Origin of the sequence: Marinobacter bohaiensis, from assembly GCF_003258515.1 — a bacterium.
In the GTDB taxonomy this organism is placed as follows: domain Bacteria; phylum Pseudomonadota; class Gammaproteobacteria; order Pseudomonadales; family Oleiphilaceae; genus Marinobacter_A; species Marinobacter_A bohaiensis.
In genome coordinates, this window is the sequence record NZ_QGEH01000002.1 from 57,672 (window position 1) to 114,437 (window position 56,766).

General features: G+C 64.9%; 50 protein-coding genes (2 of these 50 running past the window's edge). 29 read left to right on the forward strand and 21 right to left on the reverse strand.

Annotation, left to right across the window (positions count from 1 at the left end; translation table 11 throughout):
* Both ppk1 and hemB read right to left on the reverse strand, forming a co-directional pair.
* On the reverse strand, nt 1-1,457 hold the 5' portion of the coding sequence (gene ppk1, locus DKK67_RS13035; RefSeq protein WP_111496937.1) for a polyphosphate kinase 1. The gene continues 649 nt to the left of window position 1, outside the view; 1,457 of the gene's 2,106 nt are visible here — the first part of the coding sequence; the start codon lies at nt 1,455-1,457; its stop codon lies beyond the left edge, outside the window.
* Between the two features lie 36 nt (nt 1,458-1,493).
* The gene (gene hemB / locus DKK67_RS13040; RefSeq protein ID WP_111496938.1) at nt 1,494-2,507 is read right to left on the reverse strand and encodes a porphobilinogen synthase; all 1,014 of its coding nucleotides are present in this window, start codon (nt 2,505-2,507) and stop codon (nt 1,494-1,496) included.
* A gap of 322 nt (nt 2,508-2,829) precedes the next feature.
* Between hemB and DKK67_RS13045 the strand changes: the two genes are divergently transcribed.
* Nucleotides 2,830-5,025 carry an FAD-dependent oxidoreductase gene (locus tag DKK67_RS13045; RefSeq protein WP_111496939.1) on the forward strand — a complete coding sequence of 732 codons (2,196 nt, stop codon included), beginning with the start codon at nt 2,830-2,832 and terminating at the stop codon, nt 5,023-5,025.
* Between the two features lie 161 nt (nt 5,026-5,186).
* Here DKK67_RS13045 and DKK67_RS13050 read toward each other — a convergent pair whose 3' ends face one another.
* Nucleotides 5,187-5,411: a hypothetical protein gene (locus DKK67_RS13050; RefSeq protein WP_111496940.1), complete on the reverse strand. Its 225-nt coding sequence runs from the start codon at nt 5,409-5,411 to the stop codon at nt 5,187-5,189.
* Nucleotides 5,412-5,704: 293 nt separating this feature from the next.
* On the opposite strand from DKK67_RS13050, the gene DKK67_RS13055 reads away from it, so the two are divergent.
* The 5 genes from DKK67_RS13055 to DKK67_RS13075 all read left to right on the forward strand — a co-directional run bounded on the left by DKK67_RS13055 (nt 5,705) and on the right by DKK67_RS13075 (nt 10,928).
* A complete protein-coding gene (locus DKK67_RS13055; protein ID WP_111496941.1) occupies nt 5,705-6,352 on the forward strand; it encodes a TetR/AcrR family transcriptional regulator in 648 nt (215 codons plus the stop codon).
* A gap of 4 nt (nt 6,353-6,356) precedes the next feature.
* A complete protein-coding gene (locus DKK67_RS13060; protein WP_111496942.1) occupies nt 6,357-8,048 on the forward strand; it encodes an isovaleryl-CoA dehydrogenase in 1,692 nt (563 codons plus the stop codon).
* Nucleotides 8,049-8,127: 79 nt separating this feature from the next.
* Nucleotides 8,128-8,466, forward strand: coding sequence for a DUF503 domain-containing protein (locus DKK67_RS13065; RefSeq protein ID WP_111496943.1), 339 nt, complete (start codon nt 8,128-8,130; stop codon nt 8,464-8,466).
* Between the two features lie 242 nt (nt 8,467-8,708).
* On the forward strand, nt 8,709-10,379 hold the full coding sequence (gene panP / locus DKK67_RS13070) for a pyridoxal-dependent aspartate 1-decarboxylase PanP (RefSeq protein ID WP_111496944.1): 1,671 nt from the start codon (nt 8,709-8,711) through the stop codon (nt 10,377-10,379).
* Nucleotides 10,380-10,457: 78 nt separating this feature from the next.
* The gene (locus tag DKK67_RS13075) at nt 10,458-10,928 is read left to right on the forward strand and encodes an Mpo1 family 2-hydroxy fatty acid dioxygenase (protein ID WP_111496945.1); all 471 of its coding nucleotides are present in this window, start codon (nt 10,458-10,460) and stop codon (nt 10,926-10,928) included.
* A 312-nt stretch (nt 10,929-11,240) separates the two neighbouring features.
* Here the strand turns inward: DKK67_RS13075 and DKK67_RS13080 are convergent, their stop codons facing one another.
* Together DKK67_RS13080 and DKK67_RS13085 are read right to left on the reverse strand one after the other, a co-directional pair.
* Nucleotides 11,241-11,507: a hypothetical protein gene (locus tag DKK67_RS13080; protein ID WP_111496946.1), complete on the reverse strand. Its 267-nt coding sequence runs from the start codon at nt 11,505-11,507 to the stop codon at nt 11,241-11,243.
* 95 nt (nt 11,508-11,602) lie between these two features.
* Nucleotides 11,603-13,165 (reverse strand): inorganic phosphate transporter, encoded by a 1,563-nt coding sequence (locus DKK67_RS13085; protein WP_111496947.1) that lies wholly within the window; start codon nt 13,163-13,165, stop codon nt 11,603-11,605.
* Between the two features lie 282 nt (nt 13,166-13,447).
* Here DKK67_RS13085 and DKK67_RS13090 point away from each other — a divergent pair, with 282 nt between their 5' ends.
* From DKK67_RS13090 to DKK67_RS13100, 3 genes are all read left to right on the forward strand, one after another.
* Nucleotides 13,448-14,545: a GGDEF domain-containing protein gene (locus DKK67_RS13090; protein ID WP_111496948.1), complete on the forward strand. Its 1,098-nt coding sequence runs from the start codon at nt 13,448-13,450 to the stop codon at nt 14,543-14,545.
* A 69-nt stretch (nt 14,546-14,614) separates the two neighbouring features.
* Entirely contained in the window at nt 14,615-15,073 is a 459-nt protein-coding gene (locus tag DKK67_RS13095) for a flavodoxin (protein WP_111496949.1), read from the forward strand.
* 168 nt (nt 15,074-15,241) lie between these two features.
* A complete protein-coding gene (locus tag DKK67_RS13100) occupies nt 15,242-17,815 on the forward strand; it encodes an EAL domain-containing protein (RefSeq protein ID WP_111496950.1) in 2,574 nt (857 codons plus the stop codon).
* A gap of 15 nt (nt 17,816-17,830) precedes the next feature.
* On the opposite strand, the gene DKK67_RS13105 is transcribed toward DKK67_RS13100, so the two are convergent.
* The 3 genes from DKK67_RS13105 to rd form a co-directional block, all read right to left on the reverse strand.
* Nucleotides 17,831-18,691 (reverse strand): acyl-CoA thioesterase, encoded by an 861-nt coding sequence (locus DKK67_RS13105; protein ID WP_111496951.1) that lies wholly within the window; start codon nt 18,689-18,691, stop codon nt 17,831-17,833.
* Nucleotides 18,692-18,857: 166 nt separating this feature from the next.
* Nucleotides 18,858-20,015 (reverse strand): FAD-dependent oxidoreductase, encoded by a 1,158-nt coding sequence (locus DKK67_RS13110; protein ID WP_111496952.1) that lies wholly within the window; start codon nt 20,013-20,015, stop codon nt 18,858-18,860.
* Nucleotides 20,016-20,080: 65 nt separating this feature from the next.
* Entirely contained in the window at nt 20,081-20,248 is a 168-nt protein-coding gene (gene rd, locus DKK67_RS13115) for a rubredoxin (RefSeq protein WP_111496953.1), read from the reverse strand.
* 275 nt (nt 20,249-20,523) lie between these two features.
* Here rd and DKK67_RS13120 point away from each other — a divergent pair, with 275 nt between their 5' ends.
* From DKK67_RS13120 to phoR, 5 genes are all read left to right on the forward strand, one after another.
* A complete protein-coding gene (locus tag DKK67_RS13120) occupies nt 20,524-21,081 on the forward strand; it encodes a hypoxanthine-guanine phosphoribosyltransferase (protein WP_111496954.1) in 558 nt (185 codons plus the stop codon).
* Nucleotides 21,062-21,634, forward strand: coding sequence for a chorismate--pyruvate lyase family protein (locus DKK67_RS13125; RefSeq protein WP_111496955.1), 573 nt, complete (start codon nt 21,062-21,064; stop codon nt 21,632-21,634). Before DKK67_RS13120 ends, DKK67_RS13125 begins: the two co-directional genes overlap by 20 nt.
* 94 nt (nt 21,635-21,728) lie before the next feature.
* Nucleotides 21,729-22,613: a 4-hydroxybenzoate octaprenyltransferase gene (gene ubiA, locus DKK67_RS13130; RefSeq protein ID WP_111496956.1), complete on the forward strand. Its 885-nt coding sequence runs from the start codon at nt 21,729-21,731 to the stop codon at nt 22,611-22,613.
* A 137-nt stretch (nt 22,614-22,750) separates the two neighbouring features.
* Nucleotides 22,751-23,443, forward strand: a complete 693-nt coding sequence (gene phoB, locus DKK67_RS13135) for a phosphate regulon transcriptional regulator PhoB (protein WP_111496957.1) — start codon at nt 22,751-22,753, stop codon at nt 23,441-23,443.
* A gap of 83 nt (nt 23,444-23,526) precedes the next feature.
* On the forward strand, nt 23,527-24,840 hold the full coding sequence (gene phoR / locus DKK67_RS13140; protein ID WP_111496958.1) for a phosphate regulon sensor histidine kinase PhoR: 1,314 nt from the start codon (nt 23,527-23,529) through the stop codon (nt 24,838-24,840).
* 21 nt (nt 24,841-24,861) lie between these two features.
* Here phoR and DKK67_RS13145 read toward each other — a convergent pair whose 3' ends face one another.
* Nucleotides 24,862-25,686 (reverse strand): response regulator, encoded by an 825-nt coding sequence (locus DKK67_RS13145; protein WP_111496959.1) that lies wholly within the window; start codon nt 25,684-25,686, stop codon nt 24,862-24,864.
* Nucleotides 25,687-25,865: 179 nt separating this feature from the next.
* Here DKK67_RS13145 and DKK67_RS13150 point away from each other — a divergent pair, with 179 nt between their 5' ends.
* Both DKK67_RS13150 and nudE read left to right on the forward strand, forming a co-directional pair.
* Complete coding sequence (locus DKK67_RS13150) at nt 25,866-27,134, forward strand: lytic murein transglycosylase (RefSeq protein WP_407657838.1); 1,269 nt, start codon at nt 25,866-25,868, stop codon at nt 27,132-27,134.
* Nucleotides 27,135-27,683 carry an ADP compounds hydrolase NudE gene (gene nudE / locus DKK67_RS13155; protein ID WP_111496961.1) on the forward strand — a complete coding sequence of 183 codons (549 nt, stop codon included), beginning with the start codon at nt 27,135-27,137 and terminating at the stop codon, nt 27,681-27,683.
* A 38-nt stretch (nt 27,684-27,721) separates the two neighbouring features.
* On the opposite strand, the gene DKK67_RS13160 is transcribed toward nudE, so the two are convergent.
* Nucleotides 27,722-28,294, reverse strand: coding sequence for a PEP-CTERM sorting domain-containing protein (locus DKK67_RS13160; RefSeq protein WP_111496962.1), 573 nt, complete (start codon nt 28,292-28,294; stop codon nt 27,722-27,724).
* A gap of 296 nt (nt 28,295-28,590) precedes the next feature.
* Here DKK67_RS13160 and DKK67_RS13165 point away from each other — a divergent pair, with 296 nt between their 5' ends.
* Nucleotides 28,591-29,283 carry a pseudouridine synthase gene (locus DKK67_RS13165; protein ID WP_111496963.1) on the forward strand — a complete coding sequence of 231 codons (693 nt, stop codon included), beginning with the start codon at nt 28,591-28,593 and terminating at the stop codon, nt 29,281-29,283.
* 12 nt (nt 29,284-29,295) lie between these two features.
* On the opposite strand, the gene DKK67_RS13170 is transcribed toward DKK67_RS13165, so the two are convergent.
* Nucleotides 29,296-29,787, reverse strand: a complete 492-nt coding sequence (locus DKK67_RS13170) for an asparaginase domain-containing protein (protein WP_111496964.1) — start codon at nt 29,785-29,787, stop codon at nt 29,296-29,298.
* Between the two features lie 28 nt (nt 29,788-29,815).
* Nucleotides 29,816-30,745 carry a D-alanyl-D-alanine endopeptidase gene (gene pbpG, locus DKK67_RS13175; RefSeq protein WP_111496965.1) on the reverse strand — a complete coding sequence of 310 codons (930 nt, stop codon included), beginning with the start codon at nt 30,743-30,745 and terminating at the stop codon, nt 29,816-29,818.
* A gap of 117 nt (nt 30,746-30,862) precedes the next feature.
* Here pbpG and DKK67_RS13180 point away from each other — a divergent pair, with 117 nt between their 5' ends.
* Entirely contained in the window at nt 30,863-31,471 is a 609-nt protein-coding gene (locus DKK67_RS13180) for an arylesterase (RefSeq protein ID WP_111496966.1), read from the forward strand.
* 37 nt (nt 31,472-31,508) lie between these two features.
* Here DKK67_RS13180 and DKK67_RS13185 read toward each other — a convergent pair whose 3' ends face one another.
* From DKK67_RS13185 to DKK67_RS13205, 5 genes are all read right to left on the reverse strand, one after another.
* Complete coding sequence (locus DKK67_RS13185; RefSeq protein ID WP_111496967.1) at nt 31,509-31,973, reverse strand: CopD family protein; 465 nt, start codon at nt 31,971-31,973, stop codon at nt 31,509-31,511.
* Between the two features lie 89 nt (nt 31,974-32,062).
* Complete coding sequence (gene trxA / locus DKK67_RS13190) at nt 32,063-32,389, reverse strand: thioredoxin (RefSeq protein WP_111496968.1); 327 nt, start codon at nt 32,387-32,389, stop codon at nt 32,063-32,065.
* 345 nt (nt 32,390-32,734) lie between these two features.
* Nucleotides 32,735-33,361, reverse strand: a complete 627-nt coding sequence (locus tag DKK67_RS13195) for a TetR/AcrR family transcriptional regulator (RefSeq protein ID WP_111496969.1) — start codon at nt 33,359-33,361, stop codon at nt 32,735-32,737.
* 146 nt (nt 33,362-33,507) lie between these two features.
* Nucleotides 33,508-35,184, reverse strand: a complete 1,677-nt coding sequence (gene ilvD / locus DKK67_RS13200) for a dihydroxy-acid dehydratase (RefSeq protein WP_111496970.1) — start codon at nt 35,182-35,184, stop codon at nt 33,508-33,510.
* A gap of 70 nt (nt 35,185-35,254) precedes the next feature.
* Nucleotides 35,255-35,851 (reverse strand): DUF938 domain-containing protein, encoded by a 597-nt coding sequence (locus DKK67_RS13205; RefSeq protein ID WP_111496971.1) that lies wholly within the window; start codon nt 35,849-35,851, stop codon nt 35,255-35,257.
* A 291-nt stretch (nt 35,852-36,142) separates the two neighbouring features.
* Between DKK67_RS13205 and DKK67_RS13210 the strand changes: the two genes are divergently transcribed.
* Together DKK67_RS13210 and DKK67_RS13215 are read left to right on the forward strand one after the other, a co-directional pair.
* Nucleotides 36,143-38,701 carry an EAL domain-containing protein gene (locus DKK67_RS13210; protein WP_111496972.1) on the forward strand — a complete coding sequence of 853 codons (2,559 nt, stop codon included), beginning with the start codon at nt 36,143-36,145 and terminating at the stop codon, nt 38,699-38,701.
* A 116-nt stretch (nt 38,702-38,817) separates the two neighbouring features.
* The gene (locus tag DKK67_RS13215) at nt 38,818-39,480 is read left to right on the forward strand and encodes a TetR/AcrR family transcriptional regulator (RefSeq protein WP_111496973.1); all 663 of its coding nucleotides are present in this window, start codon (nt 38,818-38,820) and stop codon (nt 39,478-39,480) included.
* 9 nt (nt 39,481-39,489) lie between these two features.
* Here DKK67_RS13215 and DKK67_RS13220 read toward each other — a convergent pair whose 3' ends face one another.
* Complete coding sequence (locus DKK67_RS13220; RefSeq protein WP_111496974.1) at nt 39,490-40,098, reverse strand: Yip1 family protein; 609 nt, start codon at nt 40,096-40,098, stop codon at nt 39,490-39,492.
* Nucleotides 40,099-40,341: 243 nt separating this feature from the next.
* On the opposite strand from DKK67_RS13220, the gene DKK67_RS13225 reads away from it, so the two are divergent.
* Complete coding sequence (locus DKK67_RS13225; RefSeq protein ID WP_111496975.1) at nt 40,342-41,067, forward strand: dienelactone hydrolase family protein; 726 nt, start codon at nt 40,342-40,344, stop codon at nt 41,065-41,067.
* Between the two features lie 52 nt (nt 41,068-41,119).
* Here DKK67_RS13225 and DKK67_RS13230 read toward each other — a convergent pair whose 3' ends face one another.
* Nucleotides 41,120-41,692: a glutathione S-transferase family protein gene (locus DKK67_RS13230; protein WP_111496976.1), complete on the reverse strand. Its 573-nt coding sequence runs from the start codon at nt 41,690-41,692 to the stop codon at nt 41,120-41,122.
* 143 nt (nt 41,693-41,835) lie between these two features.
* Between DKK67_RS13230 and DKK67_RS13235 the strand changes: the two genes are divergently transcribed.
* The 7 genes from DKK67_RS13235 to pelG are packed head-to-tail and all read left to right on the forward strand — an operon-like array spanning nt 41,836 to nt 53,771.
* A complete protein-coding gene (locus DKK67_RS13235; protein WP_111497257.1) occupies nt 41,836-44,601 on the forward strand; it encodes a bifunctional glycoside hydrolase 114/ polysaccharide deacetylase family protein in 2,766 nt (921 codons plus the stop codon).
* On the forward strand, nt 44,601-48,014 hold the full coding sequence (locus DKK67_RS13240; protein WP_111496977.1) for a tetratricopeptide repeat protein: 3,414 nt from the start codon (nt 44,601-44,603) through the stop codon (nt 48,012-48,014). The genes DKK67_RS13235 and DKK67_RS13240 overlap by 1 nt, the downstream gene beginning before the upstream one ends.
* 10 nt (nt 48,015-48,024) lie before the next feature.
* Nucleotides 48,025-48,561, forward strand: a complete 537-nt coding sequence (locus DKK67_RS13245) for a DUF4136 domain-containing protein (protein WP_111496978.1) — start codon at nt 48,025-48,027, stop codon at nt 48,559-48,561.
* Nucleotides 48,562-48,568: 7 nt separating this feature from the next.
* Nucleotides 48,569-49,900 (forward strand): PelD GGDEF domain-containing protein, encoded by a 1,332-nt coding sequence (locus tag DKK67_RS13250; RefSeq protein ID WP_111496979.1) that lies wholly within the window; start codon nt 48,569-48,571, stop codon nt 49,898-49,900.
* Complete coding sequence (locus DKK67_RS13255) at nt 49,890-50,876, forward strand: tetratricopeptide repeat protein (protein ID WP_111496980.1); 987 nt, start codon at nt 49,890-49,892, stop codon at nt 50,874-50,876. The genes DKK67_RS13250 and DKK67_RS13255 overlap by 11 nt, the downstream gene beginning before the upstream one ends.
* A gap of 4 nt (nt 50,877-50,880) precedes the next feature.
* Nucleotides 50,881-52,395 (forward strand): GT4 family glycosyltransferase PelF, encoded by a 1,515-nt coding sequence (gene pelF, locus DKK67_RS13260; protein WP_111496981.1) that lies wholly within the window; start codon nt 50,881-50,883, stop codon nt 52,393-52,395.
* Nucleotides 52,395-53,771: an exopolysaccharide Pel transporter PelG gene (pelG, locus tag DKK67_RS13265; RefSeq protein WP_111496982.1), complete on the forward strand. Its 1,377-nt coding sequence runs from the start codon at nt 52,395-52,397 to the stop codon at nt 53,769-53,771. Before pelF ends, pelG begins: the two co-directional genes overlap by 1 nt.
* Nucleotides 53,772-53,833: 62 nt before the next feature.
* Here the strand turns inward: pelG and DKK67_RS13270 are convergent, their stop codons facing one another.
* On the reverse strand, nt 53,834-54,571 hold the full coding sequence (locus tag DKK67_RS13270; RefSeq protein WP_111496983.1) for a lysophospholipid acyltransferase family protein: 738 nt from the start codon (nt 54,569-54,571) through the stop codon (nt 53,834-53,836).
* A gap of 137 nt (nt 54,572-54,708) precedes the next feature.
* Here DKK67_RS13270 and DKK67_RS13275 point away from each other — a divergent pair, with 137 nt between their 5' ends.
* A complete protein-coding gene (locus DKK67_RS13275; protein ID WP_228160631.1) occupies nt 54,709-56,007 on the forward strand; it encodes a glycerophosphodiester phosphodiesterase family protein in 1,299 nt (432 codons plus the stop codon).
* Nucleotides 56,008-56,025: 18 nt separating this feature from the next.
* Here DKK67_RS13275 and DKK67_RS13280 read toward each other — a convergent pair whose 3' ends face one another.
* Nucleotides 56,026-56,766: the 3' portion of a D-amino acid dehydrogenase gene (locus DKK67_RS13280; protein ID WP_111496984.1), read on the reverse strand. 531 nt of this gene lie beyond the right edge of the window; 741 of the gene's 1,272 nt are visible here — the last part of the coding sequence; its start codon lies off the right edge, out of view; its stop codon occupies nt 56,026-56,028.

The window sequence follows — 56,766 nt, forward strand, 5'->3', positions numbered from 1 at the left end:
AGGCGGGCGTTGCCGGCGTGGTAGTTGCCGGTGCCCAGGTGGACGTAGCGCTTGAGCTTGCCCTCCTCGCGCCGCACGATCAGGATCATCTTGGCGTGGGTCTTGTAGCCCACCACCCCGTAGACCACGATCACGCCGGCCTCCTGCAGGCGGCTGGCCAGCTCCAGGTTCTCCGCCTCGTCGAAGCGCGCCCGCAGCTCGATCACGGCGGTCACTTCCTTGCCACGGCGGGCGGCGTCCATCAGCGCCTCGACGATTTCCGAGTCGGCACCGGTGCGGTACAGGGTCTGGCGGATGGCCAGCACCTGCGGGTCCTTGGCGGCCTGGCGCAGGAAGTCGACCACCGGGGTAAAGCTTTCATAGGGATGCAGGAGCAGCACCGGTTTCTGGCGGATCGCCTCGAACATGCCCTCGGTGTTGCGGATCTGGCGCGGCACCGCCGGCGAGAAGCCGCTGTAACTCAGGTCCGGCCGGTCCACCAGGCCGCCCACCGCCATCAGTCGGGTCAGGTTGACCGGACCGTGGACGCGATACAGCTCCCGTTCGGTCAGGCCGAACTCCTTGAGCAGGAAGCCGGTCAGCTCTTCCGGGCAGTTGTCCGCGACCTCCAGGCGCACGCCGTCGCCGAAGCGGCGGCTGAGCAGCTCGCCACGCAGGGCCGAGGCCAGGTCTTCCAGGTCGTCCTCCAGCTCCAGGTCGGCGTTCCGGGTGAGGCGGAACTGGTAGCACCCCTTCACTTCCATACCCGGGAACAGCTGGTCGGTGTGGGCGTGGATCATGGACGACAGGAACACGAGATTGTCGCCGCCGTTACAGATGTCGTCCGGCAGGCGCACCAGGCGCGGCAGCGAGCGCGGCGCCGGCACGATGGCCATGCCGGTCTCGCGGCCGAAGGCGTCCTTGCCGTCCAGCTCGACGATGAAGTTGAGGCTCTTGTTGACCAGGCGCGGGAACGGGTGCGACGGGTCCAGCCCGATCGGATTGACCACCGGCAGGATTTCATCCTCGAAATAGCGACGCACCCACTCCGCCTGTTCGGCGGTCCAGTCCCGGCGCCGCACGAAGTGGATGTTCTCCCGCTCCATGGCGGGGATCAGCTCGTTGTTGAGGATGTCGTACTGCTCGTGGATGTAGTCGTGGGCGACTCGACCGATCTCGTTCAGCAACTGCTCCGGCAACAGACCGTCCGGGCCCACGCTTTCGCGACCGTATTTCATCTGCTGGCGCAGGCCGGCGACACGGATCTCGAAGAACTCGTCCATGTTGCTGCTGAAGATGCAGCAGAACATCAGGCGGTTGATCAGGGGATGGGTGTCGTCCATCGCCTGCTGCAACACCCGATAGTTGAACTGCAGGTGACTCAACTCGCGGTTGAAGTAGTTCTCGCTGGCGGTCAGGTCCGGCAGCTTCTCTTCGCTGACCGCGTTGTCGGCGGTGGCTTCCATTTCGGTGGTCATAGTCTGTCGCGTTCCCGAGAGTCAGTGTGCGACGGCTTACCCCTGATCGCGCAGGAGCTGGGCCGCCCGCTTGGCAAAATAGGTCAGAATGCCGTCGGCGCCGGCGCGGCGCAGGCACAGCAGGCTTTCCATCATTACGGCGTCCCCGTCCAGCCAGCCGTTCTCGGCCGCCGCCATGTGCATGGCGTACTCGCCGCTCACCTGATAGACAAAGGTGGGCACCTGCAGTTCGGTCTTCACCCGGTGGACGATGTCCAGGTACGGCATGCCGGGTTTCACCATCACCATATCGGCGCCTTCGGCCAGGTCGGCAGCCGTCTCGTGCAGGGCCTCGTCGCTGTTGGCCGGGTCCATCTGGTAGGTGGCCTTGTTGCCCTTGCCCAGGTTGGAGGCCGAACCGACGGCGTCGCGGAACGGGCCGTAGTAGCTGGACGCGTACTTGGCGGAATACGCCATAATGCGGGTATTGATATGGCCAGCCTCCTCCAGCGCCTGGCGAATGGCGCCGATGCGGCCGTCCATCATGTCCGAGGGGGCCACCACGTCGGCGCCGGCGTCGGCATGGGACAACGCCTGGCGCACCAGGGCTTCGACCGTGATGTCGTTGAGCACGTAACCGTCGTCGTCGAGGATGCCGTCCTGGCCGTGGGAGGTGAACGGATCGAGGGCCACGTCGGTGATCACGCCCAGCTCCGGACACGCCTGCTTGATCGCGCGGGTGGCGCGCTGGGCCAGTCCCTCCCGATCCCAGGCGCCGGAGCCATCCAGGTTTTTCAGTTCCGGCGGCGTGACCGGGAACAGGGCGACGGCGGGAATCCCCAGCCGTACCAGTTCCTGAGCCTCCTCCACCAGGAGATCGATGCTCATGCGCTCCACGCCCGGCATGGACGGCACGGCTTCGCGTTGATTGTCGCCCTCAAGGATGAACACCGGGTAGATCAGGTTATCGGCACTCAATCGGTTCTCGCGCACCATGCGGCGGCTGAAGTCGTCCTTGCGGTTGCGGCGCAGTCGGGTAGCGGGGAATTGACGGTGGTTGGCAGAAAACACAGCGGGACCTCCTGGAACATGCGATTGAGGGGCGCCAACAGCGCCGGGCAGCGGGGACGGCAACCGGCTCTGATCGGCTTGACCGGAGCGAACGTATCCCACGCTAATTCAACGCATTATAGCGAGGCTAACGACGAAATGTGACAGCCTGTAGACAGCCGCGCCAGATCGCCATGCTGCGCTTTATAACGTCGGAACAGTAAGTTGCCCGTTTCCGGATAGAATTGTGACAGACACACTGTAACGTCGACGGCATGAGCGGGTCTGTAGACAGGACCCCCTATTCGACAACTCGACAACGCCACCCAACAAAGGAAGCCCCATGACCACCTCGCGCAAAGTCGTCCTGTTGCTTGCCATCCTCCTGGCCGTCGGCCTGTTCTTCAGCCTCGACCTCGGCCGCTTCCTCAGTCTGGACTACATCACCAGTCAGCGCGACCTTTTGCAGCAGCAGGTGGCGGCGCATCCCTGGGTGAGCGGGCTGGCTTTCTTCCTGATCTACATCGCCGTGACCGGCCTGTCACTGCCCGGGGCGGCGGTGCTGACCCTGCTGGGTGGCGCGCTGTTCGGACTGGCATGGGGGCTGGTGGTGGTGTCCTTTGCCAGCTCCATCGGCGCCACCCTGGCGTTCCTGGCCTCCCGCATCCTGTTCCGGGAGAGCGTTCAGCGTCGCTTCGGCGACTCCCTGCGCTCGGTCAACCGCGGTGTCGAACGGGACGGCAGCTTCTACCTGTTCGGCCTGCGCCTGGTACCGGTGTTTCCCTTCTTCGTGATCAATCTGGTCATGGGCCTCACACCAATGAAAGCGGCCCGCTTTTACTGGGTCAGCCAACTGGGCATGCTGCCGGGCACCCTGGTGTACGTGAACGCCGGCACGCAGCTGGGGCAGGTCGACAGCCTGGCCGGCATCGTGTCGCCGGGCCTGATCGGCTCCTTCGTGCTGCTGGCGCTCTTCCCGCTGATCGCCCGCCGCGTCATGAACGCCATCCGGCATCGGCGCCTGCTCAAGCCCTACAGCAAACCGGCGCGCTTCGACCGCAACCTGGTGGTGATAGGCGCCGGCTCGGCCGGGCTGGTCACCGCCTACATCGCAGCGGCCACCCGCGCCAGCGTCAGCCTGGTGGAGCGGCACCGCATGGGCGGCGACTGTCTGAACACCGGCTGCGTGCCCAGCAAGACCCTGATCAAGAGCGCCCGCATCGCCCACGATGCACGTCGCTCCGATCATTTCGGCATCGACACCGGCCCGGTCAGCGTCAACTTTCCTGCGGTCATGGAACGGATACAGTCAGTGATCCAGACCATCGAACCCCACGATTCGGTGGAGCGCTATACCGGCCTCGGCGTGGACTGCATCACTGGCTCGGCGCGCATTCTCGATCCCTGGCGGGTGGAGGTGGACGGCCGTGTGCTGACCACCCGCAACATCGTCATCGCCACCGGGGCGCGACCGTTCGTGCCGCCCATCGAGGGCATCGAACAGGTGCCGTACTACACCTCCGACACCATCTGGTCCCTGCGCCAGGCTCCGGAAAAAATGCTGATCCTGGGCGGCGGCCCCATCGGCTGCGAACTGGCCCAGGCCTTCGCCCGGCTGGACGTGCCGGTGACCCAGGTGGACCTGGCGCCACGCATCCTGCCGCGCGAGGACGAAGACGCCGCACGCCTGGTGGAGCGCAGCCTGGTGGCGGACGGCGTCGACCTGCACACCGGCACCCGGGCCATCCGCTTCGAGGCCGGTGACGGTCTGCACACGCTGGTATGCGACCGGGACGGGACGGAAATCCGCATCGAATTCGACACCCTGCTGCTGGCCGTGGGCCGCAAAGCCAACACCGACGGTCTGGGACTGGATAAGCTGGGCATCGACCTCAACGCCAACGGCACCGTGCAGGTGGACGAGACCCTGCAGACCCGCCTGCCCGGCATCTACGCCTGTGGCGATGTGGCCGGCCCCTACCAGTTCACCCACGCCGCGGCCCACCAGGCCTGGTACGCCAGCGTCAACAGCCTGTTCGGCACTTTCCGCCGCTTCAAGGTCGACTATCGGGTGCTGCCCTGGACCACCTTCACCGATCCGGAAGTGGCCCGCGTGGGCCTGAACGAACAGGAGGCCGCCGAACAGGGCATCGAGGTGGAGGTGACCACCTACGGCCTGGATGACCTGGACCGTGCCATCGCCGAGGGTGATGCCGAAGGTTTCGTGAAGGTGCTGACGCCGCCGGGCAAGGACCGCATCCTCGGCGCCACCATTGCCGGCCATCACGCCGGGGAGCTGATCACCGAGTTCATCAGCGCCATGAAACACGGCTACGGGCTGAACAAGATCCTGGGCACCATCCACGTCTATCCGACGCTGTCGGAAGCCAACAAGTTCGCAGCCGGCAACTGGAAAAAGGCCCACGCGCCGGAAGCGGCCCTCAACCTGCTGCAGCGCTTCCACCGCTGGCGCCGGGGAGGCACCCGCGAGCAGGATGCGACGCCGGCCCACCCCGAAACTCCCGGTGGGCCGAGCTGACAGGGCTTCGACAGAAAGGGCGGCTGCAAGTCATTGACCGGCGGCCTATAATTAACGACAGGATTTTCCGGGAAAGACAGGGCCGGGCAAGGGCGTCCGGTTCCCGGGAACACTGGAAACCGGCCCCGCCAGAGAGGCGTGGCGGGGCCGCAAGAGAATGATCAGATCGACCGGTTGTTGAAGCCCGGCTCTGCCTTTCTGGGCGCATCCGAGCGCAGTGTTGTGTCCAGCTCGGTGATCTGGCCGCCCCGACTCAGGAATTCCTCGATATCCGCCTCAAGCTTCGCACGAATGCGTGCCCGGGCAGCAACGGTGTGGTTATCCTCGGTGTCGGCGCTCCAGTTGTTGCTGGAACTGTCCAGATTGCTTTCGTCGAGTTCACTCATGGGTTTACCTCCATCAGCGAAAACAAACCTGGGATCCGACGCTCGGTCGGACCCGTCTCGGCCTCGGAAGCCACTCACTGCCGTGCCTTGCCCGACTATATAATCCCGAATTGTTGCATTGACTATTCACGACCAAGGTGTTTTTTGTAACGTTTTGTAACCAGCCTAATCTAACCTCCGGAATCTCCGCTGAAATAGGGATTATGGGTCCTGTTGTCACGAGCCTGTAAAGCAGACACCACAACGATTGACACAAAAAATGAATAGTGATTCACTTCTTTTAGGGAGACGCCATGGCCTACCGTGAAACCGAGAAAATGCGGCTGCGTAAAGCGGAAATCCGCCAGCGCATTCTCAGCTGCGCCCTGGGCCGGGTCGCCGAGGGCGGTTTCCGCCATGCCCAGATCAACCAGGTGGCCGAGAAAGCGGAGGTCGCCACCGGCACGGTATACCGGCATTTCGAATCCAAGGCGGAGCTGTTCGCCGAGGTCTTCCGGCTGGCCACCGAGCGCGAAGTCAGCAAGGTCGGCGAAGCCCTGAACGGCGACGGCCCGGTGCCGCAGCGCCTGGAAAGGGCCCTGCGCCAGTTCGCGGTTCGCGCAATGCATGGCCCGGTACTGGCCTGGTCGCTGATCGCCGAGCCGGTGGATCCGGCCGTGGAGGGCGAACGCCTGGCCTACCGGCACGCCTACGCCGAGTTGTTCGAACGCGCCATCCGCGAGGGCATCGGCGAAGGGTCGCTGCCCTCGCAGGACGCACGACTGAGCGCCACCTGCCTGGTCGGTGCGGTGGCCGAAAGCCTGGTGGGGCCCCTGGCGCCGACGCAACAGACGACACAGCAGGACACAACATCGCCCACCCTGAGTGAGGCGCAAATAACAGACCTGGTCGAGCCCATCATCACTTTCTGCCTGCAGGGAGTGACCGGCCAACGGAGATAACGTCATGAACGCACCGCATCCGTCCCCTGCCGCGTCCGGCGAGGATCGCTACCTGGCCAACACCCACGAGGTCGTCAACCAGCCGCCGGCGCTGGAAAACTACAATCTGTATCATCAGGATCGGGCGTTGCAGGAAGGCGCCCGCCGGGAGGGAGCGGACTGGGCCCGCGACGAACTCGACGCCTACGGCGCCCTCACCGGCCGGGCCGACAGCATTGAGCTGGGCTTTCTCGCCAACGAGAACAAACCGGTCTTCCACACCCACGACCGTTTCGGTCACCGCCTGGACCTGGTCAAGTTCCATCCCGCCTACCACCAGTTGATGGACATGGGCCTGAGCCACGGCCTGCACAGCAGCCCCTGGACCGATCCGGGCCCGGGTGCACACGTGGCCCGGGCCGCCAAGTACTACATGCATTCCCAGGTGGAAGCGGCCCACGGCTGCCCCATCACCATGACTTTCGCCGCCGTGCCGTCGATCCGCCAGCAACCGGATCTGGCCGAAGCCTGGCTGCCCAGGGTCACCGCGCGCGGCTACGACCCGCGCAACGTGCCGGACGCGGACAAGAACGCGGTCACCATCGGCATGGCCATGACCGAGAAACAGGGCGGTTCCGACGTGCGCGCCAACACCACCCGCGCCTACCCGGTGGGCCAGGGGGGGCCGGGTCAGGCCTACGAGCTGGTGGGTCACAAGTGGTTTGTGTCGGCCCCCATGTGCGATGCCTTCCTGGTGCTGGCCCAGGCCCCCGGCGGCCTGTCCTGCTTCCTGATGCCACGCTGGCGCCCGGACGGGACCAAGAACCCCTGGCAGATCCAGCGCCTCAAGAACAAGATGGGCAACGTGGCCAACGCCTCCAGCGAGGCTGAGCTGCGCGGTGCCCTGGCCTGGATGGTGGGCGAGGAAGGCCGGGGCGTGCCCACCATCATCGAAATGGTCGCCATGACCCGTTTCGACTGCATGATCGGCAGCTCCGGCGGCATGCGCCAGGCCGCCGCCCAGGCCCTGCACCACTGCCGCCACCGCGCCGCTTTCGGTGCCCGACTGAGCGAGCAGCCGCTGATGCAGAACGTGCTGGCGGACCTGGCCCTGGAAAGCGAGGCGGCCCTGGCCATGACCTTACGTGTGGGCCGTTCCCTCGACCATCAGCACAGCGAGCAGGAACGCCTGTTCACGCGTCTGGCCACGCCGGTGGGCAAGTACTGGATCTGCAAGCGCACGCCGAACCACGCCTACGAGGCCATGGAGTGCATCGGCGGCAGTGGCGTGATGGAAGACTGCATCATGCCCCGGCTGTTCCGGGAATCCCCGGTCAACGCCATCTGGGAGGGCAGCGGCAACGTGCAGTGCCTGGATACCCTGCGCGCCCTGCAGAAATCCCCGGAAAGCCTGGACGCCTATTTCGCCGAAGTCGCCCAGGCTCGCGGCGCCGACGTCCGTTTCGACCGGTTCCTGGCCCGGTTGCAGGCCGACTTCGGCCGCCAGGACGACCTCCAGTACCGCGCCCGCAATCTGGTGGATCGCCTGGCGCTGGCCCTGCAGGCTTCGCTGCTGCTGCGCCACAGCACCCCGGCGGTCGCCGACGCATTCTGCGCCAGTCGCCTGGAACACCACGGCGGCCTCAATATCGGCAACCTCCCCGCCGGCACCGATGCCGCCGCCATCATCGAGCGGGCGACGCCTGTCGTCGGTTGACGGACCTGTAGTAAAGTGGTGATCAGGGCTGCGGTGCCGCAGCCCTGCCCTGTTTCACGAGCCTGTCCGGAGTTCCCCCATGTCAGAAGCCATGCGCCGGTTGCTGGAAGCCACCGGAGACCACCCCGTCATCACCCCGCACCTGGGCGTGCTGACCCTGCACTTCCAGGTCTACGGCTGCGACGACATCAAGGCCAAGCGCCGCGCCTTCTCCGCCCTCAAGGCGATCTGGGGCAAGGAGCCGGACCTGGCGGTGGCGGAGACCGGCGACCTCGACGCCCTGGACCGGGCCACCTGGTCGATTGCCGCGCTGGGCACCTCGACCCAACTGATCCAGCAGCGCCTGGACCAGGTGGAGAAAGCCATCGAGCAGCGCATCGACGCGCCGGTGCTCGATGTGCATCGGGAGATGCTCTAGCCCCTCGTTGCCCCGGCCAAGCGGCGCTCTGGTCTCCCTATTGATGACGCCTTATACTACGCGGCCCCATGAGAGTCATGGCAGGACAGCCGTGAAAGGCCCTGAAACAGGGACGCCAGAGCAGTCGCCCGGAGGATCCCGGACCTGCGACAATGAAACGGGCCCAGGCCCGAATCACGATGCGACCTGTCGGGCGTTACCCGGCGGGGACGGCATCAACCACTGCAATGTGTGTGGCGCGTATGACCGGTAAGAAGAAAACGGCTCAGGCCTCGCTGGAGGCCATGTATCGGGTATTCACGGTACCCGAGGCCCCCGAATCCACCCTGAGCCGCATCGATCAGGACATCAGCCGAAATCTGGCGGGTTTCCTGCAGGAACACATCGTCGCCATCGAGCGCGACCTGGGCGATGTGGTGAAGGACTTCAGCGAGTCCGCTGTCCCCGAAAAACCCATTTTCGTCTCAGAGCAGACCCAGTTCCTGCTGGACAAGCTGGTCGCCCACTCGGTGCATACCGCTTCCCCCAGCTTCATCGGGCACATGACCTCGGCACTGCCCTACTTCATGCTGCCGCTGTCGAAGATCATGATCGCGCTGAACCAGAACCTGGTGAAGACGGAAACCTCCAAGGCCTTCACGCCGCTGGAGCGCCAGGTGCTGGGCATGATTCACCGGCTGGTCTACAACGAGGACAGCGCCTACTACCGCAAGTGGATGCACGATCCGCGCTTTGCCCTGGGTGCCATGTGCTCGGGCGGCACCGTCGCCAACCTGACCGCCCTGTGGGTGGCGCGTAACGCGGCGTTCCCGGCGGAAGGCAGCTTCCGCGGCCTGCATGAGGAAGGCCTGTTCCGCGCCCTGCGCTACTACGGCTACGAAGGCGCCGCCATCCTGGTGTCACGCCGCGGCCACTACTCGCTGCGCAAGGCCGCCGACGTACTGGGCCTGGGCCGCAGCTCGCTGGTCTCCGTGCCTACCGACGACAACAACCGCATCCAGACCGACGCCCTGCGCGAGAAATGCCTGGAACTGCAGGCGCAGAAGATCAAGGTCATGGCCATCTGCGGCATCGCCGGCACCACCGAGACCGGCAGCGTCGATCCGCTGGACGCCATGGCGGACATCGCCACCGAGTTCGGCGCCCACTTCCACGTGGACGCCGCCTGGGGCGGGCCGACCCTGTTCTCGCGCACCTACGGCCCGCTGCTCAAGGGCATCGAGAAGGCGGACTCGGTCACCTTCGACGCCCACAAGCAGCTGTACGTGCCCATGGGCGCCGGCCTGGTGGTGTTCCGCGACCCGGCCATGGTCAACGCCATCGAGCACCACGCCCAGTACATCATCCGCAAGGGTTCCCGCGACCTGGGCAGCACCACCCTGGAGGGCTCTCGCCCGGGCATGGCCATGCTGATCCATTCCGGCCTCAAGATCCTGGCCCGGGAAGGCTACGAGCTACTCATCGACCAGGGCATCGAGAAAGCCAGGCGGTTCGCCGAGATGATCGACGGACGGGACGATTTCGAGCTGGTCACCCGTCCCGAGCTCAACATCCTCACCTACCGCTACTGCCCGGCGGACACCCAGCGAGCGCTGGAGCAGGCGGACACGCTGCAGTCCGAACGCATCAACGCGTCGCTCAACCGCATCACCAAATTCCTGCAGAAGACCCAGCGCGAGCACGGCAAGGCGTTCGTCTCCCGGACCCGGCTGGAGCCGGCCAAGCACCATCGCTACCCTTGCGTGGTGTTCCGGGTGGTGCTGGCCAACCCGCTGACCACGCCGGAGATCCTGCGCGACATCCTCATCGAGCAGGCCGAACTGGCCGGCCACGACGAGATCCGGGACGAGATGAACGTGCTGCAGAACCTCACCGACGCGGTGCTCTCGCCGCAGCAGGCTCATCGCGCCTGAAGCGCGAACGGTTGTGATCCGGGTGTGATCTGGCGCTATACTGCGCGTAAAACAACAACAGACACACAGGAGCCGATCATGACCAAAAGCGCAGACCAGTGGTTCGAGGAATACGGCGAGAGCCATCGCAACCCGACCAACAAAGCCATCCACTGGGTGGCCGTGCCGGTCATTTTTACCACCATCGTCGGCCTGATCTGGTCGATCCCCACACCCGCCGCGTTTGACGCCGTGCCCTGGCTGAACTGGGCGACCCTGGCGCTGATCATCACCACCGCCTGGTACGTGCGACTGTCGCCGGCCCTGGGCGTGGGCATGGCGCTGTTCAGCGTGCTGATGGTGGCGGTGATCGCCGGCTTTGAAAGCACCCAGCTGATGCCGGTGTGGGCCGCTTCGCTGATCCTGTTCGTGGTGATGTGGATTCTCCAGTTCGTCGGCCACCACCTCGAGGGCAAGAAACCGTCCTTCTTCAAGGACATCCAGTTTCTGCTGATCGGACCGGCGTGGCTGATGGGCTTTATCTACCGGAGCCTCGGGATTCGATATTGAGCCGATCAGGGTTACGGGTGCGGAAAGGCCTTTAGCGGGCGCTTTAGCTTCCTGAGCCGCCGAAACGATACCCTCTCGGCGTCGTTTAATAACCGACCTGCGTTAACACCGGGGACCATTGGAAGTGCCTGGATGCCCTTGCCGGAGGAAGGACATGGACGTCCTGGTCGCTATTATGGCCAGGGACGGCCATTAATAGCAGCGCAGACAAGGGCATCCAGGCGCTTCCCGCCTGAGCCCCAGCCTGCCGCGGCAACGAAAAACGGCGCCCGCAGGCGCCGTTCTTGTCTTGAATCGGGATGATCGCAGCGATCAGTACAGGGCCGCCTCGTCATCCAGCACATCGTGAATGATGTCGATGAACATCTTGTCCGCCTCACTCCAGTTCTCGGGAATTCGCACCGTGGTGTTGGCGCTGATTTCCTCTGCGATTTTCTGGTCGGCGTTGGGATCGTCCTTGTGGCGGCGGGCGATCTCGATGCACTTGACTGCGACGGTCGGGTCACTCAGGACCTTTTTGATGAAGACACGCAGCTCATCGATAATGCGTGCCTGACGGCTTTCGGATGCAGTGCTCATAGGTGTCTCCAGGTTGGCTGTGCCGGGCAGATGGTTTGTCTAACGCTAACCAAGCTGCCCGGTGAGGGCAAGCGACTTTAGCCGCAGTCCCGTCTTTACAGCATGATCCCGCGCAGGGTGAAGAACAGCGTCGCCGCCATCGCCGCCGAAGCCGGCACGGTGATGATCCAGGCCGCGGCAATCCGCATCAGCTGGGAGCGCTTGACCAGCTCCTCCTGATAGATCTTCTTCAGGCGCTTGCGCTCTTTCTTAGACAGCGGCACCTGCACCTTGTTCTTCTTGGCCTCCTTCAGCATGGCTTCCATTTCCTCGACGGACGCCTCGCGGAAGCGGGCCAGGAAGTCATCCAGGCGCGCCCGGTCCTCACCCTGGTGATCCTCCAGGATGCTGTGGAGCTGCGAGGCGTAGCTGCGCTTGAGGTACTCACGCAGGAAGCCGACACCGAAGACGCCGCCCAGGGCAATGTGGGTGGAGCTCACCGGCAGCCCCAGCTGGGAGGCGATGATCACCGTAATCGCCGCCGACAGGGCCACACAGAAGGCGCGGGTCTTGTCCAGCTCGGTGATCTCGGTGCCGACGGTCCGGATCAGGCGCGGGCCGAACAGGGTCAGCCCCAGGGACAGGCCGACAGCACCCACCACCATGACCCACAGCGGAATCGCCGCTGCGGTGGCCACCGCGCCCTGGGTCAGGGCCTCGTTGATGGCTGCCAATGGGCCGATGGCGTTGGCCACGTCGTTGGCGCCGTGAGCGAAGCTGAGCAGCGCTGCGGCGAAGATCAGCGGCCAGGTGAACAGACTGTTGACGGTGTTCTCGCCGTTGGACAGGGTCGAGGCCTTGCGACGGATGTAGAAGCGCATCAGGAACAGCACGGCGGCGGCCACCCCGACGCCCACCAGGGCGGCACTCAGGAAGTCCACCTTGATCACGTGCTTGACGCCCTTGAGCATCAGGTAGGTACCGAATGCCCAGGCCATCAGCGCGACGATCCAGGGCACCACGCGGCGGGCCGAAGCCACCATGTTGGACTGGTACAGCACCGTCTTCTTGAGGACGAACAGGAAGAACGCGGCGATCAATCCACCCAGCACCGGAGAGATCACCCAGCTGGCGGCAATCGCGCCCATCACGCCCCAGTTGGCGATACCCCAGCCGCCCGCAGCAATGCCCGCGCCGAGAACACCACCGACGATGGAATGCGTCGTGGACACCGGTGCGCCCATCCAGGTGGCCAGATTGAGCCACAGGGCACCGGCCAGCAGGGCCGCTGTCATCAGCCAGACAAAGGTCTGCACGTCGGTCAGGCTGGCGGGGTTGATGATCCCCTTCTTGATGGTGGACACCACGTCGCCGCCGGCGATGAGCGCACCCCCGGCCTCGAACAGCGCAGCCACCACAATGGCCGCCCCCAGGCTCATGGCGCCCGATCCCACCGCCGGGCCCACATTATTGGCCACGTCGTTGGCGCCGATATTCAGCGCCATATAGCCGCCGATCACGGCCGCCGCCATCAACAGACTGCTTCCAGGTAATCCGTCACCCAGCTGGCCCACGAAGAGCCAGACAATCACGAGAAAGAAAAGGCTGATCCCGAGCCGGAACCGCTCGGTTCGCTTGCTGGTAAACGCGCCATCCATGAAAGACACATTCTGGGCCATTACAGATCACCACAGTTGTCGAGTCGATTTCAGGTTGGCGCCACTATAGGCAGTTCGTAAACAAAATGAAACTTTGCCGTCATCCTTGCCGGGGAAACCCCGTATGTCGTCATTGACGACAACAAACGCGACCACGGCGACACCCCGTCGACGGAAGATTTTACAATTGATGACCTGAACGCCCGGCAAGGACGCGGGACGTGCATTATCATGCAGCAAAACATATTGAATTGACTGGCATTTTGGCGATCATCACGGGCGCCGGAGAAGCACAACCCACGCATGCCCCCTCATTCACAATCAGGTGCCGTCCCGGCTGTCGCTGACGACGAAGCCCGGCAATCGGCCCGCATCGTCATTGGCCTGTCCCTGGGAGCGCTGCTCAGCCTGGCACTGGTTGGCCTGGCGTCGTGGCAGGCGGGGCAGCGGGTGCACGCCGAGGTGCTGGGCCTGTTCTTTCTGCTGGTCAGCATCAATCTGCTGGTCTACCGCCTGACTATTCGCCTGGAGTGGATGAAAACCGGTCTGCTGGGCATCGCCGGAGGCCTGTTTGCCTACCTGATCGCCAGCGGCGGCGAAAGCGGCACCGGTCCCCTGTGGCTATACGTGCTGCCGCCGGTCATCTTCTACCTGACGAGCCTGCGCGCGGGCACCGTGATGCTGACGGTGATGTTGATATTCACGCTGGTCGTCTTTCGTTTTCCGCAACTGCCGTTCGTGCTCACCCATTACGGAACGGATTTCCAGTTGCGTTTTATCACCACGCTGCTGTTCGAGTCGGTCTGCTGTTTCTTTATGGAAAGCAGCCGTCGCAAGGCCCGCGCCGAATGGATGCGCCTGGCTGAGGCCCACGAGCAGGCCGCCCACACCGACAGCCTCACCGGCCTGCCCAACCGCCGCGACATGCAGCGCCAACTGGCGGAGGAGTTTGCCCGCTACCGCCGCTCCGGGCGGCACTTCTCGGTCTGCCTGATCGACCTGGACCTGTTCAAGCAGATCAACGACGACTACGGACACGACGCCGGCGACACGGTCCTGCTGGCGTTCGCCGGCCTGATGGAACGAGTGTGCCGGGAAAGCGACCGTCTGTGCCGCTGGGGGGGCGAGGAATTCCTGGTGCTGCTGCCGGACACGTCCCTGTTGCAGGCTCTGAGCCTGGCCGAACGCCTGCGCGATACCGTCGAGCACCACACCTTCCGCGACCACGACCGCACACTGCCGGTCACGCTCAGCGCCGGCGTCTGCTCCATCAGCCAGTTCGATTCCATCGACGCCCTGCTGCGCCAGGCCGACAAGCAGCTCTACGACGCCAAATCCGCCGGCCGCAATCGCATCGCGCCCCCGGTACGCCGCCAGGGCAAACGGTCGCCCGGCGCATGACGCTGCCTTGAGGGGCATTCCGCCAGCGGCTACCATAGCCCGCCCAGACAGCAACACGAGACTCTTGTTATGGCCCGGATTCGCATTCTGGTAGGCACGGTATACGGCGGCGCCCTGATGACCGCGCGCGCCATCCGCAAAGACCTGGAGAGTCAGGGCCATCAGGTCACCGTGCTGGAGAAACCCACGCTGACCGATCTCACCGACAGCGACGATGCCGTGCTGGTCTGCACCTCCACCACCGGCCAGGGCGAAGTCCCGGCGCCGCTGCTGCCATTCTACGTGGAACTGCGCGATACCCTGCCGATGCAACCGGGCCGGCCGTTCGGGGTCATCGTGCTGGGGGACAGCTCCTACGGCGACACCTACTGCGGCGCCGGTGAGCTGATGGAGGAAGCCTTCTACGAAATCGCCTGCCGCAAGGTGGGCGAGACCCTGCGTATCGACGCCCTGGAAACCGTCGACCCGGAAAACGAAGCCCTGCCGTGGGCCCGGGACTGGGCGGACGCCGTCGACCGGATCGCCTGATCACTGAGGCAACGCAAAAACTGAACGCTACGCCATACCTCTTGAGACGTTGGGCGATTCTGCCCATACTGCGACTGCACACGCGAAATTGAATTGGCCCCGATGGGCCCGGGACCGGCCACTCCAGGAAGCCGCCCGCGACAACAAACACAACAAAGAACCAATTCCGTGCTTCGACCCGCTCTGTTTCTCGCCTTACTGGGCGTCTGTCTGTTAGCGGCAGCCGATGGTCGCGACGATCTGGCCACCCAGGGTCACGTCGAACCCGCCATCGATTACCGGCTATTCCCCGACGCCGGAAACGCGCCCGACGACCCGCTCGTCGCGGCTCAACTCGACGGCTGGCAACGACTGCCGCCGGGCCGCTCCGCCAACTTCGGTTATCGCGAAGATGTCGCCTGGTTCCGCCTCGACGTGCCCACCTTGCCCGAGGCCCGGCAACAGATCCTGGAAATCGGCTACCCGCAACTCGACTCCGTCCGCATCTATCTACTGCGCGACGACCGCGTCGCCGGCCAGTTGGACAGCGGCGACTGGCAACCCATGGCCAATCGCCCCTTGCAGCACCCTCATGTGCTCTACCCCTATACCGTCGATCCCGACAGCCGCTACCGTTTCCTGATCCGGGTGCAGACCAGCGGCGCGCTGCAGGTGCCCATCACCGTCTGGGAGCGGGACGCCTTTTTCGATCACATCTCCCGGATCGACCAGGCCCATGCGGTCTACTACGGCATCCTGATCACGGTGATCTTCTTCAACCTGTTCGTATTCCTGGCCATGCGCGAGGCCACCTACCTCTACTACGCGCTGGCCACCTTCGGCTACCTGTTCCTGATGTCGACCCTGCGCGGGATCACCTATCCGCTGCTGTGGCCCGACAATCCCTGGATGCAGAATCATTCGATGATGCTGTCGGTGCCCCTGGCGATGCTGTTCTCGCTGCTGTTCGCGCGCGCATTTCTTGGCCTGAACCAGCGCAGCCCGGTCCTGGACCGTCTGGTCCGGCTGGCCATCATCGCCAACCTGCTGGCGATCCTGGGCAGCTTCCTGCTCGACTACAACGCGTCCATGCGCCTGTCGGTCGCCCTGGCGATCCCCAGTTGCCTGCTGCTCACCGGGGTCGGGCCGCTGGAATGGTGGCGCGGCAACCGCCCCGCCCGGCTCTATACCTTTGCCTGGGGGCTGCTGACCCTGGGCAGCGCCCTGACCGCCGCCAACAAGTACGGCTGGATTCCCAGCAACTTCCTGACCGACTTCGGCATGGAAATCGGCTCGGCACTGGAAGCCCTGCTGCTGACCGTTGGTCTGGCGGCGCGTCTCTACCAGGAGCGGGAGGAGAAAGTCGAAGCCCGGGAATCGCAGTTGCGGGCCCTGGAGGCCCGACGCCAGGCGGAGCTGCGGATGATGGAGCAGGCCCTGCACAACCCGCTCACTCACCTGCCCAACCGCAGTTCGTTCGAACTGCTGCTGCAGGATCTGCTGACCCGGGAAAGCGACCGCCGCCACGCCGTGGGCATCGTCCAGCTGGGCAACCTGGACACCATCACCCGCACCCTCGGCCACCAGAACACCGACCGGGTGCTGGAACTGGCCGCTCAGCGCTTCAACAGCGTGTGCCGCGATCTGCCCGGGGTCTACTCGGTGGAGCGGGACGCCCGGCACACCTTCCACGCCGCCTCGCTCGAATCCGCCACCTTCGGTTTCATTGTCGACGCCGACACCGCCCAGAGCCAGCGGCGTCGCATCATCGAATGCCTGGAAGCGATCCGCGCGCCACTGGACTACCTGGGCATGCAACTGCCACTGGAACCCGTGGCCGGCGTGGCGGTTTCGCCGGATCACGGCAATGACCCCAACACCCTGATCCGCAAGGCCTATGTGGCCCGGGAAAGCCTGGAGGCGCGGGAACGGGGATTGGCCTACTACCATCCCCGACACGATTCTTACAGCGCGGACCGCCTGACCCTCGCTTCCAGCCTGCGCGAGGCCCTGAAATCGGACCAACTGGCGCTGTATCTGCAGCCCAAGCTGGACCTGCGGACCCGTCAGGTGGCCGGTGTGGAAGCGCTGATCCGCTGGCCCGGACGCGAGCCGGCCGTAAGCGCCGACCAGATCGTCGCCGTGGCGGAACAGACCGGCCTGATCAAACCACTGACGCGCTGGGTCCTGAAACAAGGCCTGGGCATCCGCGAAGCCCTGGTGCGGGCGGGTTACCCGGAGCTGAGCGTGTCGGTGAACGTGTCACCGAACAACCTGCGCGAGCAGGAATTCCCGCTGTTCGTGCAGCGCCTGCTGACCAGCCACCCGCAGCACGCCGGCAAGCTGATTCTGGAAGTGACGGAAACGTCGATGATGCTGGACCCGGCGAACTCCCTGCGCGCCCTACGCTCGCTGCATTACACGGGCATCCCGCTGTCCATCGACGACTTCGGCTCGGGCTACTCGTCGCTGTCGTACATCAAGCGGCTGCCGGCCCGGGAAATCAAGATCGACCGCTCGCTGATTACCGACCTGAGCGAACTGCCCGAGGACCGGGTCATCGTGCAGACCACCATCAACATGTGCCACGACCTGGGCTACGCCGTCGTCGCCGAGGGCGTGGAAGACCATGCCACGCTGGATTTACTGGGAGAGATGGGCTGCGACATGGTGCAGGGCTATGTCATGACACCGCCGCAGCCGATGAAGGATTTCCTGGTGTGGATGGAGGATCAGGCGGCGTCCGAGCAACGCCGCGCCTGATTCAGCGCCGGCACATCACTTGCGGCGCTGGCGGATCAGCGCTTCCTGGGTGGTGGAGGCCACCAGCACGCCGTCCCGGTTGAAGAAGTTGCCGCGGTTGAAGCCGCGCCCGCCGGAAGCACTGGGGCTGTCGGTGTCGTACAGCAGCCAGTCGTCCAGACGGAAATCCCGGTGGAACCAGATGGCGTGGTCGAGGCTGGCCACCTGCATGCCCCGGTTCATGAAACTGACGCCGTGTGGGTTGAGCGAGGTCCCCAGCAGCCCGAAATCCGACGAGTAGGCCAGCAGGCAGCGGTGCAGCACCGGGTCGTCCGGCAGGTCGCCCTGGGCGCGCAGCCAGGCCTGTTTATGGGGCGGCCTGGCCTCGGGCTTGAGCGGGTTGACCGGATCCACCGGGCGAATCTCGATGGGGCGCGGGCGGGTCAGCTGCTCGCGACGGTCCTCCGGGATATGCTGCTTGATCATCAGCGCCAGGGCGTGCTCGGACTTGAGCTGCTCGTGGTCCGGCGCGTCGGGCATGGTGTCCTGGTGATCGAAACCGTCTTCCGGGGCCTGGAACGACATCGAGCCGGTGAGGATCTCCTTACCCGCCTGACGGGCGATCACCCGGCGTACCGAGAAGGTGCCGCCGTCACGAACGCGCTGCACTTCGTAGTCGATGGGCAGTTCCTTGTTCCCCGGGCGCAGGAAATAGGCATGCAGGGAATGCGCGGGCCGGCCCTCGACGGTGCGGCTGGCCGCCATCAGCGCCTGGCCCAGCACCTGCCCGCCAAACACGGCGGGAAACCCCAGATCCTCACTGTCCCCCTGGAAGTGATCATCGCCAATCGGCGCCAGGTCGAGCAATTCGACCAGCTTGCGCGTGACATCCAGCATGCCTGCTCCTGTTTACGGTGTCTGTTTCCGGTCTCTCATTCGGGGCGGCGCTGTGACAACGGCGCCCGGTCGGGAAGGAGGATTATACAGGAAGCGGGCCCGACACGGGCCCGGGTAGGTGTCGTTCGATGCCAGGCAAAGGCATGGTTCCTGGCCGGTCGCGGGATCAGTCGCCGTGGATCGGCGGCACTTCCTTGGCCAGGGACTGCTTCTCGATGGCGAAGTCACCGGTGACCGCAAAGCCACGGATTGTGCCCTCAGCGTCCTTGAACAGTGCACGCACGCTGCGGCCATCCTGCTCGATTTCCCAGTCGCCTTTGGTTTCCGGTGCCGGCGGCGCCACCGCCACCGGGCAGCAGGGTGTCTTGACCATCACCGGCATCACACCATAGGACACCTCGGTCGGCGTGCCGGTCAGGGTCTTGGCCAGGGCGCGGGCGCTGGCCATCAGCGGCAGCACGTACATCAGCACATGGCCATCCACCTCGGCGCAGTCGCCCAGGGCGTAGACGTTGTCGGCGCTGGTCTGCAGGGTCCGGCTCACCTGGATGCCCTGGCCCACGTCGAGGCCGGCGGTCCGGGCCAGCTCGACCCGCGGACGCAGGCCCACGGCGGAGAGCACGCGATCGGCGTCGACCGTCTCGCCATTGGCCAGGGTCAGGCGCACGCCGTCGCCCTCATGCGCGATCCGCTCCACCACGGTTTCCAGGTGGAAACGCACGCCTTCGTCCTGCAGGGCGGCCGCCACGGCGTTACCCGCCACCGGCGGAATCAGCCCCGGCATGACCGTGTCGGACGGTGCGATCACGTCCACCTCGTAACCACCGTTACGCAGGTCGTTGGCGAACTCACAGCCGATCAGACCGGCGCCCATGATGGCCACGCGGGATTCAGCCTTCAGCGTCTTGCGGAACGCCCGGTAGTCCATCAGGTCGTTGATGGAGTACACAAGTTCCTGGCCGTCGCCATCCAGTGACAGGCGGATCACGTCGGCGCCCCAGGCCAGCACCAGCTTGCTGTAGGCCAGGCGCTCGTCGCCGATCAGCACACACTGGGCCTCGGTATCCAGGCCGGTCACCGTGGTGTGGGTCCGCACCTCCAGGTTGAGCTGCTCCGCCATACCGGCGGCATCGGCCTGGGCCAGCTCGTCGGCCTCTTTGCCCTTGGTGAAACCGGTGGACAGCATCGGCTTGGAGTAGCTGTGGCCGTCGTCCGCCGTGATCATGAGCACCGGCACCTCTTTGTCCTGCTTGCGGATCTCGCGGGCCAGCGAATAACCGGACAGACCGGTGCCGATAATGACGATGGGGGCATCCTGACTCATGCCACTGCTCTCCTCTGATTAGCCATTTGCACGCCGGCCATGCAGCCGGTCGCGGGGGATCGGGATCAGCCGATCTCAATCATCTCGAAGTCTTCCTTGCCGACGCCGCAGTCCGGGCATACCCAGTCTTCAGGCACGTCTTCCCAGGCAGTCCCCGGCTCGATGCCGTCTTCCGGCCAGCCCTGGGCCTCGTCGTAAATCCAGCCACAGACGACACACTGCCACTTTTTCATCGTTTTCCTCCAGGTTCTCTCATCCGGTCAGGGATCTTAAATGTTCTACAATCGAGCGCGCAATTGCGCTCAGCGTACATGTGTTCATTGGGCCCGACATGATACGCCTTGTGCGCGGCAGGACCAATTCCCCGGCGATTGCCTCTGCCTAGCCACGCCATAGCCACATCGGTATCAACCCCGATGCCCCTCCCGCGACGCATCCGGCTTGGGTATAATGGGCCGTTTTTGGGGAGCCGGCGGCGGCCGTTCCCCCCGGAACAGGATCCCAGGGTATGACTGACAGCCACGACGAACTGCAACGCGTCTTCGACGAAGCCGACTGCCTCTGTAGCGAGGCACAGGTGCAACAGGCCATCGATTCCATGGCGCAAGGCATTGCCGAACGGCTTCAAGGTCGTGATCCGCTGCTGTTCTGCGTCATGAACGGCGGCCTGATCCTGACCGGGCAGCTGCTGCCGCGTCTGCCGTTCCCGCTGCAGGCGGAATACCTGCACGCCACCCGCTACCGCCAGGAAACCACCGGCGGCATCCTCGAATGGAAGCTGCGCCCGGACGCCGACATGACCGGCCGCACCGTGCTGATCGTCGACGACATCCTCGACGAGGGCACCACCCTCAACGCCATCGTCGACTACTGCAAGGCCCAGGGTGCCGCCGAAGTGCTCACCGCCGTGCTGGTAGACAAGCAGCACGACCGCAAGGCCCGCCCCGGCCTGAAGGCGGACTTTACCGGGCTGGAAGTGGAAGACCGTTTCCTGTTCGGCTTCGGCATGGACTACAAGGGCTACTGGCGCAACGCTCCGGGCATCTATGCCGTCAAAGGGCTGTGAACGGCACCGTCACGACACGCCGGCCGTGATTCCGGCCTGCCACTGGCACCCCAACGCCGGCGCGGCCAGACTCTCGCACCCCGGCGCGGTGGAAGGCGCGGCGCTGTGGCTGACACTGGAAGGCTCGTTGACCCAGGCCCTCAAGGCACGCTGTCGCGAGCATTTTGCCGTGGAGGTCCTGCGCGAATGCTTCGATCGCCCCAGCTTCGATGAAGCCCGCCTGCTGGGGCTGAACGATCGTGAACTCTGCTGGATCCGCGAAGTCCATCTTCGCGGCGACGGCCAGCCCTGGGTGCTGGCCCGTACGGTGATTCCCCTGGCCACCCTGAATGGCCCCGGCAAACGCCTGCGGCAGCTCGGCCGCCAGCCCCTGGGCGCCTACCTGTTCCATCACCGTCGCTGGCAGCGCGGACCGCTGGAAACCGGCATCGCTCGCCAGGCCGGCCATGACCCGGCCATCGGGCGACGCTCCTGCTTCCGCCGCGGTTCTCACGCGCTCCTGGTCAGCGAATTCTTCTACTCGCAGCTGCTGCGAGCCAGGCCAGCGCTCTAACGTTCCGGGCCGCATTGGACGGTTCGCTTCAATCCGCTGCGCTCCGGCGGCTATAATCGGTCAGCTTTCGTTCACCGGACCTGCCAGGGACCCCATGACGCTCGACTTTCTGCCCGCCAACCTGCAAACCAAGCTCTCCGCCTACTACCGCCTGACGCGGCTGGACCGCCCGATCGGCTCCCTGCTGGTGCTTTGGCCGACCCTGTGGGCCCTGTGGCTGGCCGGGGACGGCATACCGGCGATCGGCAACCTGGTGGTGTTCGTGCTGGGCGTGTTCATGATGCGATCCGCCGGCTGCGCCATCAACGACTTCGCCGACCGCAAGGTGGACGGCCACGTCAAACGCACCAAGGCGCGCCCGCTGGCCACCGGCGAGATCAAACCGGCGGAAGCGGTTCTGCTGTTTCTGGGCCTGTGCCTGGCGTCGTTCCTGATGGTGGTATTCTTCACCAATACCCTGACGCTCTACCTGTCGTTCGGCGGGCTGGTGCTGGCCTTCATCTATCCGTTCATGAAGCGCTACACCCACCTGCCCCAACTGTTCCTGGGGGCCGCTTTCTCCTGGGCCATTCCCATGGCCTGGGCGGCGGAGGCCAACGAAGTGACGCGCCTGACCTGGCTGCTGTTCACCGCCAACCTGCTGTGGACCGTGGCCTACGACACCCTCTACGCCATGGTGGACCGCGACGACGATCTGAAGATCGGGGTCAAGTCCACGGCGATCCTGTTCGGCGAGGCGGACCGCCTGATTGTCGGTATCCTGCAGGCGCTGACGGTGCTGATCCTGGCCATGGTGGGCGTGCAGTCGGATCTGGGGACTTTCTATTACCTGGGGTTACTGGGCATGGCGGTGCTGTTCGTTTACCAACAGCATCTGGCGCGCTTCCGCGAACGCGAGCCCTGTTTCAAGGCGTTCCTCAACAACAACTGGGCCGGCGCCGCCGTCTTCGCGGGCCTCTTCCTCGATCTGCTGCTGTAGCGGCGGCGACAGGAATCGGCCCCGCCCGGCCCTTGTCATATACTTGTAACAAATGACGGTTGTAATGAGCCAGCAACACGAGTGGGGTTTCTCCTGAAACCCGACTCCATTCGCTGGTGATGACAGGGTGAAATGTCATGACAGGAAAGACTGTTCTGATTGTCGATGATGAGGCATCGATTCGCGAGATGATCGCGGTCGCGTTGGAAATGGCCGACTACGACTATCTGGAAGCGGCCGACGCACTGGAAGCGCACGCCATGATCGTGGACAAGAAGCCGGACCTGGTCCTGCTGGACTGGATGCTGCCGGGTACCAGCGGCATCGAGCTGGCCCGACGCCTCAAGAAGGAAGAGACCACGGCGGAAATCCCCATTATCATGCTCACCGCCAAGGTCGAGGAAGACAACAAGGTGCAGGGCCTGGAGTCCGGCGCCGACGATTACATCACCAAACCGTTCTCCCCGCGCGAACTGGTGGCGCGCCTCAAGGCCGTGCTGCGCCGCACGACGCCGGCCGGGGTGGAAACACCGGTCGAGGTCAACGGCCTGCAGCTCGACCCGGCCAGCCACCGGGTGACGACACCGACCGGCGCGGTCGACATGGGACCGACCGAGTACAAGCTGCTGCAGTTCTTCATGACCCACCAGGAGCGCGTCTATACCCGTGCGCAATTGCTGGATCAGGTCTGGGGCGGTAATGTCTACGTCGAGGAACGCACCGTCGATGTGCACATCCGGCGCTTGCGTAAGGCGCTGGGAGACAAATACGATCACCTGATCCAGACGGTCCGGGGCACCGGCTACCGGTTCTCGACCCAGGCCGCCTGACCGGCCAAGTCCCGCCGGGGCGTTCCAGCATCACCATGTACCGACGCCGGCACCTGCGCCCGGCGTCCTGACGGGAAGTGCCCATGCAGCATAACTGGTCACACTACTTGCGCCTGTTGATCGGGGGCCTGGTGGCCTTGGTTATCGTGGGCTTCTGGTTCGGCTACCCGCTGATCGGGCTGCTGGTCGGCCTGGTGGTGTTCACGATCTGGAACCTGTACCAGACCCGCCGCCTGCATCACTGGCTCTACCATCCCGACGATGACGACGAAGCCCCCGGCTCGGTGGGCCTGTGGGGCGAGCTGTTCGACGGCCTGCATCGCATGCACCAGAACCATCTACGCACCCGGGACCAGCTGCAGGCCCGCATCAACCGCGTACAGGAATCCACCAACGCCATGCGCGACGGCGTGGTCATGACCGATGCCGACGGGGTGATGGAGTGGTGGAACTGGTCCGCCGAACACCTGCTGGGCTTCCGCCGGGAAACCGACCGCGGCCAGCCGATCCACAACCTGATCCGCAGCCCGGCCTTCAAGACCTATTTCGATGCCCGCGACTACCGGGAACCGCTGGAACTGCGCTCGCCGGCCAAGCCCCACATCCACCTGCAGATCCAGATCAGCCTGTTCGGCGACGACGACCGCCTGATCGTGGCCAAGGATGTGACGCGGCTGGTGCAGCTGGAACAGATGCGGCGGGATTTCGTGTCCAATGTGTCCCACGAAATGCGCACACCGCTGACCGTGATCAGCGGCTACCTGGAAACCCTGTCCGACCACGCCGACGAAGCGCCGCCCAAGTGGAAACGGGCCCTGGCCACCATGAGCCAGCAGTCGGAACGGATGGAAGCACTGATCACCGACCTGATCCTGCTGGCCAAGCTGGAAACCGGCGAGCAGCACGTCGACGACCGGGTCACCGACGTGTCGGCCCTGATCCGCCAGACCTGCAGCGACGCCCGTGCCTTCAGCGGCGATTCCGGCCACGAGATCGACATGAACATCGGCGAGCGGCACTACCTGTTCGGCGACGAGAACCAGCTGCGCAGCGCCTTCTCCAACATCATCTTCAACGCCGTCAAATACACCCCGGCGGGTGGCACCATCAAGGTTCGCTGGTACACCGACCGTGACGGTGCCCACCTGGCGGTCAAGGACAGCGGGATCGGTATCGACCCGATCCATATTCCGCGCCTGACCGAACGCTTCTACCGCGCCGATCCCAGCCGCCACCAGCAGACCGGCGGCACTGGCCTGGGCCTGGCCATCGTCAAGCACGTGCTGCTCAACCACGACGGCCGGCTGGAGATCCACAGCCACCCCGGCGAAGGCAGCGAGTTCATCTGCCATTTCCCGCGCACGCGACTGACCGAAGCACCGATCAAGAGCGCCTGAGAGGTCGCCCGGCGGGAATCGCTAGCCGGCGCGAAAGCGGGCGATGAAGCGTGACAGGTCTTCCATTTTCTGGGGGTCGTCGTCGACGAAGCGGATCACCAGGCTGACGAAATCCGTGTCCTGGCGTTTTTCCACCGCCTGCAGCTGGTGCACGTAACCGTTGAGGCGGGCCATCTCGCCCTCACGGAACTCGATGTCCACCACCGCCTGATCGAGGATGCCCGGGAACGACTGGTCGCGCTTGGCAATGCAGCGTATCTCGGTCAGGGTGATGTCCTTCACCACACACGGCAGGGTGGATTCCGCGAAGCGCACGCTGGCCACGCTGCGGGCCTTGGGGGCCGGACGGCCGGCAGCCGGCGGCTCGCTGGCGCTGGCCGGCTTACGGGTCAGCAGCGCGGCGGATTCCTTGAACGCATCCGCCGGCCCCTCCATGGATACCCCGGACGCGCCCATCGCCTGTTTCAGCTTGCGCCCCATCACTTTGGTGATCTTCTTGCTCAGGCCGTCCGGACTGAACGGCTTGCCCAGGTATTCCGAGACCCCCTCCTGGACCGCCTCGACCACGTGGGACTTGTCGCCGCGACTGGTGATCATGATGAACGGGCAACTCTTGTAATGCTCGTTCTGACGCATCCAGCGCAGCAGCTCCAGGCCAGACATTTCCGGCATCTCCCAGTCGCACAGCACCAGATCGTAGACGGTCTTGGTCATCAGGAACTGGGCCTTCTTGCCGTTGGTCGCCTCGGTCATTTCCATGACCGGGAAGCGGCTGCGGACGGTGCGCTTGATCAGGTCCCGGACGAAGCTGGCGTCGTCCACCACCAGCGCCTTGAGCTTTGCCATACTGCGGCCCTTTTTGGAGTATTGCCCCCACTATAGCCCAAGCCACCCGGCCGCCCTGTTGCACAACCGTGTTATTCCTTAAAAAATTGTCATTGGCAGGACGTACTGGCGGTGTTTTCGGCCGGTCAAAACAGGCTACCATGCGGATTCGCCCCGGTTACCAGCGAGAGGATGCCCCATTGAGACCACGGACTGCCAGACGACGGATCCCTGCCCCCAAAACCCTGTGCGGCCTGCTGCTGAGCAGCTGCCTCCTGCCCGGCCTGGGCCTGGCCGCCACAGACAGTGACGCCGCCAGCGGCACCACGCCGTTCAGCGACTGCATCGCCGGACTCAAGGACCAGGCCCTGCAGGCCGGCGTTACGCCGCAAGTCACCGCCGAGGTGCTGGACCACGTTACCCTGCTGGACCGGGTGATCGAACTGGACCGCCGCCAGCCGGAATTCACCACCACCTTCGCCGACTACTTCAACCGCCGGGTCAACGACGCCCGCATCGAGAAAGGCCGTGAGCTGCTCAAGACCCACGCCGACCTGCTCGACCGGGTCACCCGCGAGACCGGCGTCCCCGGCCCCTACCTGGTGGCCTTCTGGGGCCTGGAGACCAACTTCGGCAGTTATTTCGGCAAGATGCCGGTACCCAGCGCGCTCGCTACCCTGGCCTGCGATCACCGCCGCAGCAGCTACTTCTCCGGCGAACTGATTTCCGCCCTGCGCATCATCGACGAGGGCGCGATCGAGCCGGACCAGATGGAAGGTTCCTGGGCCGGCGCCATGGGCCACGTGCAGTTCATGCCTTCGGTGTTCCTGCGCTACGCGGTGGATGCCGACGGCGACGGCAAGCGCGATCTCTGGCACAGCGTGCCGGACGCCATGATGTCCGCGGGCAATTTCCTCAATAACCTGGGCTGGGACGGCGACTATCGCTGGGGCCGTGAGGTGATCCTGCCGGACGGATTCGACTACAGCCGGGCCGGTCTCAAACGCGCGCGCCCGCTCTCCGAGTGGCGCAGTCTGGGCCTGACCGACGCTTTCGGTAACCCACTGGCGCATGCCGACATTGAGGCGGCGCTGCTGGTACCGGCCGGCCACGAGGGCCCCGCGTTCCTCGTCTACCACAACTTCGACGTGATCATGGGCTGGAACCGCTCGGAGTATTACGCACTGGCGGTCGGCAATCTGGCGGATCGCATCGCCGGTGCAGGTGGTCTGCAGAACCCGCCGCCCACCGACCTGCCGCGCCTGTCCCGGCAGGACATCCAGGCCCTGCAAACGGCCCTCAACGATCAGGGTTATGACAGCGGTACACCGGACGGCATCCTGGGCCCGGCCACCCGCGGCGCCATCCGCGATTTCCAGAAAGACCGCAACCTGATCGCCGACGGCTACCCCGCCCCCTCGGTCTTCGAGGCTCTCAACATCCAACTGAGCGACCCGGAAGCCAGCTGAATGGACGACAAACCCGACATCCTCGACACCCGCCTGGTGGCCCGCAGCCGATTGTTCGGCATCGAATCGGTGCACCTGCGCTTCAGCAACGGCGAGGAACGTGAGTTCGAACGCCTGCGCACACCGCCCCTGGCTGGCGTCATGTGCGTGCCCCTGCTGGACGACGATACGGTGGTGATGATCCGCGAATACGGCGTCGGCGTGGAAGCCTACCAGCTCACCCTGCCCAAGGGCGCCTACGAGCATGGCGAGGACTGGCGCGACGCGGCCAACCGCGAGTTGAAGGAAGAAATCGGCTACGGCGCCGGTCATCTGGAACGGCTCAAGGACATGACCCTGTCACCGGGCTACATGGGCCATCATATCCGCGCAGTCATCGCCCGCGACCTTTACGAGGAAAGCCTGCCGGGGGACGAACCGGAGCCGCTGGAAGTGGTGACCTGGAAGCTGTCGGAGCTGGAGCAGCTGGTGGCGCGGGAAGACGTGACCGAAGCGCGGGTGATCGCGGCGCTGTTCATGGTGCGCGACCGCCTGGCCCGCCGGGGATAAGGCAAACAGCGCCCCGGGTGGGGCGCTGCAAATCGCCGTCAGGCAGCCAGTGACGACTGGCGACGGCGGCGGCTGCAGGCGAACGCCAGCAGACCGGTGCCCAGCAGGGCCAAAGTGCCAGGTTCCGGCACGGACTTATAGGTGATCTCGAGGACCGACTTCTTGATGTAGAAATCGCCACCCAGCGATTTCAGGGTCACACCGAACATACCGTCGGCCAGGGAGGCCACATCGATGTCATAGCCGTAGGCACCGCTATCGACGCCACCGATGTCCCAGTCGCCGTTTTCGGTGTAACCGAAACCGAACTCCCAGGTCCAGGGTTTGAAGATGTTGTCGTGCTCATCGTCCTTGAGGTACAGCGTCAGAGTACCGGTCAACAGCTCGCTCGCGGCCGGATCGAACACATACTGGTGCTTCCAGGACACGTGGTCGAGGAAACCTTCCAGCTTGTTCACATAACGACCGCCGTAACTTTGCAGGTCTTCCGGCGCGTCCGTCGCATCGCTCAGGAACTTGGTGGTATCCGTCAGCGTGATCACGGTCGCATTGGCGGAACCGCCAGCCAGCAACAGCAGCGCAGCGCCCAGCATCGCTAGGTATCTTTTCATGGCAAAATTCCTTGTTTCGGTTCTTTTTGGGAGAAGGCAGTGGCCCTCAGACCGTGATTAGCAATCGTCAGGCCAATTCTTAACCTCATGTTTTTAAATTATTTTATTCGGAATCTTGACGCCGACTTGTAAAGAAACCCGACGAATTATCAGCTTTGCCGGCAGGCCGTTCGACGCCGGTCACCCCCGGTAAACGGGCGCTGCTCCGGTGCCGGCCATCGACGCTCTGCGCCTTTCCCGGTAACCTGCCGGCACCGCGCCATTGCGGCCGCCCAGCAACCCGTGGACTCCCGACCATGCGCCTCGACTTTTTCCTCGCCAACGCCGCCGACATGACTCGCAAGGAAGCCCGCCGCTGCATCCTCGGCCGTCGCGTCACCATCAACGACGAGCTGTGCCGCAAAGCGGCCACACACCTGGCGGACGGCGACGTCGTCGAACTCGACGGCCAGCCGCTGACACTTCCCGGTGAACGCTACCTGATGCTGAACAAACCGGCCGATGTGGTCAGCGTCACCCGGGACGGCGAACACACGACCGTGACCGATCTGCTGCCGCCGGAACTGCGCCGCAACCTGCACGTGGCCGGCCGGCTCGATCTGGACACCACCGGTCTGGTGCTGCTGACGACGGACGGCCAGTGGTCACACCGGGTCACGTCGCCCAGGGCAAAGTGCAGCAAACGCTATCGGGTCGAGCTGGCGGAACCCTGGACGCCGGACATGGTGAGCGCCCTGGAGCAGGGCGTGACGCTGAAAAGCGATGACCGGCCGACCGCGCCGGCCGGTGTCGAGCCGTTATCGGAGAAGCAGCTGCGACTGACCCTCAGCGAGGGGCGCTACCATCAGGTCAAGCGCATGCTGGCGGCCGTGGGCAATCACGTGACCGGATTACACCGGGAAGCGATTGGCGCGGTTACGCTGGACCCGGAGCTGGGTCCCGGAGAATACCGTTCGCTGACCGAGGCGGAAATCGACAGCTTCCGATAGGAAAGCTGGGGGCTACTCCGCCTCGAAGCGCCCCGCCGCGCGGTTCTTGCGGGCGTGATGGGGATTGAGGATCTGGCCGCTCATGGCGATGTAGACGCCGCTGGCCAGGGACTGCAGCGCACCGAGGGCGAAGCCGACGTTGAATGGGGCGTCCGTCACACGCATGCGTGAGGGCTGCATGGCGCCGGTCAGGACGATGATGCGGTCCGGCAGGTCCGCCAGCACCCGCGCGGTGTCCACCATGGTGTCGGTGCCGTGGGTGATCAGGATACGGCGTTCCGGTGCCGCCTCCACCGCCGCGCGGATCGCCTGGCGGTCGGCGTCGGTCATGTCCAGGCTGTCCTTGCGCATTACCGATTCCACCCGGTAGGGCATCGACACCTGGGCCAGCGCGGCGATGTCCGCAAACTCGCTGTCGCCGATACTGAATTCGCTCTTGGCGTCGAAGTAGATCTTGTCGATCGTGCCGCCGGTGGTCAGTACCAGCAATCCGTTGTCCGTCATGACTCGCCCTCCGGTGGTTGCGCCAGCCTCAGGGTGTGGCCGTTTCGGCCTTTGCCGTCTGGCGACTGGCGTATTCGGCATTACGTCGATTCTCGTATGCCCGGGCGGCCTTGGCAATGCTGCCTCCCTGGCCGCTGGTCAGCCAGCGGCGCACCCGCCCGGCATCCCCCAGCGGCGTGCGGGTGCCGAAGGAATCCAGCAGCACCGCCACCACCTCGCGCCCGTCGATGCGGGTGACCATGATCAGGCAGCGCCCGGCCTCGGAGAGGTAGCCAGTCTTGCTCAGCTCTACATCCCAGCTCTGGCGGTGTACCAGCGGATTGGTGTTGCCGAAACGCAGATCGTAGCGCGGCTGGCGGAAATGCGCGGTGAAATAACCGGTGGTGGTGTAGCGGCGCAGCTCCGGGTGGGCGAAAGCGGCCCGCACCAGCTTGACCAGATCGCCGGCCGAGGCGTGGTTCTCCGGCGACAGGCCGGTCGGTTCCACGAAATGGCTGTGGCTCATCCCCAGCTCCGCGGCTTTCTCGTTCATCGCCCGCACGAAGGCGTCGAAGCCGCCGGGGTAATGCCGCGCCAGGGTGTAGGCCGCCAGGTTCTCCGACGACATCAGGGCGATGCGCAGCATGTCGCCTCGCTTGAGGGTGGAACCAATGCGGATGCGGGAGTAGGCGTTGTTCGGTGCCGGCCGATGGCGTTTGTAGACTTCCAGCCACTGGTCCATCGGCTGGCCGGCGTCCATGACCACCACCGCCGTCATCAATTTGGTCACCGAGGCAATGGGCACCGACCGGTCCGGGTGCTTGCTGAAGATGGGCTCGCCGCCGTCCACATAGGCCACTGCGGCATTGACCGAGGCCAGCTCCAGACCGGCCGGATCGGGCGCTGCCCAGGCACGGCTGCACGCCAGGATCGGCAGAATAACGAAAAGAAACAGCGGGAGTCGCCACCCACGGTGCATACTGGCCCTACCTCTGGAAATCGAACGCTTATGGAATGAGCGTTATACACGGATGAGCGCCGGAATTCAGCCCCGAATCCAGCGACAGACCATGGAATGGACCCTCAGGAAAGACCTATGCGCAACCTCCGCAGTACCCTCACCCTGATCGGCCTGGCCCTGCTGCTGGCCGCTTGCAGCGATCCCAGGCTGGAGCCGCTGTTCGACGACGATGTCATTCTGGCATTCGGCGACAGCCTGACCGAAGGCGTGGGTGTGGACGCGGAACAGAGTTACCCGGCAGCGCTGGAGCGGCTCAGCGGGCGCACCGTCGTCAATGCCGGCATCGCCGGAGAGACCACCACAGAGGGCCTGCAGCGCCTGCCGCAGGTTCTGGACCGGACGCGGCCCAACCTGATGATCCTGCTGGAAGGGGGTAACGATATCCTGCGCAACCACGACCCCGCGGTGACCGAAGCTAATCTGGAGCGCATGATTGAGATGGCCCGCGAGCGGGGTATCGAGGTCTTACTGGTGGGCGTGCCCGAGAAAAAACTGTTCTCCGACACGGCGCCGCTCTATGGCGACCTGGCGCGACGCTACGACCTGCCGTTCGAGGACGACGCTGTGGCCGACCTGCTGCGCAACCCGGAGGTCAAATCCGACGCCGTGCATTTCAACGCCGACGGTTACCGGCGCCTGGCCGAAGCCGTCTACGGGCAGTTGCAGGCCGAAGGCGCACTCTGAGCCACGACCTGCCGGTCTTCAGACCCGGAACACGGCCTCAGCCCAGAAAAATATAACGCCCACCGGAAGCGATCAGCACCACAACGATACCGAGCACCAGGTTAGCGAGTACAAACTTCCGGATCTGACCGATGCGACGGCCCGCCTCGGGAATGTCCTGATTCGCCAGCGCCTGTTTAAGACGGCGGTAGGGCGCAAACCATACGTGCAGGAACAGCAGCATCATCACCGCGCCCAGGGTGACCATCGCATGCACGTGCCAGCCGGCCGACCCCAAGCCATCGAAATACAGCCCCAGAGTGGCGAAACCCGACAGCAGCAGGACCACCACAGCGATCCAGACCCACAGGAAAAAGCGGGCCAGCGTGGCGCCCCACAGGGCCGCCCGTTGGGCCGGCTCCAATACCTGCACCGCCGCCGGGCGCAGCGCCACGTAAGCGAAGAACATACCCCCGACCCAGATCACGGCGGCCAGCGTATGAAGCGCAATCAAAAATCCCATAATGCCTGTCTCCTGAAGCGGTTACGGCGGGCACTATAGCAGGGCATCCGATCAGGCAACATGGCACGGGCCTCCCTGCCCGCACAGGATCAGGCGTGACTGTCGATAAAACCGTTCAGTTCACGCGCGCCCACGGCGCCGATCTGGGTGCCGACCGGCTCTCCGTCGCGGAACATCATCAACGTCGGGATCGAGCGCACGCGGTAGCGGGCGGCCACATCGCCATAGGCGTCCACATCCAGCTTGGCGACTTTCAGGCGTTCGCCCTGTTCGTCGGCGATGTCTTCCAGCAACGGGGCGATGGATTTGCACGGCGCGCACCACTCCGCCCAGAAGTCCACCAGGACGGGCCCTTCGGCGTTCAGCACTTCCTGCTCGAAAGTCTCTGCGGTCACGGCAACGGGTTCATGGCTCATGGTCTGTCCTCCTCTTGGTTTCACTCGTGGTTTGCACACATGGATCTGCAGCCACGGATCTGCAGACAATCTGCGGGATGCACAGGATCTGCGTTCTTTCACATGCCCCGGCCTGGGGACACGATGGGGTGTCGAGCCTGCCCGGTTTGCCTGGTCAGACGACCAGGGTATTGGCGGGTTAACCGCCACTCGACAGAACGCGACCTTCTATCCATAGATCGAATTTGTAGACCGGTCTACTACAAAACCGATCCAAAAAATCAGGCGCCCGGACGATCCGTCGCCTGATGACGTCTGCCCCGGCGGTCTCAGCCACCGATGGCTTTCCCGACACTACTATCGGGACTAATGTCGGGCGCGCGCGCCCAGCACTTGCCGGAAGAACATGTCGGCAAAGCCCTGCATCGGCGTCACCGATCGGCTCACCTTGGCACGCAGGGTGGCGCCCTGCCAGCCCATCTGCAGCAGCTGCGCCAACGCCGAGGTGTCGGCGGACGCGTCGATATCACCACGCTCGCGCGCCTCGTCGAGACAGCGGGCAAAACGTGCCTGCCAGTCGTTGAAAAGGCCATCCAGGCGCTGACGGAAGGCCTCGTTCTGTCCCGCCAGTTCCTGCCCCAGGTTGCCCGCCAGACAACCGCGACAACAGTCGCAGTCGGTCATATCGGCCATGCCTTCCTCCAGGAACTGGCGAATTCGCTCCAGCGGCGCCAGTTCCGCGTTGCCCAGGGTACGATTGAGGCGGTCTTCGTAATCCGCGGCGAAATCGTCGATCACCGCCAGCCCGAAATCCTCCTTGCTGGCGAAGTAATAGTAGAACGACCCCTTGGGCACCCCGGCTTCCTTGAGGACCACGTTGATGCCGGTGCTGTTGAAGCCGCGGCGGGCGATGATGTCGCTGCCCACCCGGATCAGTTCAGCCCGGGTTTCGTTGCCCAGTTTGGCCTGGGGTTTTGCGGTTACTGAAGTCATAGTTCGATATTAGACCAGTCGTCTAGTTGGCGTCAAACTGAACAGATTTCGGATACTACCGATTCCGGGCCATCCCCCAAGGAGAACGCGCAAGCCGCCGTCCGGTATACCGGTCGGACCGGCACCACGCCGGCCCGACGACCCGGTCAGAAGGCGTCGGTCACCGCTCCCTCGGAGGCGGAATTAACGGTGCTGGCGTACTTGGCCAGCACCCCGCGCCGGTACTTCGGCGCCGGCGGCTGCCAGGCCTGGCGGCGGCGCTCCAGCTCCTCATCGGACACGTCCAGCTCGATGGTATTGGCGTCGGCATCGATGGTGATGGTGTCGCCGTCTTCCACCAGCGCAATGGGCCCGCCATCGGCGGCTTCCGGCGTGACGTGTCCCACCACGAAACCGTGGCTGCCGCCGGAGAAACGGCCGTCGGTGATCAACGCCACGTCGCTGCCCAGTCCCTTGCCCATGATGGCGGAGGTGGGCGTGAGCATCTCGCGCATGCCGGGGCCGCCCTTGGGCCCTTCGTAGCGGATCACCAGCACATCGCCGGCCACCACCGTGCCGTCCATGATGCGGGCCTGGGCCTCTTCCTCGGAGTGGAACACCCGGGCGCGGCCGGTGAAGTGGGTCCCTTCCTTGCCGGTGATCTTGGCCACGGCACCGGTGGGTGACAGGTTGCCGCGCAGGATGCGCAGGTGACTGTCTTTCTTGATGGGGTTGTCGAGCGCGTGAATGATGTCCTGGTTGGCCGGATAGGGGGCCACCTCGGCCAGGTTCTCCGCCAGGGTACGGCCGGTCACGGTGAGACAATCCCCGTGCAGCATGCCGGCGTCCAGCAGGGTCTTCATCAACGGCTGGATGCCGCCGATGGCCACCAGCTCCGACATCATGTAGTGGCCGCTGGGACGCAGGTCCGCCAGCACCGGCACCTTGCGGCCGATACGGGTGAAATCGTCAATGGACAGGTCCACTTCGGCGGTGCTCGCCATGGCCAGCAGGTGCAACACGGCGTTGGTGGAGCCGCCCAGCGCGATCACCACGGTGATGGCATTCTCGAAGGCCTCGCGGGTCATGATGTCGCGCGGCTTGATATCCTTGTCGAGCAGGTTCAGGACCGCCGCGCCAGCGGCCCGGCAATCGGCTTCCTTGGTTTCGGACACAGCGTTCTGGGCCGAACTGCCGGGCAGGCTCATGCCCATCGCCTCGATGGCAGAGGCCATGGTGTTGGCGGTGTACATGCCGCCGCAGGAACCCGGGCCGGGAATCGCGGTTTCCTCGATCTGCTTTACCTCGATCAGATCCATGTCGCCCTTGGCGTGGGCGCCCACCGCCTCGAACACGGAGATGATGTCGGTGTGGTTCTCGCCCGGCTGGATGGTACCGCCGTAAACGAACACCGACGGCCGGTTGAGCCGCGCCAGACCGATCATGCACCCGGGCATGTTCTTGTCGCAGCCGCCGATGGCCACCAGGCCGTCAAACCCCTCGCAGCCGGCGGCGGTCTCGATGGAATCGGCAATCACCTCCCGCGACACCAGCGAATACTTCATGCCTTCGGTGCCGTTGGCGATGCCGTCGGACACGGTGATGGTGTTGAAGATCAGGCTCTTGCCACCGGCGTCGTCAGCACCGTGGCCGGCCTCTTCCGCCAGCCGGTTGATGTGCATGTTGCACGGGGTCAGGTTGCTCCAGGTGGACGCAATGCCCACCTGCGGCCGCTTGAAGTCCTCGTCGGTAAAGCCAACCGCGCGCAGCATGGCGCGACTGGCGGATTTGCCCAGGCCATCAACCACAGGGCTCGAGTAACGGCGACGCTTGTCTTCGCTCATATCGTCTCTCCCGGTCTGTCTGTTTTTATGCCGATGTCAGTCCGGCCGCGGCCGGTCGGGTTCGGTCCCGTCAGGAACATTGCCGCAGGACCAGCAGGCGATTATTGGCTGGCATGTCCTGCACGTCGTGGAACCGCAGCCCTCGCTCTGCGGCGCATTCGATCACGTCGGCCTCGTCCTTGATCCCACTGTCCGGATCGCGGCTGCGCAGCCACTCGTCCAGGGCCGCATTGCCTTCGCTGGTGAAACGTTGCTCGCGGTTGAAGGGGCCATAAAGCGCCGCGTAACCGCCCGGGCGCAGGGCCTCCGCGATGCGGTCGAACAGCGCCCGGACGATCGGCCAGCCTACAAAGTGCACGGTGTTGGCACTGAATACGCCGTCGAAATCCCCGGACGGGACGCTGTCGCGGGTCACGTCCAGGATCCGCGGGGGCGGCAGGTTGTCCAGGGCGGCCTCGGACTGCCAGGCCAGCAGGCCCGGCTGGGCATCTTCCAGGTCGCTCAGCTGCCAGACCACTCCCGCGTGGCGGGAGGCGATGTAGACGCCATGCTGGCCGGTGCCGCTGCCCAACTCCAGCCAGCGTCCGCCGCCGGCCAGATAGGGTGACAGTGCCTCGGCGATGGGCTGCTGGTTGCGCAGGCAGTGTTCGGCGATGGGTTTGGTCACAGGGTTCCACTCCGTTTGTTGTCTTCAGGTTACCACCGCTGCCCGTCGCCTGCCGCCGGCGGATACGGCCCTCAACTTTAGCGTCGGGCTTGCCGCATCCGCCAGGGCATGTCCGGAAGGAAAGGACAATATGCAAACAAACTACAAATACAGTAAAATGCCCGAGAATTCAGTGCGTTACAATTCATTTCAGCATGTAGTGAAGTGTAACCGTCCACGATAGGTTGGGCCATTGGGCCCGGGACGACGCGATGGCGCAAAGGACGCACCTCCAGCAGCGGCGAGGCTACCATGCCTGAGCCCCACAGCCCCAGGGTCCGAAAGTGGATCTGGCTACCGTTCGTGCTTTTTCTCGGGCTCGGTGTCTACGGGTTCCTGCTGAATCTGTCGCCGGCCCTGGGCGCTCACGCCCTTCCGCTGCAGCCATCGTCGCTGTTGCCCGAAACCGGCGACGATATCTTCCAGCCCCACATTGCCTTCCGCAAGGCCAACCTGGACCAGGTCCTGGCACACGACGACTGGCTCTCGGGCAGCGGCTGGCAAACCCTGCCCGATTTTCGTGAGGGCCTGGGCTACCTGCAATCGCCCGCCACCTTCCGCATCACGCTGCAGAACCCGGATCCCGAACCGCTCTCGTTGCTGCTGCAAATCGAGGCGCCCTCCCTGGACCGGGTCCGCGCCGTCGCCATTCCCGAGGACGGCCAGCCCGAGCGACTGCCGACGCTCGGCGACCAGGCCCCTTTCGCCGAGCGCATCGTCAAACTGCCGGAGCTGATCTGGCCCATCGTGCTGGGCGGACACAGTTACACCACCCTGCTTTTTGAGGTCAATAACGCCGGACCGACGCTGTTTCCCTTCAGCGTCACGCGCCCGGAGCACCTGCTCAGCGAAGTGGGCAGCCGGATTGCCTGGAAAGCTGCGCTCTACGGCGTCCTGCTGTTTGCCCTGGTGTTCGACATCGCCCTGCTGCTCACACTGCGCAGCATGGCCGCCGCCTGGCTCACCTGCCTGCTGACCAGCGTGCTGTTTACCCAGCTGTGCGTGGACGGCTTCGGGCTCTGGCTGATCTGGCCCAACATGCCGGCCCTGGGCAGCCTGCTGTCCCCCATGATCGCACTCAGCGCCGTGGCGCTGATCCGCTTCTGCCGGCACTTCCTGGGGCTCACCGGCCCCTGGCTCTACCCCCTGCGCCTTGCCGCCCTGAGCATGCTGGCGCTGGCCCTGCTGGAGCCCGTGCTCCCCGGGCTGGTGGGGCAGGACACCATCCTCGTGGGCGGCAGCATCAGCTTGCTGCTGGTTCTGGCCGTTGCCCTCGCCCGCTCCCGTGAGCAGGCCTCGGCGCGCTATCTCTCGGTAGCCCTGGTGCTGCTGATCCTGGGTGCGGCGACGGCCATGCTGCGCACCATTGGCTGGGTGCCGGTCAACGCCATCACCAATTCCGGTTTCTATCTGGGCACGGCCGCGGCGTCCATTTTCCTGACGCTGGTGGTCGGCTATCGTCTGGTCGAGGAGCGCCGGCGCCGCCTCAGCGCCACCCAGCGCGCCCTGGAAGAACGCCGCCTGCGCACGCGACTGGAGCAGGACTACGACCAACTGGCCGCCTCCAACCGCATCACCCGCCGCCCCAACCGCGCGATCATCGAGCAGACCCTGGCGCAGCTGTCGCCGCTGGACCAGCCCTTCGTGGTGGGTCTGTTGCGCCTGGAACGCTACGGCGAGATCGAGCGCGCGCTGGGCTACCAGGAGGCGGAAAACCTGCTGCGCATCTACCTGACCCGGCTGTGCCGATACCTGGAAACCCATTTCAGTGGCCAGCTGATCCTGTTCCGGGGCCACCCGGTGGGCACGGTGGACACCTTCAACCACGTCTTCGCCCTGCGCACCGACGTGGGCAGCATTCCCTGGAACGACATCCGCGCCTGGCTGGAGCAGACTTTCAACGAAGAACACTACGCGTTCAGTTGGGTGGGCCGGCTGGGGCTGGCCTACGCGCCGGAACACGGCACCGCCGGCAGCGAACTGATCTCCCGCGCCGGCTTCGCGGCCCTGTCCAGCGACGCCATCATCAACGTCTACGATCCGTATTCCGAGAAGAAACAGAACCTGCAGCACTTCCTGATCCTGGACCTGGACCAGGCCCTGCGCACCGGCGCCATCCACCTGCACTACCAGCCCAAGGTGTTCGTCCACGACAGCCGAGTCATCGCCTACGAGGCGCTGATCCGCTGGGACCATCCGCAGCACGGCCGCATCCGCCCGGACCAGTGGATTCCCTTCGCCGAACAGGTGGGCGCCATCCACGGCGTCACGCTCTGGGCCATCGAACGGGCGGTGCAGGATCTGCCGATGCTGGAGCAGCAGACCGGTTACGCGGTAACCATCGCCATCAACATTTCCGCCCGCGATCTGGCGCGACAGGACTTTCACAGCGAGGCGCTGGCAATCCTCGATCGCCACCGGGTAGCACCCGACCAGGTGATGCTGGAAATCACCGAAACCGCGGTCATGGGGGATGTGGACCGTGCCCGCCAGATGCTGGAGAAACTCAGCCACGCCGGCTTCCGCATCGCCCTGGACGACTTCGGTACCGGCTACTCCTCCCTCAGCGCCCTAGCCTCGTTCAGTCTGGACGAACTCAAGATCGACCGCAGTTTCCTGACCGACATCCACATCGACGCGGTGCGCCAGCGCATCTTCCACACCGCGGTGGAGCTGGGCGAAGCGCTGGATCTGCGCATCGTGGTGGAAGGTGTGGAATCGGCAGCGGTCGCCGACTGGCTGCAGCGCTACCCCGGCCTGTGCGGCCAGGGCTACTACTGGGGCCGGCCGGCACCGCTCATACCGGCCTGAAGCACCACGCCCGGCGTGGTCGCCCCAGAAACCCGAGGGACGGTTTCCCGGGCAAACGACTTTCGCGGCGCGTCCACCTAGACTGGCTCAAACCGCCAGCCAGCCGGGAACGCCAGATGACCAGGAAACCGCAACAGCAGCGGGCCAAGGCCACCGTCAATGCCATCGTCGAAGCCGGCTTCATCGCCATGGCCGAACATGGCCCGGCGGCCACCACCACGCGCCAGATTGCGGATATCGCGGGGGTCGGCGTGGGTTCACTGTACGAGTACTTCGACAACAAGGAAGCCATCTTCAGCGAGATGTCGCAGCGTTTCGTGGCGGACACGGTGGCGATGATCCAGCCGCTGGTGCCGGAGCTGGTGCGCTTACCCATCGCCGACGCGGTGCGGGAGCTGCTCGACCGCTTCCGCGATTTCCTGCAGCAGGACGACGGGCGCTACCTCAACTGCGTCCAGTACGCCATGACGCTGGATTTCGAGATGTACCTGGAGCCCCTGCAAAAGGCCCTGTCCGACCTGGTGACCCAGTACCTGATGCACCATCCGGAAACCCTGCAGATCCGCAGCATCCCCACCATGAGTTACATCATGATCCACGGCGGCATTTTCGCGGTGGTGCGCCACCTGACCGACCCCAGCCCACCGATCCGGTTCGACGAACTGGCCGATGGCCTGGCGCGCATGGTGGGGCATTACACAACGCGGGAGATCGAACTGGCACGGCAGCCCCGCGAACAGCCGGTCGGCAGCCGTCCGCAGGACAGCGACGAGCGCTGATTCAGCCGGTCAGCCGATGAACTGCGGCGCGAAACCGTAATTCCAGATCAGCACCGAACCGACCCGGGTGGTGACCAGGATCACCAGCGCCACCGTCAGCACCGCGCCGCAGTAGAGAATCGCCCGCTCCTTGGGAATTCCCATGACGATGGGCAGACCGTCATAGACCAAGTAGCCGGCGTAGGCGGCGGCGGCCAGCAGCACCAGGGCATTGAACCAGGGCACCGGATAGAGCATCGCAAACCCCGCCAGGAACAGCGGCGTGGCGGCATAGGCGGCCAGGGCCATGCCGTTGGATTTGTCCGCCTCACTCTTGGCACCGTAGGTGCTGGCCATCCAGTCGATCATCCAGCCCAGGGCGAACACACCGACCAGAATCGCGACGTAGGTCAGCACGCTGAGCTGGATGGCGCTGATGTTGGACAGCCGGATCAGGCGGTCGCCGCCGACCGTCCAGCCGAAGTAGGTGGTGGAGATATAGGCACAAACCGGTCCGATGGCGGCCAGTATCAGCACGTACGCTACATAGACGTGCCATGGCGTTTCATGCTCCCGACGGATTTCCGCCCATTCGTGATCCGGGTGGGTGAACAGACCGAAAGCGTGTTTGAGCAACATAGAAGCCTTCTCCTTTCTTGTTCGAGTGAGGCGAAAACGGCCCTTTGCTTAGCATAGATCAACCTGCCGGAAGCCGGTCAATAATTGCACAGCACGCACCCCATACTGACCTTGCTCATGACGCCCTTTGACGGAATCCGACGACCGGTCTAGCGTTGCTCCATCCGGATCCGACAGCGGTTGCCCGTCCGAGAGCGGCCGCCCTGTCCAGCAACGGTTACCCATCCATGAACGGAGGTGAACATGATTGGCGAATCCCTGGAATATACGATCGACGGCCGCAACTACATCGGCCACATTGCCTACGACGATACCCGGAGCGGTCCCCGGCCGGGCATTATCCTGGTTCACGAGTGGTGGGGTCTGAACGACTTCGTGCGCGAGCAGGCGGACAAGCTGGCGGAGCAGGGCTACACCGCCTTCGCCATCGACATGTACGGCGACGCCGCGCAGGCGGATAACCCGGACGACGCCAAGGCCATGATGCTGTCGGTGAAGGACACCCCGGGCGAGCTGGAGAAGCGTTACCGGGGGGCGCTGGAGGTGCTCAAGGCCCATGACAGCGTCGATCCGGAGCGTATTGCTTCCCAGGGCTACTGCTTCGGTGGCGCGGTGTCGCTGAACATGGCCCGGCTGGGATTGGACCTTAAGGGTGTGGTCAGCTTCCACGGCAATCTGGGCACCGACATCCAGATCAAACCGGGCGACATCAAGGGCCAGTTGCAGGTCTACACCGGCGGTGCGGATGTGATGATCCCGCCGCAGCAGGTGGCGGCGTTCGTGGAGGAAATGCAGGAAGCCGGCGTACGGTTCGACCTGATCAACTACCCCGGCGCCCAGCACGGCTTCACCAACCCCGGCGCCACCGCCAAGGGACAGAAGTTCGGCTTCCCGGTGGGTTATGACGCCAACGCGGCCCGGGACGCCTGGGAAGGCTCACTGGCCTTCTACAAGCGACTGTTCGGCTAAACGGCCGACCGTATGCCCTGTCTCACGGGACAGGGCTTCTGGGTCACGCGTTTCAAGCGTCTCGCGGATCGGTCCCGCCCACCATGGGCCGTTCCCGGTTGGCATCGCGGAAACTCAGCAGGCTCTCCACACCGGTGAAATCCACCGACTCACGAAACTCCAGCCAGTCCACCATGCAGTAGAGACAGATCGCCGGATAATGCCACTGGGCGAATTCGCCCGCGTCCACCATGGCCGCCAGGGTGCGCAACGACAGCATGATGCGCTCACGCTGGAGGTTGTAGAACATCAGGTCCTGTTCCACGTCGATGCCGGACTTCTTCGACAGCAACAGGGTCACCGCCGAATCGTTGACCGCGTCGATCAGCGTCAGCTGGTTCTCCTGATCCCAGCTCAGGGGCGCATCGCCGTTTTTCTGGGCGAGGTAGCGTGAAATCACCCGGGAGTCGTACACCTCCTGCTCGCCGTCAATGAGCATCGGGATCTTCAGGGCCGGGTTGTTACGGCGTAGCTCGTCCCGACCCTCGCCATAGATGTTCAGGTTGACGAACTCGTAGTCGCTCTCGGCCAGCAACAGGCGAATGCGGCGGACGTAGGGCGACGTGGTGGAACCAATCAGTTTCATCTCAGATTTCTCCGTGGGGTTGCTGGCGATGACATGAGTGTCATGATTCAAGCCGTTGAATTTGCATCTAAACTGCTAATCTGATCGTACATGGATAGTTTCGTCACTTCATGATGACCCGTTGCGGCAACAAAAAGGACCCCATGCCCAAAAACCCCGTTGTTTTGCCAGCAGTACTCGTCCTGGCGCTTTTCAGCCAGGTCGTCCTGGCTCAGGCACCCCGGAATGTCGGCTTCTATTACGGCCACGAGGCACCGGTCAGCGCCTTGATGGCGTACGACTGGCTGGTCCTGCAACGCGATCGCAACAGCACGTCACGCCTCGACACCCTCAACGACGCCGGCGTGGCGCCCATTGCCTATGTCAGCGTGGGCGAAATGGCCCGCAGTCACAAGCAGTTTGCGCAACTTCCCGCCACCGCACGCCTGGGCCGGAACACGGGCTGGGACAGCGCCATTCTCGATATCCGCCAGCCGGCGGTACGCGCCTTCCTGCTCGACAGGCTGATCGACCCGGCGTTCCGGGCCGGCTACCACGGGGTTTTCCTGGACACCCTCGACAGCTACCGGCTCACCCAGGCCGGCCAGGACGATCCGGCGGCGTTCGTGCAGGCCCTGGCGACCCTGATCGGCCGCATCCGCGAGCGCCACCCGGACGCCCGGATCATCATCAACCGGGGCTTCGAACTCCCCGAGAGCGTCCACGCCCAGGTAGACGCACTGGCCTTCGAATCCTACCGGCGCGGCTATGACGCCGGCCGCAAACGCTATCGTCCGGTGTCCGACGCCGATCGCCAATGGCTCCGGGGCCAGCTCGATCACTGGCGCGACCGGCACCCGGACAAGCCCCTGATCGCCATCGACTACGTGCGCGACGCCAGCGACGCGCCCGCCCTGGCCAGGCAACTGCGCCAGGATGGCTTCGTCCCCTACGTCACCGACCCGGACCTGCAGCGCCTGGGGCCCACCGAACCGCAACGGATCAAACGCGAGGTGCTGGTCCTGCACGATGCGCAGGACGGCCTGATGGCGCACAGCGCCGCCCACCGGTATGGCGGTGTGCTACTGGAACGGCTGGGTTACATCCCGGTTTACCGGGATATGCACGCCACCCTGCCCAGCGAGCCTCTCGATGACCGCTTCGCCGGCATCGTCGCCTGGTGGGAGGGCGGCGCCAAGAGCCGTCGTGTGTGCCGATGGCTGTCGCAGCACCGTGGCAAACTGCCGCTGGTGGTCATGGGCCGGCTGCCACCGGACCGCAACTGCGAGGCCCTTATCCGGTCCGACACCGTCACCCTGCCCGCGCTCCCTGTGACGACGACGCCGCGCCAGGCATCGGTCGGCCGTTTCGAGGGCACGCATTTGCCCGCAATGCCGGATTCGGCGCTGCCGCGCGCCGAAGGCGTCTCGTCGTGGCTGGAGATCACCGATGCCCAGGACACGACCTTCACGCCGGTCTATACGGCCGAGCATCTCGGCGTGGCCCTGGAGCCCTACCTTTTCGAGCCGGGCCCCGAAGACGAACGCTACTGGCTGTTCGATCCGTTCGCGTTTCTGGCGGAGGCCCTCGGGGGGCCTCTCTATCCCACACCGGACGCCACGACGGAAAGTGGGCAACGCATCCTGACAGCTCACATCGACGGCGACGGTTTCGTATCCCGGGCCGAGCTGGAAGGCAGCCCGCTGGGTGCGACGGTCATCATGGACCAGATCATCAAACGTTACCGCGTTCCGCATACCGTGTCGGTCATCGAAGCCGAAACCTCACCGAACGGCATCTATCCAGCGACCAGCGCCGAAGCCGAACGCATCGCCCGCCAACTGTTCCGGCTGGATAACGTGGAAGTGGCGTCGCATTCCTACAGCCACCCCTTTTTCTGGCAGATCATCGAGGACGGTTCGCGCCCGTTACCGGTGTTCGCAGATTACGGCTACGCACTGGGCGTCCCCGGGTACAAGCCGGTCCTGCAGCGCGAGATCCCCGGCTCGATCGACTACATCAACCGGCGCCTGGCGCCGGCGGACAAACCGACCAACCTGTTCCTCTGGACCGGCGACGCCCTGCCCGGCGAGCGCGCACTCAAAGCGGTTCGCTCCGCTGGCGTCCTGAACGTCAACGGCGGCGACACCCACCCGCTGCCCTACGCCTCCCAACTGGCGGGTGTCTGGCCCATGGCGCGCCCGGTCGGCGACGAGCTGCAGATCTACGCGCCGGTCATGAACGAAAACGTCTACACCAATCTCTGGCACGGCCCGTACTATGGCTTCCGCGACGTGATAGACACCTTCCGTATCCTGGAAAACTACCAACGGCTCAAACCGTTGAGCATCTACTACCACTTCTATTCCGGAACCAAGCCTGCCGCGCTCAATGCCCTGAAGGCGGTCTACGACGACGCCCTGTCGCGGCCGGTGACCCCCCTGTACCTGAGCCAGTACGCCCGGCGCGCCCGGTTCAACTACCGCTCGGCCATGCTGCGGGACAGCCATGGACGCTATACCTGGCGCGGCATCGGCGCCCCGCACACCGTGCGCATCGACCCGGCCGGCCAGTACCCGGATCTGGCCGCCAGTCAAGGCGTCGCCGGGTTCCATGACGATGCCGGCAACCGCTATGTTCACCTGACCGGCTCCCAGCCAACACTCGCGCTGCGCGACACGCCTCCGGAAGGCCCCTATCTGCAACAGGCCAATGCGGTTCTGACCCACTGGTCGCGGCGCCGGGTCGACGACCGCTGGCGTATCGAGCTAGGGTTCTCCGGCATCGGCCCGCTGAGCGCCACCCTGGCCGGCACCGGGCATTGCCGTGTGATCCGCGGAGCGTCCCTGTCCGTGAAGGGCACGGGGCGCCCGGTACAACTTGGCGCGCCGGGTAAAAACGTGAACTCGGCGACCCTGGAGTGCCGTTGATGCGGGCTCGCAGACGCATCCAGTTTTTCCGGCTGCCGTCGCTGCTCGCCATCGGGGTGCTGTTCACGCTGGCGCTGTTCGCCCTGTACCCGCGTCAGACCGTGTTCGAGGACATCCACTTTCTGGAGCAACCGGACGCCCTCTCCATTGCCTACCTGCACGTGCTGCTGCGCGCCGACCCCGACAACCCGTCGCTGCGCATCAACCTGGGGCACATGCTGCGCAAGACCGGGCAGGGCCGTGCAGCCGAGCGAGTCCTGAATCCGTTTCTCGAGAACGATCCCATTCCCTACAACGCCCTGTCCGATATCCTCCTGCTCCGCCAGCAACGGGTGTACGAGGCGACCCGACCGGAAGACCGGGCAACCGCGCGGCGCCGGCTGTTCGAGACGCTGGAGCGGGTGCCGGATCAGCCCTACAGCTTTGACGATAAAACGGCGTTGATCGATCCCGTCGAGGACGCGCTGAGTCTGGCCCAGGCCAGCCAGCTATGGCGCGACATGGCGCGTTTCGCACCGGAAGCCGGCGAGCGCCGCAAGATCGCCCGCCGGCTGGCCGAACTCCAGGAGGCCCAGGGCAAGCCCGGCGCCGCCGCCGGGACGCTGCTCGACAGCCTGCGGGAAGACGGCGCAGCCGACTCGGGGCCGATGGTCGATGACATTCTGCGACTGCAGCTGGCCGCCGGGCAGCCTCGCCAAGCGCTGTCCCTGTTCAAGTCGCAGCGCGCCACGACTCCGATGGACACCGCCACGCTGGAACAGGGCATTGAGCTGGCCCGCTACGCCGGCGCCAACGACGACCGCCTGCGCTGGCTGCAACGCCTGGTGGACCAGCAGCCCGATGACGTGCCTCTCCTGCGCGAACTGCTGACCGCGCAACTGGCCCAGGGTGACACCACCTCGGCACTGGCCACGGTCCGCCGCCTGCAGACACAGGCACCGGACCTGACGCCCGCAGACCGGACCCGGATGGCGCAAGTCCTGGACTGGAACAACCTTCCGGCCGAGGCCTTGCCGTACTGGTCCGAGCTGTATGTGGAGCACAACCAGCCGCAAGCACTGGAACGAGCGACCTCGACCGCCCGCAGCCTGTTCGACTGGGCCGCTCTGGAGAGGCTTCTGTCGCTCGCGGAAAATCGCGGTCACAGCAATCCCGACAGCTACCTCCTGCTCGCCGACAGCCGCATCCGGAACGGCGATATCGAGTCCGCCTTGCGGGTGCTCGACCGCGGTATCACCCGTTATCCGAAAGCCCCCGCGCTGCAGGAGCGCAAGCTGTCGCTGCTGCTCAACAGCCGGGATTTCAACGGTGCCATCGCCTACCTGGAACAGCGCGATACCCTGAGCGACAAGCAGCGCCTGCAACTGGCACAGCTTTACTGGCGCACCCGACAGCCGGAAGCCGCCCTGGCCCACCTGGATTTCCAGCCGTCGGACCCGGGCATCCGCAACGACGTCACGTTCATGCGCCTGCGGCTGGGGCATTACCTCGGGCGACTGCGGGGGATCCGGGACGATTACCAGGCCATGCTGGACCGCCTGGAAGACGAACCGCCGCAGGTTCAGGAGGAACTGTTGTCCCTGGCGATCCTGTTCGAAGACTACACCGCCGCCCGCCACATCAGTCGCGTGCGCTATGCCAGCACGAACGAGCCGCGCTACCTCGCCAACCAGGCGGAGTACGCGGCCGCCACCGGCGACTGGTCCGCCGCTACGGACGCGCTCGACGCCTGGGTCGACGCCTTCCCGAGCGCGACCAACCTCAACCGTTACTGGCAGCTGCGCGCCCTGACCTATCACCAGACCGGCCGTCTCGATCAAGCCGACCAGGCCTACCGGGAGGCCTACCGCCTTGCCCCCGACGACCTGAAAACCCTGGTCGGCTGGGGCTGGCTGATGCTCAGCGAACCTGAACGTTTCGGCGAGCGACTGTCCCATATGCTCGCCCGCCTCGAGGCCCAGGGCGACCCCGAAACCTATCCGGTGCTGGCCTACGGCCACAGTGCTCTGGGCCATCCCGAACAGGCCCGGGCATGGTTCCTGCGCGGGTTGGACGGGCATCGGGCGGAACCCGAATGGCTGCTGTCCACGGCCCGGGTGCTGGAACTCACCGGCCGGGAACGGCAGGCAGAAGCATTACGGGCGAGCATCGACCCCGGCCGGATCACCGACGCCAACACCCGGGTCGCCTATTACCGGGCCCGCGGACTGGACCGCCTGGCCCTGACGGTCCTCGGTCGTGCCGCCACCGACACCGATCAACGGCAGATGGCACAGCAAGCCCTGGATGCCGGCCACGCCCTGCTGGCCGAAGCCTGGCTGGCGCAGTCGCGCGAGCCGGACGACAACGCGCTGCTGCATCCGGCCGACCTGACCCCGGCGCAACAACGACAGCGCCTGCTGGCCAACCTGGATACGTTGGAATCGGACCGCGGCTCCGATCTGTCACGCTCGCGTCTGCGGGAAACCGTGGACCTTCACCGCGGAGCCCAGCGCTCAATTCAGACGGGCGTGGAACGCCTCGACCTGGGCAATTTCGCCGTGCGCCAGACCGGCATCAAGGGCCGCTACGCGTTGGACGAGGTCAGCGTCAGCGGGGCTGCCAGCCGGGTGGCGCCAGAATCCGCCGGGCGTCTCGCCGAGCGTCCCGACGCCGGCGCCGAGGGACGCCTGGGTCTGGCCTGGCAGGGCTCGCGCTGGGGGCTCCAGGTGGAGGCGGCCAGCCTGGCGCGGGACGAAGGGCCCTCGCCGGCCTTCTCCGTGGAAGGGGACTGGCAACCGGCGGACCGCTGGAGCCTGCAGGCGGGGCTGGAACACAACGCCCGCGCGCCCGACTCCGCCGAGGCCTGGTGGCTGCTCGGCCGCGATCGCCAGTCCCTGGCCGCCACCTACAGCCCGTTTTCACGGCTGGCCCTGACCGGGCGGGCGGAACGTCTGGCCTACCATTCCGCCGATGACGATTCGCTGGGTTCGGGCCACAGCCTCGAGTTCACCGCCGATTACACCCTGTTCCGCGAAGACCCCGCCATGACCGTGACATTGGGCTACCAGCGACAGCAACTGGACCTGGAGCCGACCCTGCCGGCGAGCGTCAACGACGAACTGGACAGCCCCTTGCCGCCCTCAGCGCTGCTAACCGACGAATACGAACGCGTCGGCGCGCGCGTTCGCTGGTTTCACGGCGAGCCCCACAGCCTTTTCCGAAGTACCGCCTCGCCCCGGGGCTTCCTGGAAGTGGGCAGCGGCTATGTGATCTCCACGGATACCCCCGAGATCGGCCTGGGCGCGGGCCTGGGCTGGCGGCTGTTCGGGGACGACGAACTGGCCCTGTCCGCCCGCTGGGCGTCCGAAGGCATCGACGGCAGCGGTCGCGCCGACCTGAATCTAACCTATACCCTGTATCTGGACCGTTAAGGAGAATCCGATGTTGCAACGTATCCCGCGCCTCCCCACCCTGCTGTTCGCCAGCCTGCTGGTGCTGAGTGGCTGCTCGGTGCTGCAGAGCGAAGACGGCCTGGCCATTCCGGCCGATAGCCGCCTGGCCGTGGTGCCCCTGATGAACCTGTCGCAAACCCCGCAGGCCGGCGAACAGGCCGCCAGCGTCCTCAGTGCGCTCCTGCGGGCCGAGGGCAGTCACAACACCACCTTGTTCCTGCCGCAGCAGCGCGACCCTCTGCTCTACGACAACAGCGAGCGTCGCCAGGAGGCCCTGGAGTCAGCCGAAGCCAGCGCGCCCGATTACCTGGTGACAGGCACCGTCGAGGAGTGGCGCTACAAGAGCGGTCTGGACGGGGAACCCGCCGTGGGTGTGACGCTGGAGATCCGCGACGCTGACACCGAACGCCTGGTGTGGAGTGGCACCTCGGCACGCACCGGCTGGGGCCGGGAAAGCCTGAGCGTCGCTGCTCACAAGGTACTGGATGAATTGGTCGAGCGTATGCCGTTAACCAACAGGGACTGAACCGCCCATGGTGGATACTTCGCTACAGAGCGCCCTCCGCCCGCAAGAAGCGAGCGATCTGCTGAAATGGCTGGAAACACTGCTGATCACGTTGGCCTGCTTCGCGCTGGGGGCCTGGAGCCGCCCGGACGATCCGTTCTTCCTGACCGGTAATTTCCCCTGGCCGGTCATCGGTCCGTTGCTGGTGGCCCTGCGCTACGGCTTTTTCATGGCCCTGGCGGCTTCGCTGCTGCTTATTGGCGGATTGGGGATGTACCTGCGTTATCTGACGGACGTGCCACAGCCCTATCCCTTCACCTGGGCCGCGGGGGTGCTCGCGGTGGTTCTGCTGGCCGGTGAATTCCGGGACTACTGGGAGCGACGCCGGTCCGAGCTGGCGGCGGCAAACGACTACCGCGACGGGCGGCTGGAGGAGTTCACTCGCAGCTATTACCTGCTCAAGGTATCCCACGACCGTCTCGAACAGCGGCTGGCGGGCAGCTCCCGCAGCCTGCGCGAAGCCTTGCGCCGCGTTTATTCGGAACTCGCCGCCGACAGCCACGCCGGCCTGACTCGGGATCGCGCCCAGGCGACACTCGCGTTGTTCGGCCACTACGGTCAGATACAGACCGCCGGGGTTTTCCCGGTGCGCCAGGGACGTCTCACCGCACAGGCCCTGGCATCCATCGGCGAATTCAAGCCGCTTTCCGGTAGCGACCCCCTGATCGAGCACGCCCTCCGGGAGCGCAAGCTGGTGTCGATACAGACGGAATACCACCGCCGCCAGGCCGAGCTCGACAGCCGCTTTCTCGCGGTGATTCCGCTGCTGACGTCCGATGGCGAGATCCTTGGCGTGGTCGCCGTCGAGGCGATGCCGTTTTTCTCGTTCGAGCCGCAGACGCTGCGCTTCCTGGCGATCCTGGCGGGCCATCTGGCCGACCAGTTGCAGGAGCAGGATCTCACGCCTGCGGGAGAAACGGAGGAACGGCGTCACTTCCGTCGTCAGTTGGCGCGAGTCGGACGCGACGCCGAGCGCTTCGACCTGCCAGCCTGTCTGCTGTGCTTCCGGGCCGACACGACGCTGACGTCGCGCCAGATCGTCGACCACATCAAAAGCGTGCGTCGTGGGCTGGATGTGCTCTACGAAGCCTCGGACAACCACGGGCTGCGCCTGGCGATCCTGATGCCGCTGACGGATGAACTGGGGCAGTCCGGCTACCTGCAACGGCTGGAGGACGGCGTCCGCGAGACCCTCGGGGTTCACCTCGCCGACTGGCTGGGCGCCCCAGCCAGTCACCAGGTAAGCGACCGCGCGACCGCCGAAAGCTGGCTGGAGGCCCATCTCGCCCATGGGCAGTAGCGGACTCATCCTCCAGGCCCTGGCGGCCGAAGCCGCTGCGTTCGCCGGCCTGTTCTATCTGGACGACGGGCTGGCGCAGCTGGTCACCTATATGACGCTTCACGCCCTGGCCTGCGGCTTGCTGACGCCGGTGCTGCTGAGGCTCCTGCCGGCCCGCTACCGTGGCTCTCCCCGCCGGGCCGCCGCGTTCCTGTTCACCATTCAGTTCGCCATCCCTTTTATCGGCAGCCTGGGGGTGGCGCTGGGGGTATTGCTGGCGCTTTACCTGCCACGCTCCACCCGCGAGCTGCCCTGGCAGGAAATCGACATTCCCGAATTGCCGTACCGGCCCATCGATACCGAATTGCAGATGTTCTATTCCGAGGGCGGGCTGCAACAGGTCCTGCGTGACGCCGCCGACCCCGAGAAGCGTCTCAAGGCCCTGATCGCCACACGCCAGATGGACAGCCGGGAAGCCATCGTTATTCTGCGCCAGGCCCTGCGGGACAAGACGGACGATGTCCGCCTGCTGGCCTACTCCATGCTCGAACAGAAGGAAAAGACGCTGTCTCACCAGATTATCCGTCTGCAGGATGCACTGCGGACCGCATCCGACGAGCAGGGCCTCATTCTCCAGCGGCGCCTGGCGCAGCTGTGGTGGGAAATGGCCTACCTCGGTCTCGCCCAGGGCGGGTTGCAGCGCCACTACCTGGAAAACGCACGGGCCACGCTGCTCCGCCTGGTCGACCGGCGCCCGAGGCATGGCGACTATCACCTGCTCGGCCGAGTCCACCTGCAACTCGGCCAACTCGACGACGCTCGCGCCGCCTTCGAGCAGGCACAGGCGCTGAACGCGCCCCCCGCGAAAATCCAGCCCTACCTGGCCGAAGTCGCCTTCCTGCAGCGGGATTTCGCCAACGTCCGACACCACCTGTCCGCCTGCCCGTCCACCGAGCGGGATGCGGGCATCGAATCTCTCAAACAGGCCTGGTTGTAAGCGAATGGAGAAACAAGCGCCTCCCGTCAAAGCCGACATTGCCCTCCTGCTGGAGGGCACCTATCCGTTCATCCGCGGCGGCGTCTCGTCCTGGGTCCACCAGATCATCCAGGGCCTGCCGGAGTACACCTTCGCGCTGATTTTCATGGGTGGCGAACGCAGTCATTACGGTGAGCAGCAGTACGAGCTACCGGCCAACGTGCGTCACCTGGAATGCCATTACCTGATGGACGGGCACAGCGAGCCCAAGCCCCGCCCCCGCAAGGGCAACCGCCAGGCGTTCGACGCCCAGCGCGACCTGCACGCGACCTTCCGTTCCGGCGAACCGGCCTCCCGGGAGATCATGCAGCGGGTGTTCGCCGATCTGGGCTCGTCGAAAGGCATCAGCTTCTCGGACTTCCTGCACAGCGAAGCCAGTTGGGAGATCATCGACGATTACTACCGTCGTTACTGCACCGAGCCCTCCTTCGTCGACTATTTCTGGTCGGTGCGGATCATGCACGCCCCGCTGTTCCAGCTGGCGCGCATCGCCCGGGAGATGCCGCAGGTCCGGATGCTCCACTCGATTTCCACCGGTTACGCCGGTCTGCTGGGCGCCATGGTCAGCGAACAGCGCCAACTGCCGCTCGCGCTGTCGGAACACGGCATCTACACCAAGGAACGTAAAATCGATCTGTCCCAGGCGCAATGGATTCACGATCCCGCCGATCAGGTCAGCGGCACGCTCAACGAGCAGGTGGGCTATATCCGCCAGCTGTGGATTCGTTTTTTCGAATCCATCGGGCGCATGACCTACCAGCAGGCCGACCCCATCGTGTCGCTGTACCAGGGCAACCAGGACCGGCAGCACGTCGACGGCGCCCCCACGGAACGCACACGGATCATCCCCAACGGCATCAACCCGCAACAGTTCGAACGCGCGCGAAAAGCCCGACCGGATCACGTGCCTCCGGTATTGGGGCTGGTCGGGCGAGTGGTGCCGATCAAGGACATCAAGACCTTCATTCGCGCCATGCGGACCGTGTGCGACCAGCGGCCCGACGCCGAAGGCTGGATCGTCGGCCCGGAAGACGAGGACGAGGCCTACGTGCGGGAATGCAAGGAGCTGGTTCAGAGCCTGGGGCTGGACAAGCGGGTGCGCTTCCTCGGTTTCCAGAATATCCAGGACATCCTGCCGCAGCTGGGCCTGATGGTGCTGACGTCCATTTCCGAGGCGTTGCCACTGGTGATCCTCGAAGCCCACGCGGCGGGGCTCCCGTGCCTGGCGACGGATGTGGGCTCGTGCCGGGAACTGCTGGAAGGCAACCAGCCCGAGGACCGGGCCCTGGGCGCCAGCGGGGCGGTGGTGCCCATTGCCGATCCAGAAGCCACGGCGCGGGAGGCGGTGCGCCTGCTGGGTGACGAGCAGGCCTGGTACGCCGCCCAACGGGCCGGACTCGAACGCGTGGAACGCTACTACACGCTCGACAGCATGTTCGAGGCGTACCGCGACATCTACCGGAAAGGAACGACAGCATAATGGCCGGCATCGGTTTCGAGATTCGCCGCATCCTGCGACGCGAGAGCTTCCTCAACCTGATTGAAGCCTACGGGCTGGCGGGGATTATCAGCTCCGGCCCGTGGGTGCTGTCCGTCCTGGGGGTGATGGTCATCGGCATACTCAGCCTGTCGATGGCGGTCGATGATCGAGAAATCATCCAGTTTCTGGTTTCGGTGACCTACCTGATGGCGATCTCGCTGGTGGTTTCCGGGGTGTTCCAGCACGTTTTTACCCGCTGGGTCGCCGACCGCCTGTACGAGAAGAAAAACGAGTTGATCCTGCCCAACCTGATGGGGCTGATCTGGGTCACCACCCTGATGGCCGGCGTCATCGGTGGCCTGGCCGTTGCCTTTCTGCTGGACGGCACCTCGACGATCTACCGGCTGCTTATGTTCGGCAACTTCGTGGTGCTGTGTAACCTGTGGCTGGTCACCATTTTCCTGTCCAGCATGAAATCCTATCGCCGCATCGTGATTCTCTTTGCGCTGGGCTACGCCACCGCGGTCGTGGCCGCCACCCGCCTGGCCGACTGGGGGCTGGAAGGTCTGTTGACCGGCATCCTGCTGGGCCACAGCCTGCTGTTCTTCAGTTTCTTCTATTCCATCATCCGCCAGTACCCCGGCGAGAGCTTCATCCGCTTCGACTTTATCCGTCGCCGCCAGATCTTCCCGTCGCTGATTCTCACCGGGTTGCTGTTCAACGCCGCGGTGTGGGCGGACAAGTTCATCTTCTGGTTCTACCCGCCCACCTCGCAGCCGATCATCGGCGAACTGCGGGCGTCGGTCATCTACGATCTCCCGATTTTCCTGGCCTATCTGTCGATCATCCCCGGGATGGCGGTATTTCTCGTACGCATGGAAACCGATTTCGCCGAAGCCTATGACCGCTTCTACCGGGCCGTCCGCGAGGGCGACACCCTGGCGCGCATCAATCAGTTCCGCGACGAGATGGTGCTCATCGCCCGCAACGGTATCTATGAAATTTTCAAGGTGCAGGGCCTGACCATCGTGGTCCTGTTCCTCTGGAGCGAAGACATCCTCTCGGCCATTGGCATCTCTCCGCTCTATCTGGCGCTGTTCCGCATCGACCTGGTGGCGGTAGGCATCCAGCTGTTGCTGCTCGCTATCCAGAACGTGCTGTTCTACCTCGATGCACGCGGGGTCAACGTCGCGCTTTGCAGCCTGTTCTTCTTCGGCAACATTGCCTTCACCCTGCTGACGCTGGAACTGGGTGCGTCGTTTTACGGCTACGGCTTCGCCGGGGGCGCCCTGCTGGCGGTTCTGGGCGGGCTGTTCCTGTTGTCACGCAAATTCGACCGACTCGAGTACGAGACCTTCATGTTGCAGGGACGCTAGTAATCCACCGAAGGACGGAGACCCGGAACACCTTGAGAGCAGGACGCGGTCGCGGTCGGATCTCAACCGGACGGGACATGAGTCGCTTTCCGGGCCCGCTCGGGCAGCGGCAAACGGCTGGCGATCCGTTCCCGGGTTTCGTCCATCAGCTCATCCAGTTCCAGGTCGTCGGTGGGAATCGGCGGGTGCACCACCACCTCGATGGTACCGGGCCGAAACGCGCCGGTGCCCTTGGGCAGACAGTCGTGGGAGCCGCGAATGGTGATCGGCAGGATCGGCAGTTGACTGTCCTTGGCGATCACGAAGCCACCCTTCTTGAACGGCAGCAACTGACCATCCCAGCTGCGGGTGCCTTCCGGAAACAGCAACACGCCGGTGCCGTCCGGTAACTGCCCGACCGCCTCGCGAATACTCTGCATGGCGTCACTGCCTTTGGAACGGTCGATGAACAGGTTGCGGGAGGCCTCCAGCGCCAGTCCGAACAGCGGCACCTTGCGCAGCTCCTTCTTGATCACCCAGCGATACTGGATCCTCAGAGCCAACACCAGAGCCGGCGGGTCCAGATACGAGGCGTGATTGCTGAGAATGACGTAGCGCTGGCCCGGTTCGATGTTCTCAAGCCCAGTCACACGCAGGCGTACACCCACCATCTTGAACAGCACCCATGCATAAACCTGGGTGCCGTGAAACGCCATATCGCCACGCCGGCCCAGCAGTGCGGCCAGGACAATCGGCAGGAAGAGCACTAGAGTCAGGGCAATGGCCCAGAAAAAAATCCAGACTGTTTTCAGGGCTTTCATGGAATACGTCTGTCCTTGGCATCCACAACCGGTCACGACTTCATCATACCTTCATGGCCGTGTCACGGATCACCGGCAGCCTGATTGTGGCCTTATCGCAAAGTCAGTTCACTAATAATTCGTAAAAGGATCTTACTATGACGAATGCACGTTATTGCCCGTGGTTGCTGTCACTGGCCGTTCTCTTCACCGTCATGGGCAGTGCCGACCTGCAGGCCGGCTGGGGCCATGGCAAGGACGACGACCGTGACCGCGACCGACACGGCCACCATGATCGCAGCTGGAACGACAACACCCACACGGTCCAGCTGGGGCCGCGCCCCTATTACCTCGTCAACGATATGGACGAGGGACCGCTCAAGCGCAAATTACAGTCCTGCATGAACCAGCCGATGAAACGCTCCGACTTCTCCATCGGCCACCGCGGCGCGCCGCTGCAGTTCCCCGAGCATACCCGCGAGTCCTACGTGGCGGCGGCCCGCATGGGCGCCGGGGTGATCGAGTGCGACGTGGCGTTCACCAAGGACCGGGAACTGGTGTGTCGCCACGCCCAGAACGACCTGCACACCACCACCGACATCGTCACCATTCCCGAGCTGAACGCCAAGTGCACCCAGCCGTTCGTGGCCGCCGATCCCGCCAGCGGCACGCCGGCCCGGGCGGAATGCCGCACCAGCGACCTGACCCTGGCGGAGTTCAGGCAGCTGACCGGCAAGATGGACGGCTTCAACCCGGACGCCACCACCCCGGAAGAATACGTTCAGGGCACCGCTAACTGGCGCACCGACCTCTACGCCACGGAAGGCACCCTGATGACCCACAAGGAGAGCATCAAACTGTTCCGCGAGCTGGGCGTCCAGTTCACGCCGGAACTCAAGACGCCGGTGGTGGATATGCCGTTCGAGGGGGATTACACCCAGGCGGATTACGCCCGCCAGCTGATCGAGGATTACCGCGAAGCCGGTATCGATCCGTCGGACGTGTGGCCGCAATCCTTCCAGTTGGACGATGTGCTCTACTGGATCAACCACACGCCGGCCTACGGCCAGCAGGCGGTGTTCCTGGACCAGCGCGCCAACGAGCCCGACGTGACGTCACTGGCGTACCTGCAATCCCTCAAGAGTCAGGGGGTGAATGTGGTCGCCCCGCCCCTGTGGAAGATGCTGACCCTGGACCCGCGCGGTGAGATCGTGCCCTCTGAATACGCCCGCAACGCCCGCTCCGCCGGACTCGAGATGATCGCCTGGAGCCTGGAGCGCAGCGGCCCGCTGGCTTCCGGGGGCGGCTGGTACTACCAGTCGGTGAACGACGCCATCGACAACGACGGCGACATGTTCACCGTCGTCGACGTGCTGGCCCGGGACGTGGGCGTGATGGCCATCTTCTCCGACTGGCCGGCCACCACGACCTTCTACGCCAACTGCATGAAGCTGTGATCCCAACCGGCCGGGCCGCTACTCGGCGAAGCGGCCCGGCCGGAAGGCGTCCAGATCCAGCGACGGGGTTTCGCCGTCAATCACCTGGGCGATCAGCTCAGCGCTGCCGGCCGACAGGGTCCAGCCGAAGGTGCCGTGGCCGGTATTGAGGTAGAGGTTGTCGCGGGTGCCACGGCCGATGGTCGCCGGGCCGTCCGGCGTCATGGGACGGAAGCCGGTCCAGGACGTCGCGCGCTCCATATCCGCAGCGCCGGGGAAGCGCGAGGCCACGGACGCCCTGATGGTGTCCAGGCGCGTCTCGTGAATACGGCGGTCGAAGTCCGCCAGCTCGACGAAGCCGGTCGCGCGCAGACGGTCCCCCAGGCGCGTGGAGACCACCTTGTAGTTGTCGTCGTGGATCGTTGAACGCGGCGCCGCTTCCGGATCGATCAACGGCGCGGTCAACGAGTACCCCTTCACCGGATAGATCGGCAGGTGCACACCCAGCGGTTTGACGATGCCGGGTGACGCGCAGCCGGCGGAGACCACCACCGCATCGGCATCGATCTGCTCCAGCGCGCCGCCGGTTTGGCGCACTTCCACGGCTTCGACCCGCCGATGATCCGCCAGCAGGCGCTGTACCTCGACGTTGTAGCGAAACGTGACACCCCGCTCCTCGCAGGCCGCCGCCAGCGCCTTGGAAAACAGGCTGCAATCCCCCGTGCCATCGGTAACGTAGCGCAACCCGCCGTAGAGCGGCCCGTCACCGCGCATGCCAGG

What these genes read in the sequence shown, in the direction of transcription:
- DKK67_RS13045 (WP_111496939.1), top strand. Translation starts at nt 2,830, where the DNA reads ATGACCACCTCGCGCAAAGTCGTCCTGTTGCTTGCCATCCTCCTGGCC.
- DKK67_RS13050 (WP_111496940.1), bottom strand. Translation starts at nt 5,411, where the DNA reads ATGAGTGAACTCGACGAAAGCAATCTGGACAGTTCCAGCAACAACTGG.
- DKK67_RS13055 (WP_111496941.1), top strand. Translation starts at nt 5,705, where the DNA reads ATGGCCTACCGTGAAACCGAGAAAATGCGGCTGCGTAAAGCGGAAATC.
- DKK67_RS13060 (WP_111496942.1), top strand. Translation starts at nt 6,357, where the DNA reads ATGAACGCACCGCATCCGTCCCCTGCCGCGTCCGGCGAGGATCGCTAC.
- DKK67_RS13065 (WP_111496943.1), top strand. Translation starts at nt 8,128, where the DNA reads ATGTCAGAAGCCATGCGCCGGTTGCTGGAAGCCACCGGAGACCACCCC.
- panP (WP_111496944.1), top strand. Translation starts at nt 8,709, where the DNA reads ATGACCGGTAAGAAGAAAACGGCTCAGGCCTCGCTGGAGGCCATGTAT.
- DKK67_RS13075 (WP_111496945.1), top strand. Translation starts at nt 10,458, where the DNA reads ATGACCAAAAGCGCAGACCAGTGGTTCGAGGAATACGGCGAGAGCCAT.
- DKK67_RS13080 (WP_111496946.1), bottom strand. Translation starts at nt 11,507, where the DNA reads ATGAGCACTGCATCCGAAAGCCGTCAGGCACGCATTATCGATGAGCTG.
- DKK67_RS13085 (WP_111496947.1), bottom strand. Translation starts at nt 13,165, where the DNA reads ATGGCCCAGAATGTGTCTTTCATGGATGGCGCGTTTACCAGCAAGCGA.
- DKK67_RS13090 (WP_111496948.1), top strand. Translation starts at nt 13,448, where the DNA reads ATGCCCCCTCATTCACAATCAGGTGCCGTCCCGGCTGTCGCTGACGAC.
- DKK67_RS13095 (WP_111496949.1), top strand. Translation starts at nt 14,615, where the DNA reads ATGGCCCGGATTCGCATTCTGGTAGGCACGGTATACGGCGGCGCCCTG.
- DKK67_RS13105 (WP_111496951.1), bottom strand. Translation starts at nt 18,691, where the DNA reads ATGCTGGATGTCACGCGCAAGCTGGTCGAATTGCTCGACCTGGCGCCG.
- DKK67_RS13110 (WP_111496952.1), bottom strand. Translation starts at nt 20,015, where the DNA reads ATGAGTCAGGATGCCCCCATCGTCATTATCGGCACCGGTCTGTCCGGT.
- rd (WP_111496953.1), bottom strand. Translation starts at nt 20,248, where the DNA reads ATGAAAAAGTGGCAGTGTGTCGTCTGTGGCTGGATTTACGACGAGGCC.
- DKK67_RS13120 (WP_111496954.1), top strand. Translation starts at nt 20,524, where the DNA reads ATGACTGACAGCCACGACGAACTGCAACGCGTCTTCGACGAAGCCGAC.
- DKK67_RS13125 (WP_111496955.1), top strand. Translation starts at nt 21,062, where the DNA reads ATGCCGTCAAAGGGCTGTGAACGGCACCGTCACGACACGCCGGCCGTG.
- ubiA (WP_111496956.1), top strand. Translation starts at nt 21,729, where the DNA reads ATGACGCTCGACTTTCTGCCCGCCAACCTGCAAACCAAGCTCTCCGCC.
- phoB (WP_111496957.1), top strand. Translation starts at nt 22,751, where the DNA reads ATGACAGGAAAGACTGTTCTGATTGTCGATGATGAGGCATCGATTCGC.
- phoR (WP_111496958.1), top strand. Translation starts at nt 23,527, where the DNA reads ATGCAGCATAACTGGTCACACTACTTGCGCCTGTTGATCGGGGGCCTG.
- DKK67_RS13145 (WP_111496959.1), bottom strand. Translation starts at nt 25,686, where the DNA reads ATGGCAAAGCTCAAGGCGCTGGTGGTGGACGACGCCAGCTTCGTCCGG.
- nudE (WP_111496961.1), top strand. Translation starts at nt 27,135, where the DNA reads ATGGACGACAAACCCGACATCCTCGACACCCGCCTGGTGGCCCGCAGC.
- DKK67_RS13160 (WP_111496962.1), bottom strand. Translation starts at nt 28,294, where the DNA reads ATGAAAAGATACCTAGCGATGCTGGGCGCTGCGCTGCTGTTGCTGGCT.
- DKK67_RS13165 (WP_111496963.1), top strand. Translation starts at nt 28,591, where the DNA reads ATGCGCCTCGACTTTTTCCTCGCCAACGCCGCCGACATGACTCGCAAG.
- DKK67_RS13170 (WP_111496964.1), bottom strand. Translation starts at nt 29,787, where the DNA reads ATGACGGACAACGGATTGCTGGTACTGACCACCGGCGGCACGATCGAC.
- pbpG (WP_111496965.1), bottom strand. Translation starts at nt 30,745, where the DNA reads ATGCACCGTGGGTGGCGACTCCCGCTGTTTCTTTTCGTTATTCTGCCG.
- DKK67_RS13180 (WP_111496966.1), top strand. Translation starts at nt 30,863, where the DNA reads ATGCGCAACCTCCGCAGTACCCTCACCCTGATCGGCCTGGCCCTGCTG.
- DKK67_RS13185 (WP_111496967.1), bottom strand. Translation starts at nt 31,973, where the DNA reads ATGGGATTTTTGATTGCGCTTCATACGCTGGCCGCCGTGATCTGGGTC.
- trxA (WP_111496968.1), bottom strand. Translation starts at nt 32,389, where the DNA reads ATGAGCCATGAACCCGTTGCCGTGACCGCAGAGACTTTCGAGCAGGAA.
- DKK67_RS13195 (WP_111496969.1), bottom strand. Translation starts at nt 33,361, where the DNA reads ATGACTTCAGTAACCGCAAAACCCCAGGCCAAACTGGGCAACGAAACC.
- ilvD (WP_111496970.1), bottom strand. Translation starts at nt 35,184, where the DNA reads ATGAGCGAAGACAAGCGTCGCCGTTACTCGAGCCCTGTGGTTGATGGC.
- DKK67_RS13210 (WP_111496972.1), top strand. Translation starts at nt 36,143, where the DNA reads ATGCCTGAGCCCCACAGCCCCAGGGTCCGAAAGTGGATCTGGCTACCG.
- DKK67_RS13215 (WP_111496973.1), top strand. Translation starts at nt 38,818, where the DNA reads ATGACCAGGAAACCGCAACAGCAGCGGGCCAAGGCCACCGTCAATGCC.
- DKK67_RS13220 (WP_111496974.1), bottom strand. Translation starts at nt 40,098, where the DNA reads ATGTTGCTCAAACACGCTTTCGGTCTGTTCACCCACCCGGATCACGAA.
- DKK67_RS13225 (WP_111496975.1), top strand. Translation starts at nt 40,342, where the DNA reads ATGATTGGCGAATCCCTGGAATATACGATCGACGGCCGCAACTACATC.
- DKK67_RS13230 (WP_111496976.1), bottom strand. Translation starts at nt 41,692, where the DNA reads ATGAAACTGATTGGTTCCACCACGTCGCCCTACGTCCGCCGCATTCGC.
- DKK67_RS13235 (WP_111497257.1), top strand. Translation starts at nt 41,836, where the DNA reads ATGCCCAAAAACCCCGTTGTTTTGCCAGCAGTACTCGTCCTGGCGCTT.
- DKK67_RS13240 (WP_111496977.1), top strand. Translation starts at nt 44,601, where the DNA reads ATGCGGGCTCGCAGACGCATCCAGTTTTTCCGGCTGCCGTCGCTGCTC.
- DKK67_RS13245 (WP_111496978.1), top strand. Translation starts at nt 48,025, where the DNA reads ATGTTGCAACGTATCCCGCGCCTCCCCACCCTGCTGTTCGCCAGCCTG.
- DKK67_RS13250 (WP_111496979.1), top strand. Translation starts at nt 48,569, where the DNA reads ATGGTGGATACTTCGCTACAGAGCGCCCTCCGCCCGCAAGAAGCGAGC.
- DKK67_RS13255 (WP_111496980.1), top strand. Translation starts at nt 49,890, where the DNA reads ATGGGCAGTAGCGGACTCATCCTCCAGGCCCTGGCGGCCGAAGCCGCT.
- pelF (WP_111496981.1), top strand. Translation starts at nt 50,881, where the DNA reads ATGGAGAAACAAGCGCCTCCCGTCAAAGCCGACATTGCCCTCCTGCTG.
- pelG (WP_111496982.1), top strand. Translation starts at nt 52,395, where the DNA reads ATGGCCGGCATCGGTTTCGAGATTCGCCGCATCCTGCGACGCGAGAGC.
- DKK67_RS13270 (WP_111496983.1), bottom strand. Translation starts at nt 54,571, where the DNA reads ATGAAAGCCCTGAAAACAGTCTGGATTTTTTTCTGGGCCATTGCCCTG.
- DKK67_RS13275 (WP_228160631.1), top strand. Translation starts at nt 54,709, where the DNA reads ATGACGAATGCACGTTATTGCCCGTGGTTGCTGTCACTGGCCGTTCTC.